At 33.4% G+C, this 57671-nt stretch carries 49 protein-coding genes (1 of these 49 running past the window's edge); 32 read left to right on the top strand and 17 right to left on the bottom strand.

The features are described 5' to 3' along the window. Window positions 1-36 precede the first annotated feature (36 nt). From ABDW27_RS06800 to ABDW27_RS06790, 3 genes are all read right to left on the bottom strand, one after another. A complete protein-coding gene (locus ABDW27_RS06800) occupies window positions 37-258 on the bottom strand; it encodes a DUF2795 domain-containing protein (protein WP_007138072.1) in 222 nt (73 codons plus the stop codon). 173 nt (window positions 259-431) lie between these two features. After that, window positions 432-1001 (bottom strand): cob(I)yrinic acid a,c-diamide adenosyltransferase, encoded by a 570-nt coding sequence (locus ABDW27_RS06795; RefSeq protein ID WP_343695192.1) that lies wholly within the window; start codon window positions 999-1001, stop codon window positions 432-434. Between the two features lie 154 nt (window positions 1002-1155). Beyond that, window positions 1156-1842 carry an ABC transporter ATP-binding protein gene (locus tag ABDW27_RS06790; protein ID WP_343695191.1) on the bottom strand — a complete coding sequence of 229 codons (687 nt, stop codon included), beginning with the start codon at window positions 1840-1842 and terminating at the stop codon, window positions 1156-1158. Window positions 1843-2142: 300 nt separating this feature from the next. Between ABDW27_RS06790 and ABDW27_RS06785 the strand changes: the two genes are divergently transcribed. Then, window positions 2143-2808 (top strand): DUF6565 domain-containing protein, encoded by a 666-nt coding sequence (locus ABDW27_RS06785; protein WP_343695190.1) that lies wholly within the window; start codon window positions 2143-2145, stop codon window positions 2806-2808. 51 nt (window positions 2809-2859) lie between these two features. On the opposite strand, the gene ABDW27_RS06780 is transcribed toward ABDW27_RS06785, so the two are convergent. The 3 genes from ABDW27_RS06780 to ABDW27_RS06770 form a co-directional block, all read right to left on the bottom strand. Continuing rightward, a complete protein-coding gene (locus ABDW27_RS06780) occupies window positions 2860-3639 on the bottom strand; it encodes a class I SAM-dependent methyltransferase (RefSeq protein WP_343695189.1) in 780 nt (259 codons plus the stop codon). A 20-nt stretch (window positions 3640-3659) separates the two neighbouring features. Continuing rightward, the gene (locus tag ABDW27_RS06775; protein WP_343695188.1) at window positions 3660-4142 is read right to left on the bottom strand and encodes an FKBP-type peptidyl-prolyl cis-trans isomerase; all 483 of its coding nucleotides are present in this window, start codon (window positions 4140-4142) and stop codon (window positions 3660-3662) included. A gap of 123 nt (window positions 4143-4265) precedes the next feature. Further along, window positions 4266-6131, bottom strand: coding sequence for an ABC-F family ATP-binding cassette domain-containing protein (locus tag ABDW27_RS06770; RefSeq protein ID WP_343695187.1), 1866 nt, complete (start codon window positions 6129-6131; stop codon window positions 4266-4268). Window positions 6132-6779: 648 nt separating this feature from the next. On the opposite strand from ABDW27_RS06770, the gene ABDW27_RS06765 reads away from it, so the two are divergent. From ABDW27_RS06765 to ABDW27_RS06720, 10 genes are read left to right on the top strand one after another with little or no spacing between them, the layout of a single operon-like run. Continuing rightward, a complete protein-coding gene (locus ABDW27_RS06765) occupies window positions 6780-7565 on the top strand; it encodes a hypothetical protein (RefSeq protein ID WP_343695186.1) in 786 nt (261 codons plus the stop codon). A gap of 24 nt (window positions 7566-7589) precedes the next feature. Then, window positions 7590-11021 carry a hypothetical protein gene (locus ABDW27_RS06760; RefSeq protein ID WP_343695185.1) on the top strand — a complete coding sequence of 1144 codons (3432 nt, stop codon included), beginning with the start codon at window positions 7590-7592 and terminating at the stop codon, window positions 11019-11021. A gap of 60 nt (window positions 11022-11081) precedes the next feature. Continuing rightward, complete coding sequence (locus ABDW27_RS06755; RefSeq protein ID WP_343695184.1) at window positions 11082-12095, top strand: esterase; 1014 nt, start codon at window positions 11082-11084, stop codon at window positions 12093-12095. A 36-nt stretch (window positions 12096-12131) separates the two neighbouring features. After that, window positions 12132-13022 carry an acetoacetate decarboxylase family protein gene (locus tag ABDW27_RS06750; RefSeq protein WP_343695183.1) on the top strand — a complete coding sequence of 297 codons (891 nt, stop codon included), beginning with the start codon at window positions 12132-12134 and terminating at the stop codon, window positions 13020-13022. A gap of 27 nt (window positions 13023-13049) precedes the next feature. Next, complete coding sequence (locus ABDW27_RS06745) at window positions 13050-13529, top strand: hypothetical protein (RefSeq protein WP_343695182.1); 480 nt, start codon at window positions 13050-13052, stop codon at window positions 13527-13529. A gap of 36 nt (window positions 13530-13565) precedes the next feature. Then, the gene (locus tag ABDW27_RS06740) at window positions 13566-13952 is read left to right on the top strand and encodes a patatin (RefSeq protein WP_343695181.1); all 387 of its coding nucleotides are present in this window, start codon (window positions 13566-13568) and stop codon (window positions 13950-13952) included. Next, window positions 13939-14358, top strand: a complete 420-nt coding sequence (locus ABDW27_RS06735; protein ID WP_343695180.1) for a DUF4345 family protein — start codon at window positions 13939-13941, stop codon at window positions 14356-14358. The genes ABDW27_RS06740 and ABDW27_RS06735 overlap by 14 nt, the downstream gene beginning before the upstream one ends. Next, window positions 14345-15766: a patatin-like phospholipase family protein gene (locus ABDW27_RS06730; protein ID WP_343695179.1), complete on the top strand. Its 1422-nt coding sequence runs from the start codon at window positions 14345-14347 to the stop codon at window positions 15764-15766. Before ABDW27_RS06735 ends, ABDW27_RS06730 begins: the two co-directional genes overlap by 14 nt. Window positions 15767-15774: 8 nt before the next feature. Continuing rightward, the gene (locus tag ABDW27_RS06725) at window positions 15775-17655 is read left to right on the top strand and encodes a hypothetical protein (protein ID WP_343695178.1); all 1881 of its coding nucleotides are present in this window, start codon (window positions 15775-15777) and stop codon (window positions 17653-17655) included. A 6-nt stretch (window positions 17656-17661) separates the two neighbouring features. After that, window positions 17662-19995, top strand: a complete 2334-nt coding sequence (locus tag ABDW27_RS06720) for a GMC oxidoreductase (protein WP_343695177.1) — start codon at window positions 17662-17664, stop codon at window positions 19993-19995. Between the two features lie 75 nt (window positions 19996-20070). Here ABDW27_RS06720 and ABDW27_RS06715 read toward each other — a convergent pair whose 3' ends face one another. Further along, window positions 20071-20952, bottom strand: a complete 882-nt coding sequence (locus ABDW27_RS06715; RefSeq protein WP_343695176.1) for a T9SS C-terminal target domain-containing protein — start codon at window positions 20950-20952, stop codon at window positions 20071-20073. 132 nt (window positions 20953-21084) lie between these two features. Here ABDW27_RS06715 and ABDW27_RS06710 point away from each other — a divergent pair, with 132 nt between their 5' ends. Then, a complete protein-coding gene (locus ABDW27_RS06710) occupies window positions 21085-22497 on the top strand; it encodes an undecaprenyl-phosphate glucose phosphotransferase (RefSeq protein ID WP_343695175.1) in 1413 nt (470 codons plus the stop codon). A 1-nt stretch (window position 22498) separates the two neighbouring features. Here the strand turns inward: ABDW27_RS06710 and ABDW27_RS06705 are convergent, their stop codons facing one another. Beyond that, complete coding sequence (locus ABDW27_RS06705; protein ID WP_343695174.1) at window positions 22499-23236, bottom strand: CpsB/CapC family capsule biosynthesis tyrosine phosphatase; 738 nt, start codon at window positions 23234-23236, stop codon at window positions 22499-22501. A gap of 124 nt (window positions 23237-23360) precedes the next feature. On the opposite strand from ABDW27_RS06705, the gene ABDW27_RS06700 reads away from it, so the two are divergent. Then, window positions 23361-24548: a DUF5009 domain-containing protein gene (locus tag ABDW27_RS06700; RefSeq protein WP_343695173.1), complete on the top strand. Its 1188-nt coding sequence runs from the start codon at window positions 23361-23363 to the stop codon at window positions 24546-24548. 298 nt (window positions 24549-24846) lie between these two features. Here ABDW27_RS06700 and ABDW27_RS06695 read toward each other — a convergent pair whose 3' ends face one another. Then, window positions 24847-25419 carry a hypothetical protein gene (locus tag ABDW27_RS06695; protein WP_343695172.1) on the bottom strand — a complete coding sequence of 191 codons (573 nt, stop codon included), beginning with the start codon at window positions 25417-25419 and terminating at the stop codon, window positions 24847-24849. Window positions 25420-25533: 114 nt separating this feature from the next. On the opposite strand from ABDW27_RS06695, the gene ABDW27_RS06690 reads away from it, so the two are divergent. From ABDW27_RS06690 to ABDW27_RS06635, 12 genes are all read left to right on the top strand, one after another. Next, entirely contained in the window at window positions 25534-26712 is a 1179-nt protein-coding gene (locus ABDW27_RS06690; RefSeq protein ID WP_343695171.1) for a hypothetical protein, read from the top strand. 30 nt (window positions 26713-26742) lie between these two features. Next, a complete protein-coding gene (locus ABDW27_RS06685) occupies window positions 26743-27906 on the top strand; it encodes a glycosyltransferase family 2 protein (protein ID WP_343695170.1) in 1164 nt (387 codons plus the stop codon). An 84-nt stretch (window positions 27907-27990) separates the two neighbouring features. Next, on the top strand, window positions 27991-29358 hold the full coding sequence (locus tag ABDW27_RS06680) for a dihydrolipoamide acetyltransferase family protein (RefSeq protein ID WP_343695169.1): 1368 nt from the start codon (window positions 27991-27993) through the stop codon (window positions 29356-29358). A gap of 196 nt (window positions 29359-29554) precedes the next feature. Beyond that, window positions 29555-30325 (top strand): 3'-5' exonuclease, encoded by a 771-nt coding sequence (locus ABDW27_RS06675; protein ID WP_343695168.1) that lies wholly within the window; start codon window positions 29555-29557, stop codon window positions 30323-30325. A 90-nt stretch (window positions 30326-30415) separates the two neighbouring features. After that, complete coding sequence (locus tag ABDW27_RS06670) at window positions 30416-31027, top strand: fumarylacetoacetate hydrolase family protein (protein WP_343695167.1); 612 nt, start codon at window positions 30416-30418, stop codon at window positions 31025-31027. After that, window positions 31027-31371 carry an Hpt domain-containing protein gene (locus ABDW27_RS06665; RefSeq protein ID WP_343695166.1) on the top strand — a complete coding sequence of 115 codons (345 nt, stop codon included), beginning with the start codon at window positions 31027-31029 and terminating at the stop codon, window positions 31369-31371. The genes ABDW27_RS06670 and ABDW27_RS06665 overlap by 1 nt, the downstream gene beginning before the upstream one ends. 170 nt (window positions 31372-31541) lie before the next feature. Next, on the top strand, window positions 31542-32795 hold the full coding sequence (locus ABDW27_RS06660; RefSeq protein WP_343695165.1) for a competence/damage-inducible protein A: 1254 nt from the start codon (window positions 31542-31544) through the stop codon (window positions 32793-32795). A 71-nt stretch (window positions 32796-32866) separates the two neighbouring features. Beyond that, window positions 32867-33103 carry a 50S ribosomal protein L28 gene (rpmB, locus tag ABDW27_RS06655; RefSeq protein ID WP_008468080.1) on the top strand — a complete coding sequence of 79 codons (237 nt, stop codon included), beginning with the start codon at window positions 32867-32869 and terminating at the stop codon, window positions 33101-33103. A 27-nt stretch (window positions 33104-33130) separates the two neighbouring features. Next, complete coding sequence (gene rpmG, locus ABDW27_RS06650; RefSeq protein ID WP_008253902.1) at window positions 33131-33313, top strand: 50S ribosomal protein L33; 183 nt, start codon at window positions 33131-33133, stop codon at window positions 33311-33313. A gap of 74 nt (window positions 33314-33387) precedes the next feature. Further along, a complete protein-coding gene (locus ABDW27_RS06645) occupies window positions 33388-33540 on the top strand; it encodes a DUF4295 domain-containing protein (protein ID WP_012026946.1) in 153 nt (50 codons plus the stop codon). Between the two features lie 267 nt (window positions 33541-33807). Further along, entirely contained in the window at window positions 33808-34761 is a 954-nt protein-coding gene (gene ftsY, locus ABDW27_RS06640) for a signal recognition particle-docking protein FtsY (RefSeq protein ID WP_343695164.1), read from the top strand. A gap of 6 nt (window positions 34762-34767) precedes the next feature. Beyond that, window positions 34768-34947 carry a hypothetical protein gene (locus ABDW27_RS06635; protein ID WP_343695163.1) on the top strand — a complete coding sequence of 60 codons (180 nt, stop codon included), beginning with the start codon at window positions 34768-34770 and terminating at the stop codon, window positions 34945-34947. 78 nt (window positions 34948-35025) lie between these two features. On the opposite strand, the gene ABDW27_RS06630 is transcribed toward ABDW27_RS06635, so the two are convergent. Together ABDW27_RS06630 and ABDW27_RS06625 are read right to left on the bottom strand one after the other, a co-directional pair. After that, window positions 35026-36090: a serine hydrolase gene (locus ABDW27_RS06630; RefSeq protein ID WP_343695162.1), complete on the bottom strand. Its 1065-nt coding sequence runs from the start codon at window positions 36088-36090 to the stop codon at window positions 35026-35028. 102 nt (window positions 36091-36192) lie between these two features. Next, complete coding sequence (locus ABDW27_RS06625) at window positions 36193-36705, bottom strand: hypothetical protein (protein ID WP_343695161.1); 513 nt, start codon at window positions 36703-36705, stop codon at window positions 36193-36195. Between the two features lie 317 nt (window positions 36706-37022). Between ABDW27_RS06625 and ABDW27_RS06620 the strand changes: the two genes are divergently transcribed. From ABDW27_RS06620 to ABDW27_RS06610, 3 genes are all read left to right on the top strand, one after another. Further along, window positions 37023-37463, top strand: coding sequence for a hypothetical protein (locus ABDW27_RS06620; RefSeq protein WP_343695160.1), 441 nt, complete (start codon window positions 37023-37025; stop codon window positions 37461-37463). Continuing rightward, complete coding sequence (locus tag ABDW27_RS06615) at window positions 37444-37740, top strand: DUF721 domain-containing protein (protein ID WP_343695159.1); 297 nt, start codon at window positions 37444-37446, stop codon at window positions 37738-37740. Before ABDW27_RS06620 ends, ABDW27_RS06615 begins: the two co-directional genes overlap by 20 nt. A gap of 153 nt (window positions 37741-37893) precedes the next feature. Next, window positions 37894-38610: a hypothetical protein gene (locus ABDW27_RS06610; protein WP_343695158.1), complete on the top strand. Its 717-nt coding sequence runs from the start codon at window positions 37894-37896 to the stop codon at window positions 38608-38610. Between the two features lie 117 nt (window positions 38611-38727). On the opposite strand, the gene ABDW27_RS06605 is transcribed toward ABDW27_RS06610, so the two are convergent. The 3 genes from ABDW27_RS06605 to bshC form a co-directional block, all read right to left on the bottom strand. Further along, window positions 38728-39147: a nucleoside-diphosphate kinase gene (locus ABDW27_RS06605; RefSeq protein WP_012026941.1), complete on the bottom strand. Its 420-nt coding sequence runs from the start codon at window positions 39145-39147 to the stop codon at window positions 38728-38730. A 110-nt stretch (window positions 39148-39257) separates the two neighbouring features. Next, on the bottom strand, window positions 39258-40529 hold the full coding sequence (locus ABDW27_RS06600; RefSeq protein WP_343695157.1) for a DUF5009 domain-containing protein: 1272 nt from the start codon (window positions 40527-40529) through the stop codon (window positions 39258-39260). Window positions 40530-40645: 116 nt separating this feature from the next. Then, window positions 40646-42235 carry a bacillithiol biosynthesis cysteine-adding enzyme BshC gene (bshC, locus tag ABDW27_RS06595; protein ID WP_343695156.1) on the bottom strand — a complete coding sequence of 530 codons (1590 nt, stop codon included), beginning with the start codon at window positions 42233-42235 and terminating at the stop codon, window positions 40646-40648. A 271-nt stretch (window positions 42236-42506) separates the two neighbouring features. Here bshC and ABDW27_RS06590 point away from each other — a divergent pair, with 271 nt between their 5' ends. The 3 genes from ABDW27_RS06590 to ABDW27_RS06580 all read left to right on the top strand — a co-directional run bounded on the left by ABDW27_RS06590 (window position 42507) and on the right by ABDW27_RS06580 (window position 44794). Further along, complete coding sequence (locus ABDW27_RS06590; RefSeq protein ID WP_343695155.1) at window positions 42507-43784, top strand: MFS transporter; 1278 nt, start codon at window positions 42507-42509, stop codon at window positions 43782-43784. Between the two features lie 103 nt (window positions 43785-43887). Further along, complete coding sequence (locus ABDW27_RS06585) at window positions 43888-44142, top strand: autorepressor SdpR family transcription factor (protein WP_343695154.1); 255 nt, start codon at window positions 43888-43890, stop codon at window positions 44140-44142. A 4-nt stretch (window positions 44143-44146) separates the two neighbouring features. Then, entirely contained in the window at window positions 44147-44794 is a 648-nt protein-coding gene (locus ABDW27_RS06580) for an SdpI family protein (RefSeq protein ID WP_343695153.1), read from the top strand. A 75-nt stretch (window positions 44795-44869) separates the two neighbouring features. Here the strand turns inward: ABDW27_RS06580 and ABDW27_RS06575 are convergent, their stop codons facing one another. Together ABDW27_RS06575 and ABDW27_RS06570 are read right to left on the bottom strand one after the other, a co-directional pair. Then, a complete protein-coding gene (locus ABDW27_RS06575) occupies window positions 44870-48895 on the bottom strand; it encodes a T9SS type B sorting domain-containing protein (protein WP_343695152.1) in 4026 nt (1341 codons plus the stop codon). Between the two features lie 38 nt (window positions 48896-48933). Continuing rightward, window positions 48934-54753, bottom strand: coding sequence for a T9SS type B sorting domain-containing protein (locus ABDW27_RS06570; RefSeq protein ID WP_343695151.1), 5820 nt, complete (start codon window positions 54751-54753; stop codon window positions 48934-48936). A gap of 133 nt (window positions 54754-54886) precedes the next feature. Here ABDW27_RS06570 and ABDW27_RS06565 point away from each other — a divergent pair, with 133 nt between their 5' ends. After that, a complete protein-coding gene (locus ABDW27_RS06565) occupies window positions 54887-57091 on the top strand; it encodes a radical SAM protein (RefSeq protein ID WP_343695150.1) in 2205 nt (734 codons plus the stop codon). 1 nt (window position 57092) lies between these two features. Here the strand turns inward: ABDW27_RS06565 and ABDW27_RS06560 are convergent, their stop codons facing one another. Then, window positions 57093-57671 carry the 3' portion of an MBL fold metallo-hydrolase gene (locus ABDW27_RS06560; protein WP_343695149.1) on the bottom strand. The gene runs 186 nt beyond the window's last position, so only the last 579 of its 765 coding nucleotides appear in the window; its start codon lies off the right edge, out of view; its stop codon occupies window positions 57093-57095.

Here is a 57671-nt window from a genome sequence, read left to right as displayed (position 1 = left end):
CCTCTGTGATGAGACTTTTTCATTTGGTTTATTTTTTTAATATTCATCCTCATTCCAAAGATAATCTTCGTCTGTTGGATAATCAGGCCAAATTTCTTCCATTGATTCATATATCTCTCCTTCGTCTTCGATAGACTGAAGGTTCTCTACTACTTCTAATGGAGCACCAGCTCTAATAGCGTAGTCTATAAGTTCGTCTTTGTTAGCAGGCCATGGCGCATCACTTAAATAAGATGCTAATTCTAATGTCCAATACATCTGTTATCTGTTTAGTTTGTGCAAAAATAAATTTTTTACTGAAAAAGACAAGTAAAATTTGATTTATTTTAATAAAATTTAAGAACGTCCCGTTAATTGCAGATTTTAGATTGTTGATTTTAGATTTATGGAATCTTGAAAAATCTAAAATCTGAATTCTAAAATCTAAAATTTTACTTCCTCGGAATCCACTTCACTTCCTCCGCTTTAAGGTCTGAGGACAACTTTCGTGCCAAGACAAAAAGGTAGTCAGAAAGTCGGTTTAAGTATTGGATTGCGATTTCCGGAACGTGTTCATTATGACTTAAATGTACTGCCAAACGCTCTGCACGACGGCATATACAGCGTGCTATATGACAATGTGACACAGTTGGGTGCCCGCCAGGTAAAACAAAATGAGTCATTTGCGGAAGAGTTTCTTCCATTTTATCTATTTCGTTTTCAAGTAACTCGATGTCAGAATCTATAATTCCAAGATTTTTTAACCGAAGTTCACCGTTTTTTAATACTTCTTTTTCCTGAGGCGTTGCCAAAATGGCGCCTACAGTAAAAAGACGGTCCTGAATTTCTATTAAAATGGTTTTATAATGTGAATCTATTTCCTGATCGCGAATTAATCCTATATAAGAATTTAACTCATCGACAGTTCCGTAACTGTCAATTCTAATATGATCTTTTGGTACACGTGTGCCTCCAAAAAGAGCAGTTGTGCCTTTATCGCCTGTTTTGGTATATACTTTCATTTTTTATGATTTTAGATTTTAGAGTTCAGATTTTAGATTTTTATTTGAATTATTTTAATTCTGATTGATTTTAGGCATTTTGAAAACAATCTAAAGTCTAAAATCAGCAATCTAAAATTAAAGCAATCTAAAATCTAAAATCAGCAATCTAAAATTATTTCGTTGTGTCGCTTTCAATTAATCCGTCTCTTAAACGAATTACTCTATGAGCGTAAGCTGCAATATCTTCTTCGTGGGTTACTAAGATTACAGTATTTCCTTGTGCGTGAATGTCTCCAAAAAGCTTCATGATTTCTACTGAAGTTTTACTGTCTAAGTTTCCTGTTGGTTCATCGGCTAAAATAATAGAAGGTTTATTCACAAGCGCTCGGGCAATGGCAACACGCTGACGCTGTCCTCCTGATAATTGATTCGGTTGATGATCCATTCTGTCTGACAGATTTACTTGTTCTAAAACCTCTGTTGCACGGGCATTTCTGTCAGATTTTGAATATCCGGCGTAAATCATTGGTAAAGCAACATTGTCGAGTGCAGTTGTTCTGGGTAAAAGATTGAAGGTTTGAAAAACGAAACCAATTTCTGTGTTTCTAATTCCCGCCAATTCATCATCTTTCATTTGGCTTACATCTTTTCCGTTTAAAACATAACGTCCGGAAGTAGGCGTATCCAAACAACCCAACAGATTCATTAAAGTAGATTTTCCGGATCCCGAAGGCCCCATCAAAGCAACATATTCTCCTTTATTGATTTCGAGGTTAATGCCTTTTAAAACGTATACAATTTCGTTGCCAAGTGCAAAATTCCTTTTTATGTCGGTTATCTTAATTAATGGATCTGCCATTTTATTTTACAATTTTGGATTTAAAAGTACGAAACACTTTTTAATAAAAATGATAAGTAGTTTAGAATTGAATTTTGTTACAAACCCTTTTTGATTAAAATATATTAAAAATAATATGTTTTTTAAAGCAAAAAATGGTTATATCATTTCGGATTGATTTTGCATAATTATCATTATTTTATGAATTTTATAGTTTTAAAATGTTTTTAAATTTTAAAATGTGATAATAATGTAATTTATTCGGTTAGCTATTTGGTAAATTTGATTATAACTTAATTAAAAATTAAAACAATCAGTATTATGAAAAATATACAATTAGTATTAGGAATTGCATTAATTGCATTAGGATTTACATCGTGTAAAGATGAAAAACAAGAACAAGCACAAAAGAAAGTTGATGCATATGTAGCTTATGTTGATTCTGTAAAAAATGTTTCGGCAGAGAATTTAAAAGCAGACTGGAAAGCTGTTGATGCTGAATATGACAGAAGATCTCAGGAAGCTCAGGCAGCACTGGCAGATTTAAAAGATAATTCGGCAGCGACCGAAAAAGTAAATGCCAGCAAAACTAAATATGAAGAATTTAAAAATGAAATGTCCACCGTTTTTGCCCCTCCAGCTCCGGCTCCAAGTCCAAAACAACAATTAAGAGACGCATTATTTGGAGCAGGAAAAATTGGTGATGATATGAATTTCAGCTGGGTAAATGCTCAAAATATTCATAGTGTTTATCAGCAGTTCGTTCATACCGTTGAAGATAATAAAGATAAATATTCGAGAGAAGACTGGGATGAAGTTAAACTAATGTATGAAGCCCTTGACAGCCGTAAAAATACAGTTGAAAAAGAAGGACTTACAGCAGAAGATAACAGAAAAATTGCCGGTCTAAAAATTAAATTTGCACCAATGTATACTGTAAACAGAATGGGTGCAAAATCTGAAGAAAATAAAGATGCTAAAAAATAATCGTAATTATTTTGAATTAGTATTAAAGGCAATCAGTAATGGTTGCCTTTTTTATGCTCGAATAACAAAATGTTCTTTTTCCTGTTCGTACCTGAAAAATACAAATCCCCATTGAAAGGTATCGATCGTTACTTTTACTTTAGGATGATTTTTTATGATTTCCCATGCTTCTTCCATTTCCGGAGACCAGTGAATATCATCAAAAATCCAAACAGAATCATTGTTTATAGTTTGCAGAAGAACTTCAAAATAAGTTAAAGTCGCTTTTTTTGAATGATTCCCGTCGAAATATATTAGATCGTAGATTTTAGAATTTAGATTTTCTGAAATCAAAAAAGATTCAAATTCAGAAACTATATTTTCAACATTTTTACAATCAAATCTATCTAATTCATTTTGAGCAGCGTTTGCCGTATTTGGACAGCCTTCAATTGTAATAACTTTTGCATTTGTGTTTCCTAAGGCAAGGGCAGAAGTCGCCAAACCTAAAGAAGTTCCAATTTCAAGAACATTTTTTGGCTGAAAATAATTTGTTACGCGAAATAATAATTCAGCGCGTTTTGGTGAAATTCCGGCAGTTGATGCAATTTTAGAAATCTGTCTTTTGTTAGATTTAAAAACTTTAGAACCTGCGCCAAAATCAGTTACTTCGATGAAATTTTTATTTTCAAGAAGTGATTTTCTGTATTTCTTTAGAATCGCATATTCTGGTTTTGGTTTCTTATCATAGAAGCATTTCGTTAGTAAACTAAAAACAAAAGGCGAATGAACTCCATGTTCGTTTTTAGAATTCCAAAGAAATTTTAAATAAGATTTGATTTGAAAAAGCATTCTGGAATTTTGAAAATATCTTAATTAACCGATTTTAATGTTATATCGAATATAAGCACCGATCCTCCGGGAATGGATTTATAATCTTTACTTCCGTAACCTAAATGTGAAGGAATTAAAAGTTTTCCTTCTCCTCCTGGTTTAAAAAACGGAATTCCTTCTTTCCAACCCTGAATTACCTGATTTAAACCAAACGAAACTCCTTTTTTCTCTTCTCCTTCTTTTACATCTTTATCAGTTTCGTCGAATACAGTGCCATCTGTAAAGTAGCCTTTATAAATAACCGTAACATTTGAATTAATTGTAGGATTATCTCCTTCGCCTGGTTTATCTATGATATAATACAAACCAGAATCAGTTCTTTGAGCTGTTAAATTATTGGCTGCTAAATAATCAGTGATTTCTTTTTCGTTTTGAGCCGTATAATCTGTTACTTCATCTTTGTCTTTAGAACAAGAAATAAAAAGTGCTATTGCAAGTAAAGCTGATAAAAGTTGTTTCATTTTTTTATTTTTTTTGTACTTAAAAGTAAGTTTTGTTTCTCAAAGATTCACAAAGAAACGCAAAGATTCACAAAAAATTTCGTGTAGCTCTGTGTCTTCTTTGTGAATCTCTGTGTAATCAGGCTATCCTTCAAGCTTTGCTGAAAGTTCGAACCAGCGTTCTTCTTTCTGGTCAATTTTATTTATTATACTTTGTAACTCGTTTGCCTTTTTCTCGATATCTGCATCAGCAACTTTTCCGTCAGAGAATAATTGTTCGATTTTGGTTTTTTCTATTTCTAAATCTTTTATCTCTCTTTCGATTTTTTGATATTCTTTTTGCTCGTTGAAAGTTAAATTTCCGGTTGTATTATTTTGTTTCCAGTCTTTCTTTTCTGTTTTCGTTTCTTCTTTTGCTGAAGAAACATCGGCGCTGTCTTCATACGCTCTGAAATCAGAATAGTTGCCGGGAAAATTTTCGATTTCGCCCTGTCCTCTAAAAACAAATAAATGATCGACAATTTTATCCATAAAATAACGATCGTGCGAAACTACCAATAGACATCCTGGATAATCTAAAAGAAAACTTTCAAGAACATTTAGCGTTACGATATCCAAATCGTTAGTAGGCTCATCGAGAATCAAAAAGTTCGGATTCTGAATTAAAACGGTACACAAATACAAACGTTTTAATTCTCCACCGCTTAATTTCTCAACATAATCATATTGTTTTTTAGCATCAAAAAGAAATCTTTCTAAAAGCTGTGAAGCCGAAATAATTTTTCCTTTTGTCAGCGGAATATATTCTCCGTATTCTTTAATAATGTCAATAACACGCTGCCCCGGTTTTGGATTAATTCCAGATTGAGTGTAGTAACCTATTTTTATAGTGTCACCTTTTACAACTCGTCCGCTGTCTGGCGGAATTGTTCCAGTTAAAAGATTTAAGAAAGTCGATTTTCCAGTTCCGTTTTTACCAATAATTCCGATTCTTTCGCCGCGCTGAAAATCAAAACTAAAGTTGTCCAGAATAACGCGGTCTTTGAATTTTTTAGAAAGTTTGTGAAGCTCAATAATTTTACTTCCCATTCTTTCCATATTAATTTCAAGTTCGACTACATTTTCTTTTCGTCGGCTTTGCGCTTTTTCTTTAATAACGTAAAAATCATCCTGACGTGATTTAGATTTGGTTGTTCTCGCTTTTGGCTGGCGGCGCATCCATTCTAATTCTTTTACAAAAAGGTTTTTAGCTTTGTCTATACTAGCGTTTTCTGAGGTAATTCTTTCTTCTTTTTTCTGAAGGTAATAAGAATAATTTCCTTTGTATTGGTATAATTTTCCGTTGTCAAGTTCGATGATTTCGTTGCAGACACGTTCTAAAAAGAAACGGTCGTGTGTTACCATAAACAACGTAATATTTTCTTTAGCAAAATAACTTTCAAGCCATTCGATCATTTCCAGATCTAAGTGGTTGGTTGGCTCATCCAAAATTAATAAATCCGGACGGTTGATTAATATGATAGCCAGTGAAAGTCGTTTTTTTTGTCCTCCCGAAAGACTTTTAACTTTAAGTTTAAAATCTTCCAGTTTTAATTTAAATAGAATCTGCTTGTACTGTGTTTCAAAATCCCACGCATTGTGCTGATCCATGGCGTCGAAAGCTTTTTGGTAAGCTTCTTCATCAGAAGGATTTTCAAGTGCTTTTTCGTAAGCTTCAATTACTTTAAGCGTTTCATTATCAGAAGCAAAAATACTTTCTTCAATCGTTAACTCATCCTGTAAATTATTATCCTGCGAAAGAAATGCCATTCTGATTCCTTTTCTCAAAACCACCTGTCCGGTATCTGGTTCTTCCAAACCATTAATAATGCTCATAATGGTTGTTTTTCCGGAACCATTTTTGGCAATAAAGGCAATTTTTTGGTCTTTGTTGATTCCAAATGAAATGTTGTCAAAAAGGACTCTTTCGCCAAATGACTTCGATATATTTTCTACAGATAAGTAATTCATGAAAATTATAACTGAAATATCAGTTTCTATTTAATTAAATAATTCTAAAAGCGCAAAGATAGGCTTTTGAATGAGAGAAAAAAAGAGCTGTTTTAAAAGGTTAATTGCTTTGAATAGAAGGGAATATTTATAGAAAATATGTCACTCCTCCGGAGCTTTTATCTTGTAAACGTCTTTTTTCCCTATAAATATTTTGCTTCTCCGAAGCTTATTGATCTTCTGTTTGATTTATTAAAATAAACCCTTACAAAAAAAGGGTGTTTTCACCCGTAAGTATCTGATTTTAAATAGTTAATTTTGGTCTTTAGTTTTGTGGGATTATCTTTTAAATAGTTAAAAAAGGGTCTTCTGTGATCAATTATAAAAGCAGAAGAGAATTCGATTTATTAAAAAGATATACTTTATTTTTTTTCACATTACCAAACAATATTAGCCTGTATAGTATTATGATACAAAGAAATGATAGTTGAAGAAAGTTTTTAAAACAACTAATTTTTTTTGAATGATGTACTGGAGTTTACTTCTAAAAAAATAATGTCAATTTAGGTCGAACAATATGTTTTGGTCTTTATGCATGTAATGTTACTAATGTAACGGCAAAACTTTTTACGATTCATTTTTTTTGAAACTAATTAATTATAAACTATCATGGCTTCAATAGTTCCACCAGACAAAAAAAGCAATTATGAAAGATTATTTGCTTCCTGCGTTATAAGAGAGATTAAATATCCTGAAATTGACAGGATAATAACAAAAATGGTTTCTAATAAAACGAGATACCAATCAGTTGGAGATCAGTTAAATATTCCCTGGTATGTTATTGCCATTATACACTGTATGGAAGGCAGTTTGAGCTTTGATAAACATTTACATAATGGAGATCCGCTTACCAAACGTACGGTACAAGTTCCTGCAGGTCGTCCTAAAACCGGAACGCCGCCGTTTACTTGGGAAGAAAGTGCTAAAGATGCTTTGGTTTATGATAAATTAAACACCTGGACAGATTGGAGTATTGCGGGAATTCTCTATAAACTGGAATTATTTAACGGATTAGGCTATTATAGACAAGGTATTAATTCGCCTTATTTATGGAGTTATTCTAATCATTACACTAAAGGTAAATATGTTCAGGATGGGCGTTATGATCCTAATGCTGTTTCTAAACAATGTGGAGCTGCAGTACTATTGAGACGCTTAATGGAACAACAGCAGATACCTGTAATAAACGATCATATCGTAGAAGAAATACTAAAACTGGGAGACAAAACATCGTACTATTCCGGCACTGTTACAAATGAAGCTATAGAATTGCAAAAACTGCTTAATCGCGCCGGAAGTGTATTAAGAGTTGATGGTAAAGCAGGCGAAAGAACTTCTACTGAATATTTTAAGTTTAGTAAAAAGTATTTAAAAGGAGATCCAAGAAGGGTTTAATGTTTTATTTAATTCGACAAACAAATGGAACTGTTTTCTACTATAAGTGAATCTTTTAAAAAACATACTTATTCTATAATAACAGCGCTGGTTATTGCTTTGTTGACATTTGGTTATTTGTACTATATTCTTCCCAATAATGAGAGAAAAGAAGATGCCAAAAATATAGCCATTTTAAAAGGTATTGAAGAACAGCTTAAAACCTACTTTGACGATCAGGTAAATTACATTAGTGAAAACAAAATGGACACACTGAATCTTTCACAATATAAAGGTTCACCTACTGTGTATATTGATACCATACTAATTAATAAAAAGAAATTTAAACAATTAGAAGACGGTACAATCAGACTATTTAGAACAATCAAATTGTCTATTTCTTCTGAAAAAAATAAAAAGACTTTTAGCTCAAAAATTATAGAAGTTCCTGACAGCACTGATATTGACTTAACTAAATTTCTAACTAAGATTAATTCTACAACACATTTTTCTTCCTTTTACATTTGTCCAATTGAAAACGGAAGCTGCCTGACAAATAAATCCTTTATATCTCAAAACATTAGTTTGGCAGATCAGGATAGCTTGGTTAAAAACAACAGGAAGAATGGCCCTTTTAGCTTTAAAAAATCTGCAAAGCGTTATTATGCCGATCAAATAAAAATTCCACGAACCAGTTACTCCATATTCTTAGCGACAGGAATTGATAATTCTACTTTTCAAACCAGTATTCGGCAAATTGATACCGGCTTGTTGATTTTCAGTCTGCTTTTAGTTGTCATACTGATATTAGGAATAAATTTTATAAAACCTGTCATAAGCAGTTATACAGAAAGGCTCAGCCAGACAGATTTGGTTGGAGTTGCTTTTTCGATTGGGGTTCTGATTGCCGTTTTGGTTGTGTTTGGAATATTGTCGTATTGGAATAACGCTTTAAAAACCAGAAATACAGACGATTTAGAAAAGCTGGTTGAAAACATTGATTCTTCTTTTAGCGGACAAATTAAGGCGTATCAAAATTGGACAACCAAACCAATACTGGAAGAAAAATGGAATAATTCGAATAATACATTTGTTGGAATATCTTTAAAAAAGACTTCGGCAGCGGCTTCTGTAAATAAAAAATCGGGCAGAAAAAGAGATAAAGAAAATAAAAACAGGAGTGAAAATAACCCCGAAATAATAAGAAGTTTTCAGGAAAGTTCGAAGTTGTTCGATCATTTAGACAGTTATTTCCGTATGGACGAAAAGGGATTGATAACAACAGATTTAAGCACCACGGTTCCTGATATACGCAGAAAATATTCGGATAGAATGTATTTTCAGATACTAAAGCAGAATAAATTAAATAATCAAAAAATAGATAATTTGCTTACGGCTGTATTTTCCAGAGAAAATAACAGATACCAATGGATATACGCCGAAAAAAAATCAAATTCAAAAGGGATTAATAAAGGAATCGCTTTTAGACAATACTTTTCCGAAGAAATAAACCTGCCTCCTGGAACAGGTTATATGCTCATAGATCGAAATGGAGAGGTATTGATGCAGAATGATCCCGAAAAAAACTTGTATCAAAATTTACGAAACGGATCAAAAAGAAACCTCGATCTGATAAGTTTGTTATCTGGCGTTGATAAGAAATCTTTTGAAATAGAGTATCAGGGAACAGCTTATCAGATATATGCAAAAAAACTAAGCATCAAAGTTGATTCTCCTATATACATTTTAGGAACCCGCGATTTATCTCATCTCAATCGTTTATCAATGTTTACTTTTAGTAACGGATTCTTAATTTCTCTTTTTTACGGCTTTTTCATATTGGTAATTACATCTGTTTATTCAGCTCTTTTTTACTCTGGCCGTCTCAGTCTGTTTTCAAACCATCATTTTTATCATCTTTTTCCGGATAATACACGAGCATTTCAATATAAACGTTTATTGATAGTCAATTCTGCAGCAATACTATTGACTGTTGTATTGTCTTTAATATCTTCTCCTTCAATAGCATTTGTTTTCTGTTTATTGGTCGGGGTTAATTTGGTGCTCATTAACTTAATAACACTAAATATCCGCACTTCAGATCCTGTAAAAGAGCTTGTAAAACTGTTACTGTTTTCATTTGTTTTTGGTATTTGTCTGCCTTTGATTTTGTTTTCTTATTGCAATTTATATTTTGCGATCATAGCTCTTTTTATTACTCATGTCAGACTAATTTTTTATTACAGAGGCTGGAGAGAAAGAGAAAATGACGATTTAAAATCCTTTAAAAGTTTAAATGAAGGAGTAAAAAGAAAAGATTATACACGATTTTTAACAGCAAGATTATTGTATCATTTTGCTGTGTTTCCGTTTGTATTGATCAGTGCTTTTTATGTTAACGAATTAAATGACTTTGCCCGTTATTATTGTTCTTCGAATCAAATAAGTGAACAAAATAAAGATTTTAATAAGCAAATTATAAACGCTTACAGCTGCAATTGTAATGCAGAAGGTAAAGCCCCATTTTTATTGCCTAATTGCAAAGACGATGTAATTCAAAAAGCCAACCTTAGATTTTTAGATCGTCCGGCTATGTTTGAAATTAAAAATTTCACATTTAATTCTCTTAACGGCAAATACTATCTAAACTCTAAGGCAATTCTGCAAAGTGAGAACTGGTATAATTTCAGTTTGATTGTTTCGTCATTGTTTATCGGGCTCTTTTTTCTCACTATTCTCATCTATTATTTACTAAACTTTTACAGCAACCGTTTCTTCTTTTATGATTTGATGCAGGCTGGTTATGAGAAATATTTTCCGTGTAGAAAAGAGCCGTTAGAAAACGATCACATTTTTATTCCGATGGTGAATGACAATGATATTAAAGAACTGATTGAAAAACCCAATAAGAAAACAGCTGTAGATCAAACCAAATGCACAGACCGCGACATAACAATCAATGAAGTTTTTGATAAAGACAGTAATGATGAAATATCACCGGCCTTAAGAATGGACTTTATACTGAATTACAACAATCAGAAATTTGCGGATGAATATGAAAAAGTATGGGAATCTTTACCCAAAGAGGATGAAACCCGCAATGTTCTTTTTGATTTTGCCCAAGACCATTTTGTAAACTATAAAAACAAAGATATCCTGATCAATCTTATGGAAAGAGGAATAATCGATTGTCACCAATTAACGGGGAGACTTAAAATTATGAGTTTGAGTTTTAGAGTATTCATTTTATCCAAAATTAAACGCGATCAGGACTTTATAAAAGAATTTAAAGACGAAAGCAAGAACGGCACATTCAGCAAATTGAAATTTCCAATTTTAATTGTTGCTATCAGTGCATTGCTTCTGTTAATGTATTTAAATAAAGACAGCTACGACAGAGTTGCTGTAATGGGCGGCAGTATAGTATCTGTAATTGCATTAATCAATAAATTTCTTGAAGCCAATAAAAGCTTGTAACAGAATTACATAAAACAGTTTATGAAAAACAATAGATAATAACAGTTCAATTTTTGCCATATGCCAAATCATACTTTTGATATTATTCCTTTTAAAGCCCTTGATGGTTTCGACTGTAATTTGTGGAGATTAAAACATGAAGGTTCTAAACACCGCGGCCCGGTACTTTTGGTACATGGGGCAGGAGTTCGTGCCAACATTTTTAATCCGCCCAATGAAATCAATTTATTGGATATGCTTGCTGAAGCCGGTTATGATGTATTTCTTGAAAATTGGCGCGCCAGTACAGAACTGCCTGCCAATAAATGGGATTTAGATATTGTAGCTAAAAATGATCATCCGGCAGCGGTTCAAAAAGTATGTGAAATCAGCAATTCAAAAAACTGTAAAGCCATTATTCATTGTCAGGGATCGACAAGTTTTATGATTTCGGCTGTTTTGGGTTTAGTTCCTCAGGTTACAACCATTGTTACCAATGCCGTTTCGCTTCATCCTGTTGTGCCTTCGTGGTCGCGTGTAAAACTTGATGTAATTCTTGAAATGGCTGGTACAATAACAAATTATCTTAATCCCGCCTGGGGAAATAAAGCACCTGATTTTCGCTCTAAATTTTTTAAAGCCTTAGTGCTTGCTACCCATTTTGAGAAAGATACCACGGTAGGAAAATTTGTGAGTTTTGTTTATGGTTCCGGATTTCCGGCTTTATGGGAACTGGAAAACCTGAGCGATGAAACCAAAGAATGGATACGATATGAATTTGGTCCCGTTCCGGTTCATTTTTTCAGGCACATAAGAAAAGGGGTTCATTATGGTTCGCTGGTTTCTGTTGATGGCAAAAAACGTTATGCCGATGCAAATCCGGAGACAAATGCCCGCTTTGTATTTTTTGCAGGCAGACTCAATAAATGTTTCAAAAGCAAAAGTCAGGAAGATTCCTTTAACTATTTCAATAAAATAAAACCGGACTATCACAAACTTCATGTATATGAAACGTATAGCCACTTAGATATTTTTCTGGGTAAAAATGCACATAAAGATATTTTTCCAGTCATGATAGAAGAACTGAATAATTGAAGTTGGTAATTAAAATAACTATTAAAATTCTACCCTATGTCACTACCTAAACGGATTAAAAATTATGAAGGCCGCTTTGCCATGGTTGACGGCATTACTTTTAAACTGCCTGTGAATGCCGAAAAATCGCCTGCACTTATGGCCGGTTTTTTATGTGATTACGAAAAAGCAAAAGCTTTACTGCCCGGTAATGAACTCCATCCTGTAAAAGCCTTTGGAGGTAAAGCCGTTTTTATGGTTACAGTAATAGATTACCGCCACACTTCTATTGGCAAATATATAGAATACAGTTTAGCACTTGCGGTAACGAAGGGAAGCAAACCCGCTCCGGCATTTCTTCCGGCCGTACTAATGAAAACATACAAAACAGGACAATTTATTTTAGACCTGCCTGTGAGTTCTGAAATATCAGTTAAAGGAGGAAAAGGAATTTGGGGAATGCCAAAACATAAAGCCAGTCTTGATTTTATAATAACAGAAAATCAGGTAAGCGCTCAATACGAAAAAGACGATCAGTTTGCTTTTAGGATTGAAATAGACAAACCGAAAAAAACAAATTTTCCAATAAATATTGGAGCAACCAACTACAGTCATTTTCGTAACATGCTCATGGCATCTTACATACATTTTAAAACCAAAGCCGGAATTAAATTCGGGAAAAGTGCAACAGGCCGATTGTTTATTGGAGACCATCCCCGAACTAAATTTTTAAAAGACCTGAAAATAGAAAGCAAACCCTTTTTTACCATGTATATGCCCGAAGCAAATGGCATACTTGACGATCACTTTGAATGTTGGTTTATGACGTATGAAAAACAGCCCGAAAAAGTAACACCCGAAGGTTTTGAAAGCGTCTTTGATCTCAAATTAAATGAAGACTGGCTTCCGGCACCATCATTTACAGATTATCAAAAATTTAAAATTTAAGTTTTCTAACCTAAAAAAAACAGCATCATGAAAATAAAACAGATATTAATCGACCTTAATAACGCTTACATCTTTTTTTGTTCATCAGTATATCTTGGGATGTTCTGGACATTACATTTCTTTTGGTTTCCGCATTATCCGTCTACGTTGAATATTTCGAATTATTACGATGCCATAATTCCGCAGACAGAAACAGCAACCAAGTATTTTTTTGTAACCATTCCCATTATGTCTTTCTGTTTGGTAATCATGCTGATAACAGAATGGAAAGGAAAACTAAGATGGGTGCCATTATTATGGATTCCGGGTTTGCTCATTCCGGTAATAGTACAGCAAAAGTTTATTGAAGATATAAACGATCAGTTCAAAGCGGGCGTAACAGATATGACTGTACTCCAGCAATTACTAAAAGACTGGATGTTTTACAATGATGTCCGTTTTTATATACTCACCATAATGTGGGCCGTAACAATGTATTTTTTCATTGCCAAAGCACGCAGAGCCTAGCTTATTCTCAGATATAAATAATCAAAATACTGCCCTATGAAAAAAGTCATACGAGTTATTCTTCTTTTGATTTCCTTAACCACACTCTTATCTGGTCTTATACAGATTATAGTGCCGGCTTTTGTGTTAAATTTTGTAGGTGCGCCTATTGATACGGCATCCAAACAATTATTTGCGACCATTGGCATGTTTATGTTTCTTTTTGGAGGAATGATGGTTCATGTTTTATATAATGAAAATGAAAACCGAGTAGCGGTAATTTGGTCAGGATTTCAAAAATTAGGAGCCTCTGCGGCGGTTTTTGTCGGAATATATAAAGGCGTTTTTGTGCCTCTGGCTGCCGGAGTTGCCGTATTTGATTTACTGTCGGGGATATTGTTTTTTTATTATCTAAAAATAGCAAAAGAACATGCGGTCAGCTAATTACTTTTTTTATTACACCTATATAGGATTGGTAATTATAGCGGGCTTTTGGGGCGCTTTTATTAATCCGGGTTTTGATTATCGTTTACTCTTTGACTTTGATGTACACTCGTTACCTGATTTTCAAAGAATAAACATGATAAGTCAATATCGGTTTTTAAGAGCAATTGAATTAGGATTTGGCATATTCTCAATATTGTTTGTAAAAGATATTTTCAGCGAAAAGAAATTCAACACATTTTTCATCTTTACGATGAGTGCAGGCGTGCTGGCAAGAATTACTTCTATAGTAATGGATGGTTCTCCAAGCTTATTAATGTATTTCTTTTTGGGTTTTGAATTAATAGGAGTATTGGTAATTTATTTTTATTCACTCAAACTTATTGCACAAAATGACATTAAGTAAGAACGGCATAACAGGCATAAATTCAGACGGAATAAAACGTTCTCTGATACTCGCAGGCGGCGGTGCTCGTCTTTCGTATCAGGCCGGCGTTATAAATGCATTGGAAGAAGAGGGATTAAAATTTAATCATTTTGACGGTACTTCCGGCGGAATTTTTAACACAGCTATGATATGTTCGGATATTACTCCCAAAGATATGGCTATGCGCTGGCGAAAAGTAAATGTTATGAATTTTTCATCTTTACTTCCTTTCAAAAATTATTTCTCAAAAAGCACTTTTAATGCAATAGGCGATGCAGATGGAATTCTTAATAAAGTGTTTCCAACGTTGGGAATAGATATTAAAAAGATGAATGCAAATGCTTCAATCGATGCCACTTTTAATGTCTGTAATTTTTCAAAAAAAACAATTGAAGCCCTTTCTAGTCAAAAAGTAACCCTTGAACATTTAATAGCAGGAATGTCACTGCCTATTTTTATGCCGGCTGTAAAAATTAAGGGAGACTGGTATACCGATGCAGTATGGATTAAAGACGCCAATATAAATGAAGCCATAAAACGAAATCCGAATGAAATTTGGTTAGTGTGGGCGATAGGAAATTCGCATGAATTTTTAAACGGATCCTTTAACCAATATGTCCATATGATCGAAATAAGTGCAAACGGCGGTTTGCTTCTCGAGTTAGAACAATTGGAAACGGCCAATAGTAAAAAAGAGAAAGAAAAAATTACTCTGCATGTAATAAAACCAGAGTTTCCGCTGCCATTAGATCCGGATTTAATGTTTTATAAAATTAATGTAGATGAATTAATCAATCGCGGTTATGCCGATGCCAAATATTATCTGCAAAATAAACCTTTAAATGGAGTAAGTCCTGATTACAAGGCTTCTTTGATGAAAGAACCCGGAATTTCATTCAACTTTAGATCGCTCTTTTCCGGAACCCTAAATTGGAAAAATAAACCAGCTGACTTTTCGCTAAACATTCATTTCAATTTCAGGTTAATAGATGATGAACTGGTTTTGCGAGCCTATTGTTCATTAGCATTTAATAACAGTATTTACAGAATCTCAACCTACAATAATCAGGTTACCCTTAATCATCAGGAGAGAGTTTTAGTTTATGGAAGCAGTTTTGTTTTTGAAGATGAGGTTTTTCATTTACAATGCGAGCTCGATTTAATCAGTCAATACGATTTATTGTTAGGTATGGAATTTAAAAAAGCATTTTGCACCATTAGCAGTGATAAAATTCCAAAACCAATTGCATTTATATTAAAACAGCGCGCCTGGAGCCGTATAAAAAATATTCCTTTCATCCATATAAGCAGTAGCAGCAGCTGGCTGAAAAAGCAGAAAGAAAAATTTAGAGTACTCAAAAAAGTGTATCAAAAACCTACTTTATAATTACAGATATGAGTTTACAAAAAAAATACATTCAGCCCAAGATGGTTAACTGGTATCAGCCTTCTATTTTGGCATCGACTGCTTTGAGAACCATTATTTCGGGGACTTTTGCAAACTATGCCGACAAACGAGAACTAGAAGCGGCTCTGGATCCGGAACACAAATTCTACGATCATTCTGTAAAAGAAAATGCCGACGGAACCAAAACGCCTTTAGATGAAATATGGCTTGATTATATTTCGGATACAGGTGACGGATTTAACCCAACTTATACTGTTGCTTCTCTCGCCGCAAAAGATTTATCTTTAAAACTGCAGCCAAGTTATGAATTAACGCCTGACAGAAAAACGGATGAAAAACAGAAGCGAGTAGAAACTCTTAAAGAAGAAGGAAGCGAATTGCTAAAATCCGGAAATCTGTTAATATTAGGCGGAGATCAGGTTTACCCAACACCCGGAATGGAGGATTACACAAACCGATTTAAAATTCCGTTTAGCGCCGCACATGTTATTCCGCAAGGTCAAGATAGACCACCGGAAAATGAAAGACCTGTAATGTATGCCATTCCTGGAAATCATGACTGGTACGATGGATTAACCAATTTTATGAAGCTTTTTGGTCAGGTGCGTTGGTTGGGAAATTGGATTACGCGACAAAAGAGAAGCTATTTTGCCATTAAACTGCCTCATAATTATTGGTTATGGGGAATAGATATACAGCTCAATGCAGATATCGATGAGCAGCAGAAACTTTACTTTGAAAAAGTAGCAAAAGAAAGTATGCCGCCAGACAGCAAAGTTATTTTATGCACGGCAGAACCTAGCTGGGTTTATAAGCAGGTAAAATGCAATGACGAAACTTATAAACGTCTGAAATATTTTGAAGAATTATATATTACAGCTGACTCGTATAAAAAAATAGGCAAGACATTTAAAATTGCAGCAACCCTTACAGGCGATCTTCATCACTATTCACGTTACTCAGAAGAACGTTTAATGGGAGACGGAGAAAATAAAACCGAATGCAATCATTTATTTACTGCGGGCGGCGGCGGCGCTTTTATGCATACAACTCACATGCTGCCTAAATCATTGGATAAATTAAGCGAAGATTACGTTTTTATGAAATCCACACTAAAATCATATCCAAATCTCGAAATGACTTTTCCTTCCAGAAAACTTTCTAAAAAACTGATTTTTTTAAATCTCATTTTTCCTTATTTCAATAAGTTCTTCTGCCTTCTTATGGGATTTCTGGCATTAGCTTTTTTATGGAATATAGTCGCAGCGGGTGATATTGGCAGTAACACATTTGGTGAGTCATTTTTCTCAGGTTTTATTACTTATATAAGTGAACTTTTTGACGACATAATTTACAATCCAATACTGCTTTTTATGTCGCTGTTGGTATTAATTGGTTTTACCTTTTTTACCGATACGGCACGCACAAAATGGTTTTATTTATGGGGCTTTTTTCATGGGCAGTTCCATTTGCTGGCCATCTTTTTTTCGACATATATCGCTCAGTCTTTCTTTTACAATCCTTCTTTTGAAATAAACGAACCTTGTAAAATTGCAATTGTTCTGGCATACTGCGTGTTGGTAAGCGCACTTTTAAACGGACTGTTTATGGGAATATATCTATTTGTAAGCGGTTACTTTTTTAACATACATATTACAGAAGCTTCTTCATCATTTTCATATGAACATTATAAAAATTTCCTCAGAATGCACATTAACAGTGATGGCGATCTTACGATTTATCCGGTTGGAATAAAAAAAGTCGTTAGTCAATGGAAGCAAGACGAAACAGGAGAAGATATTAAGTTTACTTCAGAAGATTCTCCTGAAGTTTTTTTAATAGAACCACCAATCATCATTAAAAAATAACAAAACATGAAACGTCTATCAAAACCAATTACGTCAATTAAATCGCATTATCCCTTTATTATTATCGGTTCCGGTTATGGCGGGAGTATTGCGGCATCGCGCCTGTCACGTGCTGGAATTCAGGTATGTCTTTTAGAAAAAGGAAAAGAATTTCAGCCCGGCGAATATCCGGAAGATTTAGATGATGCAGTAAAAGAAATGCAAGTCAATACCGATACTAAACATATAGGCAGTAAAAACGGCTTGTATGAATTTTACATGGGCAGGGAAATAAGTGTTTTTAAAGGCTGTGCTTTGGGCGGAACTTCAAATGTAAATGCCAATGTTTCGATAGAGCCAGAATCTCGTGTTTTTGATGATTTAAGATGGCCTGCAGCGATTAGAAATGATATGGAATCTCTTAGAGAAGGATTTCAAAAAGCAAGACAAATGCTCAAACCTTCTCCTTATCCTGAAAATACACCAGGTTTTCCTGAACTTGCCAAAACAAAAGGGATGAAAGTTTCTGCGGCGGCAATGAACGAAAAATTCAGATATCTGGATATTAACGTGAATTTCGAATATGATGATAAAGAAAATCATGTAGGTGTAAAACAAAAAAAATGCAACAACTGCGGCGATTGCGTAACGGGTTGTAATCATTCTGCAAAAAACATGCTTACAATGAATTACCTCCCGGATGCGGTTAATCATGGAGCCGAAATATTCTGTGAAACAGGCGTGCAGTATGTAGAACGAAAAGACAATAAATGGCTGGTATATTTTGACTCGTACCATGTTGGACGTGAAAAATTTGATGCACCGCCATTATGCATAACTGCTGATAATGTAATTATATCCGCAGGCTCTTTAGGAAGTACCGAAATCTTATTACGCTCGCGCGAAAAAGGTTTGAGTGTATCAACAGCACTCGGAAAACATTTTACAGGCAATGGCGATGTGCTGGGTTTTGGTTACAATAATGATGTCAAAATGAACGGTATTGGTTTAGGGAAATTTTTTGATGATAAAGAAAAAGAACCAGTTGGCCCTTGTATTACTTCCATAATCGACATGCGCGAAAGAGACATTCTCGACGAAGGAATGACACTCGAAGAAGGAAGCATACCAGGTGCTATATCGCCTTTACTTACCGGAGCTTTTACCTCAATTTCTAAATTTTTTGTAAACCATACCGATGAAAACTGGCAGGATTGGGTAAACGAACAAAAAAGAGAAGCCACAAGTATTTTCAGAGGACCATATTTTGGTTCGCTAAATAATACACAAGTCTATCTAGTAATGACACATGACGACGGAGATGGTTCAATGCAGTTAGAAAATAACAGACTCGAAATAAATTGGCCGGATGTAGGAAAGCAAAAGATTTTTCAAAAAGTAAACGGCAAACTTAAAGAAGCCACAAAAGCATTGGGCGGAACTTACGTACCCAATCCGCAATGGAATAAACTAACCAATTATGATATGGTAACCGTTCATCCATTAGGTGGCTGTGCAATGGGCGATGATCCCGCAACAAGCGTTACCAACCACTGTGGTCAGGTTTACACCAATACAAGTAAAAATGATTTACATCAGGGATTGTATGTAATGGATGGATCCATAATCCCGCGTCCGTTAGGGACAAATCCGCTGTTGACGATTTCAGCTTTAGCAGAAAGAAATTCAAAAATCATTATAGAAGAAAATCAAAAAACACTGAATTATGATTTTAAAACCGTAACTGAATCACCTTTAAAGGAATACGAAGTTGGTGTTTCCTTTACCGAAACAATGCGAGGTTTTATTTCACTGAACGAAAAAGAAGATTTCAGAAGAGGATATGACGAAGGAGAAAGCAATAATTCACCATTCGAATTCACTTTAACCATTCAATCGCAGGATGTTGAAGCTTTTTCGATAGACAGCAATCACAGAGCTGGTATGATTGGTACCGTTCATTGTCCGGCGCTTTCAAAACATCCAATTACTATTACCAATGGGATTTTTAATTTATTTGTAAAAGATGAAAATGACACCAAAACAAAACTAATGAAGTATAGCATGCAGCTTAAAACGTATGAAGGACCTGCCTATTATTTCTACGGTTTTAAAGACATACGAGACGATAAAGGTTTTGATATTTGGTCAGATACAACAACACTTTATATAACCGTGTATGAAGATGAAAATAAAAGCAAAGTAATGGGAAAAGGAATCCTGAAAATTGCGATAGGAGATTTCATGAAACAGCTTCAGACAATGAAAGCGATTTACCCGGATAACACTAAAGAATCGATAAGTGCTGTAACCAAATTTGGGAAATTATTCGCCGGTGAAGTTTGGGATACCTTCTTTTAATTTATTATCTAAAATAAAATAAATAAGTTTTTTGCGGAATTTGATTTAAATAAGAAATCAAATTCCGCAAAATCTTTATTTATGAAAATAGGAACTCAGAAAAGAACTCAAATCTAAATAATGAATTTGCTGAGGATTATTTATAATAGGTTTCCGAACCAAAGATTCATTCGTAATAAAATAATGAAGACCGTCTTTTGTCGCAATTCCTTCAATTTGATGGAAGGGAAGTTTGAGACCAATTCGCTGTTTATTTCCGGATAAAAAATCATCATTTTTAAAATCATATAAAAGATAAAGAAACGATTTTCCGGTTTTAGAATAGCCACAGAGAACAATAATTTTCTTTTCTTCTACAAAAGCGGCGCCCGTCACTAAGCCCTGAGTGTTTAATGTATTTTTAAATTTAGCAATATGATTTCCGGGAACATTAGGTAAAACATAAATATCCGTTTTAGACGATTTCCATTGTTTGGTAAACAAATAAATACTGTCTTTAGAAACAATAAAAGCTTCACAATCAAAATCGGTCGAATTGTGATTTTGTGCTGAAAAATCAGTTTGATCAGCATATTGAAAAGATATTTTTTCGATAACCGGATGTTGTTCTAAAAATGATTTTTTTTCTATTTTCAGAATATTCAAATCCTGTCTGTTTCCGCTGTAATTATTTCCAAAATCACCAATATATAAAAACGAACTATCCTGCGAAATCTCTTCCCAGTCATGATTTACAACATTTTCAAGAATAATTTTCTTTTTAATTTTTCCCAAAGAATCCAGACCGTAAATAGTTTTGTCATGATCATCATTGTGTGTCCATAACAAATTATTGAAAGCAGTTAAACCGGAAGTTTCTTTAATAGAATCGCTTAATTTTACAGAATACTCTGGTTTGAGTTTTTGAGAGTAAGCTGAAAAAACAGTTATAAAAAAGAATAAAATAAATCCGCGCATGATCTGCCTTTTAAATTGGGATTAATATAAAGGTAAATTTTTAAAGAATACACTAAAAAAAATAAGATTATTAATATAATTAAAACGTTATTTTGCAATTGAAATTTTAAGAGCCAGATTTAGCAAGTAAATATGAAAATTTTAGAAGAATTATCACGTTTTAGAATGTCCCGATATTTCAAACTTTTGTTTGTATGCTGGGATGTTATTTTGCTAAATTCAGCTATTGTTTTGTCTTTTTTAGCCAGATTTGGAAACCTTGACGGACTTTGGATCAAGGAAGAAAAAACAGTTTCACTGCTGGCTAATTTAATTTGGATAGGATTACTTTTAAACAAAGATTCCTATCGAATGATTCGAATTGAACGTATCGAATCGATCCTTTCGAGAACCATTCGGAAATTGGTAATGCATGCTTTCCTGATCGCAATTTTTGTTGTTTTCTTAAAATTCACAGATATTTCAAGATTAAGGCTTTTATATTTCTACATTTTCTTTTTCGGAATTCTGTTGATCTCCAGATATATTTCAATGAAGCTTTTAAAAGAAATAAGATCAAAAGGATATAATTTCAAGAAAATCATTATTGTAGGAGCAAACGAAACAGGAGAGAGAATGCAGAAAATCCTCGCCAAAGATTTAACCTATGGTTACAAATTTCTGGGCTTTTTTGATGATAAAACAGAAACTACAGTCTCAGACAATATATTAGGAAATTTCGATGCCATCGAAGATTTTATCTTAAAAGAAAATGTAGACGAAATGTACGTTGCACTTCATATAGATAAAATCGAAGTAATAAATAAACTCATTAAAATTTGTGAGCAAAACATGATCAGGATTAAATTTATTCCTGATTTTCAATTGTATACAAAATCAAATAAAGTCGAAATTACTTTTTATGAAAATACGCCCGTTTTAATGCTTCGCAGAGAACCGTTGGAATTTGCGGTTAATAAATTAATAAAGAAAGCATTCGATGTTTGTTTTTCGGCATTGGTTATTTTGCTCATATTTCCGTGGCTGTTTCCGGTAGTCATGCTCATTATAAAATTAGAATCGCCTGGGCCGGTTTTCTTTAAACAAAAACGATCAGGGCGCGATAACCGCTCTTTTACCTGCTTAAAATTCAGAAGCATGTATATAAACGATCTGGCAGACAATAAACAGGCAGGAAAAGGAGACAGCCGTATCACAAAATTTGGTGCTTTCATCCGAAAAACCAGCATAGACGAACTGCCGCAGTTTTTTAATGTTTTTTGGGGAGACATGTCTGTAGTGGGGCCAAGACCTCACATGGTTAATCTTGCTAAAGAATACAGCGAATTAATCAACAATTATTTAGTTCGGCAATTTGCAAAACCCGGAATAACAGGCTGGGCGCAGGTAAATGGCTTTAGAGGAGAAACCAAAGAACTCATCGATATGGAGAACAGAGTAGAATACGATATTTGGTACATCGAAAACTGGAGTCTGCTTCTGGATATAAAAATTATAGTGCGCACTATAATAAACGTTTTAAAAGGTGAAGAAAACGCCTATTAGTTTAAAATCTAAAAAACTGATTATTAGCAATAACCTCTTTTAAATTTTCAGCAGAATCTATTTTGATTTTTTCATGTAAAGATTCGATATGTTTGCCGTGATGTACATCAGTTCCTGAAAAATCATACATCCCTTTTTTTAATAAAAGCTCAGCAGTTTTTGTGATTTCGCTGCCATAATATCCCATAACAGCCAATAAATTCAGTTGAAACAAACAGCCCGCTTTTTTTAATTTTTCATATTCAGCAAAGTTTTTATGATAATATAAATACCTTTCAGGATGTGCCAAAACCGGAACATAACCCGCAAGCTGAATATCAAAAATGATTTTATATAAATTTAAAGGAGCGCTCAAATACGAGATTTCAACTAAAATATAATTATCCTTAAGAGTCAAAAGTTTTCCCGTTTTAAGATGATTCACAAACCAGTCATCCATAAAATATTCAGATGCAGCTTTAAACGGAATAGTAATATTTTCTTCTTTTAATAAAACCTGAGTTTCGTTTAATTTGTTTACAATATCTTCTTCAGAATTATTCCAGACATAATGGCTGATATGCGGAGTGGTAACAAATTGAGAAATTCCCAATTCCTCAAAAGCTTTAGCCAGTTTTATGGTTTTTTTAATGTTCCTCGCACCGTCATCAATTCCCGGAAGTAAATGAGAATGAATGTCGACAAAGTCGCCCGCTAAAAGATCTTTTAGAAAAGGTTTTGATTTAAAGAATGAAAACATTCTGCAAAAATAAAAAATAGATATTGTTTTTGTTTACCCTCAAAAGAATATTTAAAAGAAATTTATGTAACAATGTAACCGGCATTTTATAATTATGTTATATTTGAATAAAAAGTAAAATTTTATGAAAATAAAGGAGAATTTATACAATCAAAGGATTATTTCGATTGATGCTTTACGTGGAATTACCATTTTTGTAATGATATTTGTAAATGAGTTAGCAAGCATTCAAAATGTACCGCAATGGATGAAACACATGCCGGCAGATGCCGATGCCATGACTTTTGTAGATTTAGTTTTTCCTGCCTTTCTTTTCATAGTCGGAATGTCGGTTCCGTTTGCTTTTAATGCCAGATTAATAAAAGGCGACAGTCCAAAAGTAATCTGGACGCATACTTTAAAACGAGCTTTGGCCTTAATCATTATAGGGGTTTATATGGTAAATGCCGAATATGGTTTTGACGCTTCAAAAATGATTATTGAACCTGCTTTTTGGGGACTTTTGGCGTATTCAATGCCCATTCCTATTTGGAATAAATATCCAAAAGATTTTTCAGTTTGGTTAAAATATATTCTTCAATATGGCGGAATACTGGTTTTAATTGCCCTGTACTTTTTATACGTTCAGGAAGAAACCGGTAAAGTAGGAATCACGCCAAAATGGTGGGGAATTCTGGGCTTAATAGGCTGGGCATATCTTATTTCGGTAATTTATTACTGGCTGGTTTCGGGTAGACTGTGGGCAATGATTGTTTTTCTGGTAATCTGTGTCGCTTTAAACTCTGCAAATTTGACTAAAGGTTTAGTTTTACCGGAATGGCTCGGTTTTATTGCCGGACATTTAACACATGCAGCATTGGTCACAGCCGGAATAATAATTTCGTTATTATTTTTTGACCGAAAAATCGAAAATAAAATCAATTGGCCTGTAATTGTATTTATAGCATTATTTTTCTCCGTTGGATTTTTTCTGCGACAATTTTACGGAATCTCAAAAATACAGGGAACTCCGGCCTGGACCATGATTTCTGCCGGACTTTGTACGGTTTTATTTTACTTTTTATATTGGTTGATGGAAGTAAAAAAACAAACCAAATGGAGTGAGTTTTTTATGCCCGCCGCAGCAAATCCGTTATTGATTTATATTTTGCCGGGCGTTATTTATTATTTCTGCAAGGTTGTTAATCTGCATATTATTCCGGGTTATTTTAGAGTAGGCGTTCCCGGAATTATCTGGGCGTTAGTATTTTCGATTATAATGCTGTACGTAATGAAAATCTTCAATAAATTTAAAATCCAATTGCATTTGTAGAAATGTTTAACTGCAAAGGGCGCGAAGGGTTTTCGCAAAGGACACAAAGATTTAATCTGTTTAATCCTTTAATCTGTGGCTGAAAAATTTAACCGCAAAGGGCGCTAAGGGTTTTCGCAAAGGGGGCAAAGGTTTAATCTGTTTAATCCTTTTAATCTGTGGCTGAAAAAAAATAACCACAAAGTTCGCAAAGCTTTCTTAATATTAAGCTTTGCGGACTTTATAGTTTATGAAACTTACCAATTAAAAATCATTGCGACTGCGAAAACCCTTCGCGCCCTTTGCGTTAAAAAAAACACTAATCAATCACCACAGATTTTATCTCCAAAACCGCTCCCGAAACCGGATTATAATTCACAAAATTAAGTTTACACAGATTGTGAATATTCAAAGATTTTCCATTTGGGTTTCCATCTTGTTTAAAATCTGTCCATGGAATTTTTACAGTAGTAAATTTTTCAGAAATAGGTAAATCAACTCTTGGGTGCGAACCGCCGTGAACACAGCCAGTTCCTTCCGCGTTTCCTTCGCGAGCTTGTATTTTTATTAAATGTGAAGATTTATATGTAATGCTGAGGTATTTAGAATCAGATAAATTTGTTGCCTTTCCGTCATTCGAACCAGATTCGGTAATCATCACATTCAGCTCAATTTCTCCGATAGGATTCTCATTTGCCGTAACTTTTACAATACCTTTTTCTTTTCTGATTCTATTAATTGTTTCCTGATTTTCCTTCGCTGGGCCGGCAATATACCAGGTTGCCGTTTTTACCAAATTGATTTTTGAACTCGAATTGCCTTCCGCGAAAGCGAAACATACTATTAACGCAGAAATAAATAAACAAGATATAAGTAAGGTTTTAACTTTCATAACAAGTTTTTTAGTGCAGCTCAAAAATAGAATATTCTTTTTATTGTTTTAATAAACTAACTGTCTGAATAAAATTTTAAATTTGTAATAATTTGTTTATGAAAAAGTTAGCTTATGAAAAATGTAAAAATTCTACTGGGGTTATTTTTCTTTTTTCAAATTCAGTTTTGTCATTGTCAAACCGATTCTATTTCAAACAACAAAGATATTTTAGACGTTTTATATAAACTCTTTCATAAAAATGATTCAGTTAGAAAAAATCAGGACAAAAAAATAGCATTCTCTTTGCTTCCTGTGCCTATTGATGCCAATAAAAATGCGGGATTAGTCGTTTCGTTTTTAACTACATTTTATCTCGGCGACAGCAATACTACTAAAATGTCGCAGATTTCATTTTCACCTTATTTTAGTTTTACCAAACAATATGTATTTCCAATCCAGACCTATATATATACAAAAGATAACAACTGGAATTTTATAGGAGATTATCGTTTTATGATTTACCCGCAGGATACGTATGGTTTGGGCGGACATAATACCGATGAGAAAATGTCGACTTTAGATTATCAACAATGGCGGTTTTATCAATTTGCAACCCGAAGAGTTATTGGTAATTTTCGACTCGGACTTGGTTTCTTGTTTGATAATTACCAGAATATTTCTGAAGATTCGTATATCGATGATGAAACAGATTATGTTAAATATATGAATGGAGATTTCTCAGACGAAAGTTCTTTAGGAATTGCCATTCAGGGACTTTATGATTCAAGGGAAAACAATGTAAATCCGGAACAAGGTTTGTATGTCGAAGCAGATTATAGGATAAATACCAGCGGGGTAGAAGATCAAAAATGGAAATCAATTTATTTTGACGCCCGTAAATATCATTCTTTCAGTAAATATAAACATCGTGTTTTAGCATACAGAGCTTTTTACTGGTCAACTTTTGGAGGAAAACCACATTATTTAGATTTACCAAGTATAGGCTGGGACCGTGAAGGAAGAACCGGAAGAGGATTTACCCGAAACAGATTTCGCAGTAACGCTCTGATTTATTTTGAAACTGAATATAGAACCGATATTTCCAGAAACGGTTTTTGGGGCGCTGTTTTTTTTACTAATATTTCGTCGGTTTCAAAGTTAGATACCTATCAGTTTAAAAAATGGAATCCTGCTTTTGGAACAGGATTACGCATAAAATGGAACAAGAAAAACAATAGTAATTTAGTTCTCGATTACGGAATTAGTAAAAACGACTGGTCGTTGCGGTTAGGTTTGGCCGAAAATTTCTAACTTTCCCCAAAATCAATTTTTAAAAAATCAATGCAGTTATCGGTTATCATTCTTAATTATAATGTACGTTACTTTCTGGAACAATGTGTTTTAAGTGTTCAGGAAGCAATTGCAGGTCTTGATGCCGAAATTATTGTAATAGACAATAATTCGTCTGATGACAGCTGTTTGATGATGAAAACTTGGTTTCCGGAAGTAAAATTGATTGAAAACAAAGAAAATTTTGGTTTCCCAAAAGGAAATAATATAGGTGTTGTACAAGCGCAGGGGAAATATATTTGTATTCTAAATCCAGATACTGTTGTTGCCGGAGATACATTTGCTAAAATTTTGGCTTTCGCCGAAGACAAACAGAATCTTGGAATTATTGGCTGCAAATTAATTGACGGAACCGGAGATTTTCTTCCCGAAAGTAAACGCGGAATCCCAACGCCTTGGGTAGCATTCACAAAAATTTTCGGATTATATAAGATATTTCCAAAATCAAAACATTTTAATCGGTATTATGCCCAGCATTTAAATAAAAACCAAACCGGAAAAGTTGAAATTCTCGTTGGAGCATTTATGTTTTTAGAAAAAGATTTATATCAAAAATTAAATGGTTTTGACGAAGATTGTTTTATGTATGCAGATGATATTGATTTGTCTTACAGAGCACTGCTGCTAAAAAAAACAAATTATTATTTCCACGAAACCACCGTTTTACATTATAAAGGAGAAAGTACAATAAAAGACGAATTGTACATGAAACGTTTTCAGGATGCAATGAACTTTTTTTATAAAAAACATTTTAAGAAATCCAGATTTTTTAGTTTTTTCATCCAATGCGGAACTTTGTTTTTTTCATTCATAAAAATGTTTCAGGGAAAACCAAAAGAAAAACCATTGCCGGAAAGTTATATTTTGTACTCTGAAAATGAGAATTTGGCTAAAAAACTGGCGTCGATTTTAGAAAATAAAGTTCGTTTTTTAGATTTCAAGAAAGAAAAAATGGTAAATTCGTCGCTGATTTTACAGGGTAAAAAGACCGAGATCATTTTGGATAATCACTATGTTTCATTCAAAAAATGTATCAATATCATAGAAACTCTTAAAGATAAGAACATTACTTTTAAGATTTTACCTAAAATGACAGGTTTTATTATTGGGAGTAATTCAAGAAATGACAGGGGGCAAATCACGAAAATTGAGTAAAAAATTATATTAAGTGTAATTTATATTTAAAATTTTCAGTAATTTCGCAATCATAAAATCAAAATCACCCTTTAGAATAATAATATGGCAAGATTTGAATTAAAGCTTCCTAAAATGGGAGAGAGCGTCGCTGAAGCAACTATTACTAACTGGTTGAAAGAAGTGGGAGACAAAATTGAAGCTGATGAAGCTGTACTTGAAATTGCAACTGATAAAGTTGACAGCGAAGTACCAAGTGAAGTATCAGGAATTTTAGTTGAACAATTATTTGGCAAAGATGATTTAGTTCAGGTAGGGCAGACTATTGCAATTATCGAAACAGAAGGTGGTGATGGGCCTGCAGCAACTCCGGCTGCTGAGGTTTCTGCGCCAGTAGAAGCAGTAGAAATTGAAAAAACGATAGAAGCAGTAAAAGAAACAGTTACAGCTCCACAAGATTTTTCTGGATCTGATAAATTCCTTTCGCCTTTAGTAAAAAATATTGCAAAAGAAGAAGGTGTTTCTGTTGCTGAATTAGATAATATTCAGGGTTCAGGAAAAGATGGCCGAGTAACAAAAGATGATATTTTAAAATATATAGAAGACCGCAAAGCTGGAATTGTACAGGCTCCAAAAACAGTTGAAGAAGCTCCAAAAGCTGTGGCTGAAACGCCAAAAACTGTAGTTGAAGCGCCAAAAACGGTTCAGGCACCAGAGCCGGTAGTTCAAAAAAGTCAGCAGGTAGTTCCGGTTTCTGTAAATGGCGGTGACGAAATCATCGAAATGGACAGAATGCGTAAACTGATTTCTGGTTACATGGTAGCTTCTGTGCAGACTTCGGCTCACGTTCAGTCATTTATTGAAGTTGACGTAACAAACATTGTAAAATGGAGAGATAAAGTTAAAACGGCTTTCGAAAAGAGAGAAGGTGAAAAACTAACTTTCACTCCAATTATGATGGAAGCGGTTGCTAAAGCCTTAAAAGATTTCCCAGGAATGAACATTTCTGTTGATGGGGAATATATCATCAAAAAGAAAAACATCAACTTAGGAATGGCAGCGGCTTTACCAAACGGAAATTTAATTGTTCCTGTAATTAAAAATGCAGATCAGTTAAACCTTGTCGGAATGGCAAAAGCGGTTAACGATTTAGGAAACCGCGCAAAAGCAGGAAAACTAAAACCAGACGATACGCAAGGCGGAACCTATACTGTAACCAACGTTGGTACTTTTGGAAGTGTTTTTGGAACGCCGATTATCAATCAGCCTCAGGTTGGAATTTTAGCTCTTGGAGCAATTCGTAAAGTTCCTGCGGTTATCGAAACTCCGGAAGGTGATTTCATCGGAATTCGTCAAAAAATGTTCTTGTCGCACTCTTACGATCATAGAGTTGTAGACGGTGCATTAGGAGGAAGTTTTGTGAAAAGAGTAGCAGAATATTTAGAAGCTTTTGACGTAGACAGAGATTTCTAATCGAAATAATAAATAAATTTTAAAACCCGAAAAAATAGAAAGTTTTTCGGGTTTTTTCGTTTCTGTAAAAGATGTAACGAAGATTAGTAATAAAGTTAAAATAAGGTGATTAAGCTTTTTTAGGTCAAAAAAATAGAATTTTGGTCAGGAACTTTGGCTTTAAAAAATTACATTTGTAATCTTATAAAAATTAAAAATGGAATTAAAACTTAACAAACCAATCTGCTTTTTTGATCTTGAAACAACTGGAATTGACATTGGTAAAGATCGGATTGTAGAAATTTCGATATTTAAGGTTTTTCCAAACGGAAATAAAGAAAGTAAAACCTGGCTGGTTAATCCAACAATTCCAATTCCTCCACAAACTACAGCTGTTCATGGTATTACTGACGAAAAAGTAGCAAACGAACCAACGTTTGCAGAACTGGCTCCGCATATTCATAATATGATAAAAGACAGTGATTTAGGAGGGTTTAATTCAGATCGATTTGATATTCCGTTGTTGGCAGAAGAACTTTTACGCGCCGGAGTTGATTTTGATATGAAAAACAAAGTTTCGGTAGATGTTCAAACCATTTTTCATAAAATGGAAGAACGTACTTTGAGCGCTGCTTTAAAATTCTATTGCGGAAAAAGTCTTGATAATGCACACTCGGCAGAGGCGGATACAATGGCAACGTATGAAATCCTGAAAGCACAGTTAGATCGTTATCCGGAATTGGAAAATGACATGAAATCATTGTCGGAGTTTACAACACGTAAAAAAATCGCTGATTTTGCCGGAATGATTGCTTTTGATAAAGACGACGAAGAAATATTTACTTTCGGTAAACATAAAGGAGCAAAAGTTGAAAAAGTTCTGGAAACTGAACCAGGATATTTCAGCTGGATTCAAAATGCAGATTTTCCTCTGTATACCAAAAAAGTTTTGACAGGAATTAAATTAAGAAAATTAAATACGAAATAAGGCTCTAAGATTCTGAGATGCTAAGGTTCTAAGTTTTAAGCTTGATGCCTTAGAATCTTAGAACCTTAGCATCTCAGCACCTTTAAAAGAATGAAGATAATCTGTATCGGTAGAAATTATACCAATCATATTGAGGAATTAAAAAACGAACGTCCGGATGAACCGGTGGTTTTTATGAAACCGGATTCGGCAGTTTTATTAAAGCAGCATCCGTTTGTAATTCCGGAATTTTCTGAAGAAGTTCATCACGAATTAGAAATAATTGTGAAAATTAATAAGGTAGGAAAATATATTGAGCCTAAATTTGCACATAAGTATTATGACGAAATAAGTGTAGGTATTGATTTTACAGCCAGAGATTTACAAGATAAACTAAAAGCCAAAGGACTGCCTTGGGAAAAAGCAAAATCTTTTGACGGCTCTGCTGTAATTGGAGATTTTTTACCAAAAAGTGATTTTGTTTCGTTAGAAAATCTTACGTTTGAGCTCAAAAATAATTCTGAAACAGTTCAAAAAGGAAATACAAGTTTTATGTTGTGGAAAATAGATGAATTAGTTTCGTATGTTTCGCAGTTTTTTACACTAAAAATTGGAGATATTATTTTTACCGGAACGCCGGCAGGTGTTGCGCCGGTAAAACCAAATGATGTTTTAGAAGGCTTTTTAGAAGATAAAAAATTATTTAGAATACAAGTAAAATAATGGCTTTAAAGTACAACCTTTCGAAAGTATATGCGCTTTCAGACAATGACCCTGAATTTGTAAACGAAATTCTAAAATTATTTGTTACAGAAGTTCCTGAAGATTTAAAGCAAATCAAAGAAGGAATCAAGAAAAAGGATCATAAATATGCCTATTCTTATGCGCATAAAATAAAACCTACCTTAGATTTGATGGGGCTTAATGTTGCTTTTGAAGAAATTCTTCAAGTAGAAGCCTGGACAAAAGCCGAAGGAAAGAAAAAAGATATTATTGAAACTTTTAAAAGCATAAAGATTCAGGTAAAAGAAGCAATCAAAGAAATTAAAAAAGACTTTGATGTTTAAAAAATAAATTATTCCGCTTTTAAAACTTTTAAAAGCGGAATAAAATTTCAATTTTATTTAAAATAAAAGAATCTTTTCTTTTGTTCTTCCTTCCGGATTTTCCCCAAATCATTTCCTCAATTTACTTCAAAATATACTTGTAAAAACTATAAGTAAAATATTTTATAAATATGAAAGCAACAATAGTTACCATTGGAGATGAAATTTTAATTGGTCAGATAGTAGATACAAATTCGAATTTTATAGCCAAAGAGCTTGATCGAATAGGTGTTGAAACTTATGAAATGATTTCTATAAGTGATGACAAACAGCATATTTTAAACACTTTTGCCCAATTACAAAACAAAGTTGATCTTGTAATTATAACAGGAGGTTTGGGTCCGACAAAAGATGATGTTACGAAAAAAACTTTCTGTGAATATTTTGATGACGAATTAGTTGTAAATCCAGAAGTTTTGGCTCACGTAACAGAATTGATAGAAGGTTTTTATAAACGACCAATTTCTCAGTTAAATAAAGATCAGGCACTTGTTCCTTCGAAATGTACTGTTTTACCAAATAAAATGGGAACAGCACCGGGAATGTGGATGAAAAAAGAAAATACCGTATTTGTTTCGCTTCCGGGAGTTCCGTACGAAATGAAATATCTGGTAGAAAATGAAATAATTCCTAAAGTAGTAAAAGAATATAAACGTCCTTATATTATTCATAAAACCATTTTAACCTATGGTCAGGGCGAGAGTTTAGTTGCAGAACGTATTGAAAGCTGGGAAAACAATCTGCCCGAATTTATTAAACTGGCTTACCTGCCAAATCCGGGTCGGGTGCGTCTGCGTATGACAGCCCGAGGAACGAACAAAGAAGAGCTGGAAAAAGCAATTGAAGAAAATGTTCAGTCTCTGGATGCTATAATTCACGATATTATAGTAGGTTATGATGAAAATGAAACCATTGAAACGGTAGTAGGGAAGCTGCTTGCAAAACATAATAAAACAATTTCAACCGCAGAAAGCTGCACCGGAGGAAAAATTGCATCACTTTTATCATCGGTGCAAGGTGCTTCAGGATATTTTAAAGGAAGTATAGTTTCGTATGCAACAGAAGCTAAAGTTAATGTTTTAGGAATTCCACAGGATTTAATAAATCAATTTTCGGTCGTAAGTGCAGAGGTTGCGACGGCTATGGCTCAGAGTGCAAAAGCTATACTAAAAACGGATTATGCCATTGCAACGACAGGTAATGCAGGCCCGTTAAAAGGCGATTCAGATGCTGAAATAGGGACTGTTTTTATAGCGCTGGCAACACCAAATGGCGTAATTACAGAAGAATTTAACTTTGGACAACCGCGTGAAAAAGTGATAGATAGGGCGACTATTAAGAGTTTGGAAATATTGCAGAAAGAAATTTTAAAAATTGTGCAATAATTTTTTGCTACAATGGTTTATTTTTCTTTTCTTTGCACCCTGATTTTGAATAACGATAAAAGATAAGTATAATGTCAAGAGTTTGTGACCTTACAGGTAAAAGAGCGATGGTAGGAAATAACGTTTCTCACGCTATGAACAAAACTAAGAGAAAGTTTTCTGTAAACTTAGTTAAAAAGCGTTTTTATCTTCCAGAAGAAGATAGATGGATTACTCTTAGAGTAGCAGCATCTACGATAAAAACAATTAATAAAAATGGAATCACTGCTGTTTTGAAAAAAGCACAGTCAGAAGGATTTATCAAATAATCTTTTCCTAAATAAATATATAGCAAGATGGCAAAGAAAGGTAATAGAATCCAGGTAATTTTAGAATGTACTGAGCACAAGACTTCTGGTGTTCCGGGTACTTCTAGATATATTACAACTAAGAACAAAAAAAATACTCCAGATAGATTAGAGATTAAAAAATTTAATCCAATCTTGAAACGTGTAACTGTTCATAAAGAAATTAAGTAATAATTAGAGATTTTTGTAAATCTCAATGGTTTGGCCATTAGAGTTTTATAAAAACTTCAAATAACATTTGAATCATGGCAAAGAAAACCGTAGCATCGTTACAAACATCTTCTAAGAGATTATCAAAAGCCATCAAAATGGTAAAATCTCCAAAAACTGGTGCATATATATTCGTTGAATCTATTATGGCTCCTGAATTAGTTGATGAATTCTTGAAAAAGAAATAATTACAATTACATTATATAGAAAAGCTACTTTCTTTCGGAAGTAGCTTTTTTATTTTATATTTGTTTAAAATTTTATAGAAACCCGATATTTTTTGTTTTTTTTAAACATTTGTTCTTATTATACTCTTTATCTTTACCTGTCTAAATAAGCCGAGTAAATAATAAGTTCTGCAGGGATAAATTAAACACAGAAGGTGTTCTATAAAACATAAAGATTGTTTTTCTAAACTTAAGAAAATCAGTCTACAACTAACAATAAATAAAAAAATGAGTTTTTTTAAAAAATTATTCTCTACCGAAAAAAAAGAGACTTTAGATAAAGGTCTTGAAAAAACAAAAACTACTTTTTTCTCTAAGTTAAGCAAAGCTGTGGCGGGAAAATCTAAAGTCGATGACGATGTTTTAGATGATCTCGAAGAAGTTTTAGTAGGTTCAGATGTTGGAGTAAATACAACATTAAAAATCATTGAAAGAATCGAAAAACGTGTAGCTGAAGATAAATATTTAGGAACCGAAGAGTTAAATCAAATTCTGCGTGATGAGATTGGAGGTTTGCTTTCTGAAACTAATACTGGAGAAGCAACAGAATTTGAAATTCCAAAAGATAAAAAACCATACGTTTTAATGGTTGTTGGAGTAAATGGTGTTGGAAAAACTACTACTATCGGAAAACTGGCTTATCAGTTTAAAAAAGCGGGTCATAAAGTTGTTTTGGGTGCTGCAGATACTTTTCGTGCAGCTGCCATCGATCAATTACAAGTTTGGGCAGATAGAGTTGGTGTAACTATTGTAAAGCAAAGTATGGGTAGTGATCCTGCTTCTGTAGCTTTTGATACTTTGCAATCTGCGGTTGCTCAAAATGCTGACGTCGTAATTATTGATACAGCTGGCCGTTTACATAATAAAATCAATTTGATGAACGAACTTTCAAAAGTAAAACGTGTAATGCAGAAAGTAGTTGCTGATGCGCCTCATGATGTACTTTTGGTTTTAGATGGTTCGACTGGTCAAAATGCTTTTGAACAGGCAAAACAGTTTACAGCAGCGACAGAAGTTACTTCGTTAGCAGTAACTAAACTAGACGGAACTGCAAAAGGAGGAGTTGTTATTGGTATTTCTGACCAGTTTCAAATTCCTGTAAAATATATTGGTGTCGGCGAAGGAATTGAAGATTTACAGGTCTTCAATAAATATGAATTTGTTGATAGTTTTTTTAAATAATAAATAATGAGTTTAGAATCTTTGAAAAATATATCTGCTATAGCTTTTTATTTTGCAAGTGTGATATGTTTTGTTTTGGCAAATGTATTAAAGGATAGCGTTCCTTCAATTTATTATATTTTACTTGTAGCTGGAATTGTTTTGTTCTTTTTAGGGGTTCTTAAAAGAACGCGTTCTAATAGATAAGATAAGTAAGTATTGTTAAAAATATTGAGCTTTTAAATACCAAAGTTTGACGGACTTTGGTATTTAAAAGCTTATTTTTTATTGATACAAAGCACTAATTTTTTCCCATAAAACTTTGTCAAAGTCAGAAAGTGCAAGATTTACATTATCTGCGGCATCTCCCATTCTAATGACTACCATGTTTTTGCTTGGGACAACATAGATTTTCTGATCGTTTTTTCCTAAAGCCATGAACATATCACTTGGCCCAGTTGGAATTACACTTCCCTGAAAAGTAAGTTGAGATTGTGGTAAATGATAAGAGCTTTTTCCGTTTAGCCACCATAAATAACCGTATCCTAAATTGATATTTTGTGAAGTATTTGTTGCTTCACTAAAATAGGCCTCGTTTAAAATGATATTGTTGTTCCATTTTCCTTTATTAAGCATTAGTAATCCAAAACGTGCCATGCTGCGAGAATTACTTGTGTAAACACTATTTACGCCAAGTTGAACCCAAGTTCCGTTCATTCCTATTTTATCTCTTAATTTGGCGTTGAAATAGTTTTCCCAAGTCTGTCCGCTGGCATTTGCAACAACATCTTGTAGCTTTACGTATACATTGTGATAAGCCCATCGGGTTCCTGCGTCGGCTTTGTAGATTAAACTAGCCGGATCTACATCATCTGTAGAGTCGTCAAGTCCAGATGTCATGGTTAATAAATGTTTGCAGGTAATTTGATTCTCTTGTGTTAAAGTTTCACTTGTCCAGCCTGTTCCCAAGTATTGAGAAACTTTATTGTTGATATTTAGCAGACCTTCCTGCTGTGCAATTCCTGTTACTGTAGAAGTTAGTGTTTTTCCAGCGCTGGCCCAATACCAGTTTGTTGATGCATTATGTTCGTTGAAATAGTTCTCCAGAACAATTCGGCCGTTTACTAGTATAATAAAGGATTTAGAATGTTTGAGTTCCAGATAATCTAAAAGCGGCTGTACGGCGCTTTGATTCCATTTTAGGTCTGCGATTGATTTTGTTTCCCAAGTTGTTCCTGTTAATGGCGGGAAATACATACTTTCTGCCGGAGCTGGATCTGGTTCGGTAGTATCTTTACTACAGCTTATCAGTAATAAGGCACTCAAGATTATGCAAATAGTTTTAGTCATGGTTTTTTTTGGTTTTAGTTTGGGCTTTGACCAAAAATATGCAAAATAGTTTAATCCTTATATGAAATTTATTTTACTTAAAACCTTAACATGAAGTTGTTTTTATTTTAATTTCCACTTTGTTCCGTCAGTGAATACTATATAATACGCTCTTGCTTTTATAATTTCATTGGCATCTGTTGAAAAATCTTCCCAAACTTTTGTTCTTGTTTGGCCGGCTTTTAATAAATAGGTGATTTCTCCTGTAGATTTTCCTTCTCCATAAAAATATCTTCCGTTTGCAGGTTCGTCGAATGAATTTTCGCAATACCATTCAAATTTTATGGCCTGAATGTCTTTTTTTCCGGAGTTTTTAAAAACTATTTTAATGTCTTTATGATCAGAATATTGTGATCTTGAGAGCTTAGATTCTATAATTTTTACAGGAGATGTATTTGCTTTTTTATTGTTTAAAAAATCATCTTTTAAAGATACAGGTTTATTTTCTAGTTGTTCCGGTTGATGATTAACTTCAATATATGTTGGAGTCTTATGCTCCGTATTTTTTGATTTTATTTTGCTGTAACCATAAATTATCAAAAATAAAGTAAATATAATTATGCTGTATTTTTTCATAATATTTTTAATTAAAAGATTTTTGGAGAATCTTGTTTTAAATTTTGCTGCAAAAGTCTTCTATATTCCGATTATTTTTTGCCTTAATATGGTATAAGATTGTTAGAATAAGATTTTTATAGATTTTAAATGTTTTTAAAAATGAAATAATAAAAACATCATTTCTAAAGTTTATGAAGTAACTTTGCGAGACACTAAATTTCTTTTGAAAACGGAAGTTCTAGCCCTGATGGGAGCGGCATCCTTTTTCTGGCTTCTTTAGCCAGGAAAAGATATAGCGGACAGCAGGAATAGCTTCTTATTAATATTATTACTTTATGAAAAACACTTTTATGATTTTGGTTTTATCGCTTTTGTTTGTAAGCTGTAAACAGGAAATAAAACCAACTGACATTGCAAAATTGAATGGATATTGGGAAATTGAAAAAGTTGTTTTTGATAAAGGAGAAGATAAAGAGTACGGAATGAATGAAAATTTTGATTTCTTTACTGTTAAAGGCAATACGGGTACGCGTACAAAAGTTATGGCTCAGCTGGATGGTACTTTTTTGACGACTAATACTTTTGAAAAATTTTCTGTAAGAAATACAGATAAGGGTGTTTTTCTGGATTATAATACCGATTATGCGAAGTGGACTGAAGAATTGATTTCGATTTCAGATACTGAGTTTGTAGTAAAAAATGATCAGAATAAAGAATATCATTATAAAAAAGCAGGACCAATAAATATTTTAAACGATGGCAAAGAGACTAAATAATGAAAGTACAATAGGAGCCGTTCTGCAGCAGATTATTGAGGTGAATAAATTACAGCCCGGAATGGATCAGATTGATGTAAGGGAAGCCTGGAGACAGTTAATGGGAAATGGCGTAAATACGTACACGAGAAATGTTATTTTAAAAGGTAGTACACTTTATGTCGAACTGGGCTCATCTGTTTTAAGGGAAGAATTAACTCACGGGAAATCTAAAATTGTGAAAATGATTAACGAAGAACTTGGACGTGAGGTTGTTAAAGATGTGGTTCTGCGATAGCATATTTTAGTTTTCTCAGTAAATTTTAATGTTAAAAAATAAATTAACACTTCTTAATTTAGAAGTGTTTTTTTTATGATATATTTGAACGGTAAGTATTTTTTTATTAAAGCTTACTCTCATTTATAAACATTTAAAAACTACCAAAAAACAATGAAAAGAATTTTACTTATTTTAACTGTATTATTTGCTTTAACTGGTTATTCACAAAAGAAAAAAGTGGCTGTTGTTTCGTTTTACACAGATAAAACAATAGATCTTTCTGATTTGGGTTTAAATGGATTAGCTGCGATTGCTGATTTAGGAAACAATCCAAATTTTAATCTTTCTCCAATTTTAGAGAAATACCACACTGCATTTTTTAATGATTATTCTAAAAAATTTCCGTTTGATTTACTTCCTGAAACTGACGTAACTCAAAAACCGGAATATATTGCTTTTACTCCTAAATTTGCAAGAGAAGGCGGAGAAAGCGGTACTATCATCAATTATCCTGGATATAAATATATTTATGAAGGAATGAATGGTTCTGTAAATGAGGAAGCGTCTGCAAAAATGTTTAGTGAAGTTGCTGATGGTGTTTTATTTACAGAAATTCATTTTGCTGTAGTAAAAGGATTCGCTGTTGGTGGAACTGGAACTATAAAAATGAGAGCTTACGCAAGACTAGCTTTGTATGATAAAACCGGGAAAAAAGTATTTGCTATTTCTGAAGGAGCAAATTCTAAGAAAACTGGAACAATCGTAGGCGGAGTTCCTGTTTTAAGTCTTGATAAAGTATTACCTATGTGCGAAAGTGCATTAGATGAGCTTTTAAAAGATCTTGATGATAGACTTGAGAAAATTGTTAAAAAGTCAGACAAGCTTTAATCGATATTTCTATTAATAAAAAAATCCCGTTTCATTTGAAACGGGATTTTTTTTGGATTTTTAGAAGTCCAGTAATCTATTGCGATAGCTATCGGGACTGAACTTTAAAATCTAATATTAAAACTGCTCTCTTCCTGCAAAGTGGAATGCGCTTTCGATAGCAGCATTTTCGTCGCTGTCAGATCCGTGAACTGCATTTTCTCCAATAGAAGTTGCGTATGCTTTACGAATAGTTCCTTCAGCAGCTTCAGCCGGGTTTGTAGCTCCAATTAAAGTTCTGAAATCTTCTACTGCGTTGTCTTTTTCTAAAATTGCAGCAACAATTGGTCCGCGTGACATGAATTCAACTAATTCTCCGTAGAAAGGTCTTTCTGCGTGAACTGCGTAAAATGCTTTAGCATCTGCAACAGTTAATTGAGTTAATTTTAATGAAACGATTTTGAAACCACCATTTGTGATCATTGCTAAGATATTCCCGATGTGTCCGTTTGCAACCGCATCTGGTTTAATCATTGTAAAAGTTCTATTAGTTGCCATTTTTTATTTTATTAAATTTTGTGCAAAAGTAGACTTTTTTTATGAATTGATTTTAATAAATTCATAATTAAAACACGTTAGAATGATGTTTTAGCCAAGAAAAATGTTTTTTAAACTTTAAATATTAATTTATTTCGGTAGAATATCCACAAAATAAATGTCCAGATGCAAACGTAAACCAAAGCTCCGGCTAATGAAGCAGTCATTGGATTGCTAAAAAATGGTGCTATCCAAAAACTGTATAGAAAGTTTAATAAATTGATTTTTTGAGAAGGATCATGCGGGTTTTGAAACTCGATCATAACCAATGCCTGCGGTATAATCTGCGATGTAAAAAAAACAATCATTGGGTTTACTCCCCAGATTAAGAAAGCTTTAAAGCCTTTTTTATAATCAGAAATATCGATTACATAATATAAAATAGTCAGGAAAACCGTTGCTAATCCAGTTGTATATAAAACATAACTGCTTGTCCAAAGCGATTTGTTTATAGGGAAAACCAAATCCCAGATTAAACCAAAAAAGATAAGAATTGTGCCTATAATTCCCATTTTTTGCGCTTTTTGGATTTTTGTTGTATCAGCTTGTAAAATCTGGCCAATTAATAACCCAATAATTCCGTTTACAATTGATGGAAGTGTACTTAAAATTCCTTCCGGATCCCAGGTTACAGTTCCGCGATACATGTGACCTTTTAATAAAACTCCGTCGAGCCATGAAGCGAGATTGGTTCCTTTGTCAAGATTAGCTTCTCCAATACCCGGAACAGGAATTAATGTCATTATTGCCCAGTATCCTAAGAGTAAAACAATTCCGGTAATGATTTGTGTTTTTTGAGATGTTTTCAGATATAAAAGAGAAACAACAAAATAAACAATCGCAATACGCTGTAAAACTCCCGGAAGTCTTACATCACTGTAAGCTTCAATTCCGCTATAAGCTAAAACCAAATAAATTATCAGAATAGAAAATGCCAGAATGTTTTTCAGTCTTGAACTAAAATTTCCCATCAATGCGTAACCAACAGCAATTGTAATGGCTAAACGACCAACTAAAAGCGGAATTCCTTCAAGTCCGAATAATTGAATTTTTCCAAAAAAGTTAAAGAAAATCCCCAAGCATAGCATTCGTAGCGAACGAACTAAAATTTTATTGAAAGTTGTGCCGTCATAGAATTTGTCAGGCATTGCTAATGGCACAGCAACTCCCATTATAAAAACAAAAAACGGAAAGACTAAATCAGTTGGTGTGCATCCGTTCCACTCGGCGTGTAATAAAGGCGGGTAAACGTTGCCCCAATCTCCGGGATTGTTTACAATTGTCATTAATAAAATAGTGAGTCCACGAAAGACATCTAGCGAAATTAAGCGTTCTTTTACCATCGATTTTGGGTAAATTGGTTAGTTAATAATTTTTAAAAATCGCTATTTGGTTTGAAGAATAATAATTCTGAGGAGATAGGTGGTTATTTGTTTCTCAGAATTATTATTTTATTTTTTTAAATCGTTATAATATTAAAATTCATTTCTAATGGTTTTAATTTCTGTAATAAAAGCGGAACTAATTGTTCGCCTTTTTCCAGATAAAATTCAGAAAAATTACTCTGGCGTTCCTGTAAACTATTATTTGGGAACAATTCACATTGTAGATCTATTACACGCTGTAATTGATCGCTTAATTTTCTTTTTTGGGCTTTCAATAAACGCTTTTCTAAATTTTCTAAACCTTTTGTCTGTTTTACTTCCTGAGCTTTTACGGCGCCCGAAAAAGATTTATCAGTTTGATTCGCCAGTTCGTAAAGATATTGAAATTGGGTTTTCAATGATTCTTTTTGAGGTGTTAAATCAATAGGAAAAGCCGAAATTTTATGTGTAATTGTATTTACCAGATTTTCTTGTTTTGTAAACAAATCTTTCCAGGTTAGATTAAGTTGATCTGCTTTTTTAGCTTGTTTTTCTGTTGTTAAAAGAACTGAATTACGAACTAAAAGCATCGGAAAAGTAATTTTTACTGCCTCAAAAGATGATTTTAATTCCAGCCAATAAGCAATTTCACCGCCTCCGCCAATATAGCATAAGTTTGGCAGTATAATTTCCTGATACAACGGACGCATGATAACGTTTGGACTGAATTTTTCGGGATTATTTTCTAAAAGGCTGAAAATTTCTTCTTTTGAAAAAGATATTCTGGTGTTGTTAACGTGATACTTGTCGTTTTCAAAGATGATTCTTTCACGTAAATTATCTTCAATATAAAATAAATTGATTTCGCGCGGATTTACCTGAACAGTATAATCATTAAAATTCTCAATTGTTTTTTGAACGGCTTTATATGATGTTTGATTTTCTAATTCTTCTTTAACAAACGGAATAAAAGCTTTTTTCAAATCAGCATCATCAGCATCAATAATAACTAATCCGTAATTAGAAAATAAACTGTCAGCCAGAAAACGAGTTGCATCGGCTAAATTATTATGTTTTAAATAAGCGTCTTCAAAAAGTTTTTTTAGAGTATTGGCATTTGTACTTGAACCTAATTCCTGAGAATAAATTTCGAAGAATTCTGCTAAACCTTCAGTCGGAAGTCTTCCAACAGGTCCCGTACTTTCTTTATTCCATCTGAATTTTTTTCCTTTAAAATTGAAATAATTAATTTCTTCAAAGTCATGATCTTCAGTAGCCATCCAATAAATTGGAACAAAATTATATGACGGATATTTCGATTTTAACTCTTTGGTTAAGTTAATCGTCGATATAATTTTATATAAAAAATACAAAGGTCCGGTGAATAAATTCAACTGATGTCCTGTTGTAATAGTAAAAGTATTTTCAAGCGATAAAAGTTCAATATTTTGTTTGGTTGAATCTGAGATTTCAATATTCTGATATTGTTTTTTTAAAGTTGAAACTAAAGGAATTCGATTGCGGTTGTCAAAGTTAGAAGCTTTTTCAGCGATTTGTTTTTCGAAATTTTCTAATGTTGGAAAATGGTTGTACAGCGGTTTTAGCTCTGATTTTTGGTCTAAATAATCTTGTATTAATTTAGAAAAATATCCGGAGGTTTGGTAGCTGATACAGTCGGTAGGCATAATTATAAATTTATTTTTGACAGCTGTAAATTTAATGAAAATATGCAGTTAAAAACGGTTTTAACTAATGCTTAAGAATTGATTTTTATTTTTTGTTTCAAAGTTCATAAAATCAAGTTCTTAGTTTTAAGTGAAATATTGGTTTTTGAAATGTAAAATTCATTTAATTTGTTAAAACTACTATGTTGTTTTAAAACTAATTCTTTGAATTGTGAATTATTAATAATGAAACTATATTTTTGTAACCAAAAAAAAGATATATCTATTTTGCATGAAAACTAACCCGAATCAAAAGAACTCTTTAAAACATGTTCTTTTTGGAAGCCTTATTGGTACCACAATCGAATTTTTTGATTTTTATATTTATGCCAATGCAGCTGTATTGGTTTTTCCGCATTTGTTTTTTTCCAGTTCAGATCCTGCGATGGCAACTTTAGAATCGTTAGCAACGTTTTCCATTGCTTTTTTATCGCGGCCTTTAGGTTCAGCTTTTTTTGGACATTATGGAGATAAAATTGGTCGTAAATTTACACTTGTAGCTGCTTTGTTAACGATGGGTATTTCGACAGTTACGATAGGGTTTTTACCAACATATTCAAGTATTGGTATTGCAGCGCCTTTATTATTAATGCTTTGTCGTTTTGGGCAGGGTGTTGGTTTAGGAGGCGAATGGGGAGGAGCTGTTTTGCTTGCCATAGAAAATGCACCGCCTCATAAACGTGCCTGGTACGGAATGTTTCCGCAATTGGGAGCTCCAATAGGTTTATTGCTTTCGGGTGGAACTTTTCTTCTGCTGACGGATTCAATGAGCAATGAAGATTTTATGGATTACGGCTGGAGAATTCCGTTTATTGCCAGTGCACTTCTGGTAATTGTTGGATTTTATATCCGAACAAAAATTTCAGAAACACCTTCGTTTGAAGATTCTAAAAAACATCAGGAAGAAGTAAAAGTTCCTTTTTTAACGATCATTAAGTCTTATAGAAATCAATTGATTTTCGGAACATTGGCAGCCATTACAACATTTTTGGTTTTTTATTTAATGACCGTTTTTACATTGACTTGGGCAACCACTAGTTTAGGAATTGTAAAAAGAGATGGATTGTTAATACAATTATTTTCGGTATTGTTTTTTGCCATTTTCATTCCTGTTTCGGCTGTTGTAGCAGATAAAATTGGGCGCCGAAAAATGCTTATTGCGGCGACGGCGGCTATTGCTGTATTTGGATTTTTCTTTTCTTATTTTTTAAGTTCAGGAAATATTACTTTGGTAACAGCTTTTGCCTGTATAGGGATGGCTTTAATGGGATTTACGTATGGTCCATTAGGAACTTTTTTATCAGAGTTGTTTCCAACAAACGTTCGTTATTCTGGTGCTTCTTTAACTTTTAATATGGCCGGAATTTTAGGAGCTGCTTTTGCACCTATGATTGCAATTTGGCTGGCGTCAACGTATAGTGTGAGTTATGTAGGTTTATATCTAATAATAGCGGCCTGTATTTCTTTAATTTCATTTTTGGTAATTAGTAAAGACGAACACAAGTTTTAATTTTCTTTTTAAGATATTATAGAAGAGCAGCAATGTAAAAATTGCTGCTTTTTTTTTGTCAAGTAAAAAAGTATTTAGACATTTGTCTAAATATATAAATATAATGAATGATATTTTTAAAGCATTAAATGATGCAACAAGAAGAGAAATTTTGGAACTTTTAAGGCAGAAGGATATGTCAGCCGGTGAAATTGCCGATGCTTTTAATATTTCAAAGCCCAGTATTTCTCATCATTTGGATATTTTAAAACGCGCCGCTTTAATTACTTCAGAAAAAAGCGGACAATTCATTATTTATTCCATTAATACCACCATTATGGAAGATGTTTTGCAATGGATACTAACTTTTAAAAAATAATAAAATGAATTTAGAATTAAAAAAAGAGCTTCCCATTATTGGGATAATTTTGACTCCTTTTGTTTATTTAGCCATAGTTTGGAACAGTCTTCCTGAAAGAGTTCCCGTGCATTGGAACTATAAAGGAGAAATTGACAGATGGGGAAGTAAGTTTAGTTTATTAGCTGTACTTTTTATGCTTCCGGTTTTAATATATGTTTTAATGATCGCGGCGTCTAAATTTGATCCCAAAAAAAGACTATTATTAATGGGAGGCAAGTTTTATCAGCTTAAGTTTATACTGGTTCTTTTTATGTCTCTGGTGGCTTTGTTTATTATTTATATTTCAAAAAATCAGTCTTTAACAAGTCCGGCCTTTTTGCATGTTGGAATCGGAGCATTATTAATGATACTAGGGAATTATTTTAAAGTAATTCAGCCCAATTATATTATTGGAATCAGAACTCCATGGACGTTAGAAAATAATGAAGTCTGGAAAGCTACGCATGCATTTGCTGGAAAACTTTGGTTCTTTTGGGGTCTGATTTTAACGTTAGGCGGATTAATTTTTCAGGATGCTGTTTTTTCTAAAGTTTTTGTTGCAGTTGTTCTTGTTTTAGCATTTGTGCCAATCGTTTACTCTTATTTTAAATTTAAAAGTTTGCAAGAATAAGGAAGGATTGAAATTTATTTAATTTCTAAAAGAAAGGCTTTACGGTTTTTATAAACTGTAAAGCCTTTTTTAAACTTATCTTTTTAAACTAAAATGCCCTCTAAATTCGGTTCCGTTTAAACGTTTAACAACAAACCAATAATCAGATGCAGGCTCTTGATTTCCTAGATACAACCCATCCCAGGAAGCGCCGGGAGCTAATTCTTTAATTAACTTTCCGTAGCGGTCATATATTCTGATTCCCGTATTTGGAGCTAAATATGCCGGATCAATCGTCCAGTAATCATTAAAATTATCATTGTTCGGAGTAAAGAATTCAGGAAAAGGAAGTTCATCAACAAAATTGATACAATCGCCAATTGTTGCTTCAAGAATAGTTATCGAAACTGGAATTCGATCACTTTCGCAATTGCTGATAGTTTGCGAAGCGTAATAAATAACTCCATTTTCCAGAGGTGTAGATTCTGATAATGTTATGTTTGAAGAACTGTTTTCGTACCATTTTATATTTTGCCCAATGATTTCAATATTACGAATAGAAGCATTTTTTTGAATACAAAACACCTGTGGAGAATCAGCAATAGGGTTTTGAATATCCTGAACTTTTACCGTAACAGCAAGTCTTTGACTCTCACAATTATTTAACGTCTGAGATGCATAATAGATATTATTTTGTAACAAATCGGTTCCATTTAAAATGTTTCCGCCTACAGCTGCATCATACCATTTTATGTTTGTGCCAGTAATTGCAAGATCTTCTATTGTGGCAATTTCATCAATACAAAATTGCTGATTTCTGTTACCTGTTGGGAGCGGAGTGTCATATACACGAATTAGAATTGGAGTTCTGTCGCCTTCACAACCAATGGTTTGAGAAGCATAATAAGTTTTGTTATCTTCTAATAAAGTTGTAATTGGCAGGCTGGAAGCAGAAAAATTAGTATCGTACCATTTTATATTCTGCCCAGAAATTTGGATATCATTTAACGTAGCATTTTCACTCTTACAAAAAGATTGATTTGCGTTTGCAGTAGGAGCAGAAGGTGTGTTTACAATCGAAATAGTAATTCCTAATCTTTGCCCTTCACAATTATTTTCTGTTTGAGAAGCATAGTAGGTATGTCCATTTACAAGGTTTGTAGTTTCAGGTAATAAATTCCCATTATTTGCTGCATCATACCATTTTATTGATGTTCCTGTAACTTGAATATCAGCAATGGTTACATTTTGTGCTGAACAAAAAGACTGATTTGCATTTCCTGTTGGAGGATAAGTAACCTGAATGTTGATTTTTACAGGAACTCTTTCGCTTTCACAGCCATTTATAGTTTGCGAAGCATAATATGTCGCTTTATCCTGTGCTACAGTTGTTGGCTGCACGAGTGTACCTGCAGTTAGGTTACTGTACCATTTTATATTTTGTCCTGTAATTTGAATTTCGTTTAAGGTGGCATTTTGCTGAACGCAGAAGCTTTGTAAAGGATCCGCAGTTGGTAATGGCTGACTTGTAATGATAACAGTTTGATTTTGTGATGACGAATTTCCATTTCCGTCATTATAATTCCACACAATTGTATAAGTTCCAGGCAAAGTATAAGATAACGGATTTGTAGTTGTTCCTGTAATGGGACCAGCGCATGCATCTGTAGCAGTTGGAGTTGTAGTTATTGTGGTATGGCAATCACCAGTAATTGTTGGTAGGTTTGTAATATCAGGAACTGGTGCTTGAATATCTCCAATAACGACTTCAATATCATAATTCTTTTGACAACCACAATCATCGCTTGCGATCAATTTGTAGATTCCTTTATTTAAATTTGATACATTAATAATTGTTGGGTTTTGTAAATTACTTGTAAAACCGTTTGGTCCAGTCCATGCATAGTTATATCCTGAATCTGCATAAAGGTTTAATGTTCCACCAATACAAATGGGCGAATTACTGTTTGGATTCGCATTAATATTGCAAATGTTTTCTTCGGAAAATTTCATTATAAAGAAATTTTTAGGTCCTAAAATGTTTGGCTGTTCAGAATTTGCATCAGCAATTCCATCATTAATTCCAATAGACGTTCCTCCAATGACTATTTCATTATTTTCAATTGTTATTTCTGTTTGAGAATATTGATCAAATCCTCCTGTATAACTTCCCCATATTAATTCTCCCATTTTAGAAAATTTACCAATATATCCACCTGAATATCCAGTTCGTTTATATGCACATGGTGTAGTTATTGAATTATCATATCCTCCATTCCCACCAATATACAATGAATTGTTTTTAAAAATAAATGAATAAACATCTGTACTATTGCCCAAATAAGATCCCCATAATCTTTGCCCATTTTGATTTAGTTTTGCAAAAAAACCAGTTTCAGTATATAAATTATAATCATCAAAAGAGTTTGGAGTAGCAATATTCATAGAACTGGAAGTTTCTCCTCCAATGTATATGTTGTTTTCATCATCAATTTCGATTGCATGAATTCTATCAATAGATTCCCCTCCGTAGTATGTACTCCATATTCGATCCCCATTTAAATTTAATTTAAAAACAATGCCATCGAGATTATTTGTGTCATAAAGATTTTCTTGAAAAACTCCAGGAGTAGAGATGTTATCTGAGCTATATGAAAAGCCACCTACGACAATAAAGTTTTCTCCAATTTTAAGTGACCTAAATTCATCTGTACCTTTACCACCATATAATTTATTCCAAACTATAATCCCATTCGGGGTAAATTTAGTTATGAAACCATCGCCAATCGGAGTGTCAAAAATATTTGTTGAATGATTGATTGAATACCTGCCAACCATAAAGATATTATTGTTTTTATCTATATCAACATCATAAGCTTCATCATTGTCTCTTCCTCCGTAATAAGTACCCCAAAGTCTAGTGCCAGATGAATTAAATTTTACCAAAAAACCATCATCATAACCACCAAAAGAAGAACTGGAAGATCCACTGGTGCTAATATTGGTTGTACTATTGGTTTTACCAACTATAATAACATTATTTTGATAATCTGTCTTCACTGCATTAATCTTATCATATTCTTCGCCGCCATAATAAGTACTCCATATTTTTCGACCATCTCGAGAAAATTTTACAATTATTCCGTCAGAAGCCATTTTATTTGGATTTCCGATTGTAACTTGATGCGCACCAGAAGTTGCGTATGAAGAATTAGGAACAGAAGTTGTTCCTACTAAATAATTATTTCCTAATAAATCGGTTGCGATTCCTCCAAATTCATTGCCTCCATAATTTTCTTCATTGCCATAAAAAGTCCCCCATAGTCTAGTTGGTACAGGATCAATAATCATAGTTTTATCAGAAACATTATTCGAACTATTGAACCCATAAACATTTTTCTTGATTTTAGTATAACCAACAGTAATAGCTCTTTTATTTCCTCGATCTTCAATCCAGCTGGCTGGCAGTGTTTCTTCCATTTTTCCAAAACGAAGATTCATTTGGATTTTATTATCCACCAAATCTGTTTCTGCACCATTAAATTTTAATTGAATATCAGAGATTTTTCCTTGAGGATGAATAACAAAATTGTATTCAACTGTTTTTTTAGGATCATCCGGAATTGTAAAAACAACATCAATATTTGGGTAAATATTTTTATAAGTAACATTTTTGTATTGATGAACACCAGTAATTCCTTCTGGTTTATTGGCTACATTATAATAGTTATCAAAATCAGTTGATTTTTGTTCAGCAATTAATTCAACTTTTGAATTTGAATTTGCAAAGTCAATATCTATTCGATGAAAAGTGTATTCCAATTTAAAATCCGCCTCTTTTTCTTTTTGGTTATTATGAAAATGAGAAGACTCTTCTCTAGGATTTCTCGGGTCTTTTATTTCTGTTTTTTTAACTTCATAAATATCATACGAAAAACCATTTTTTCTTAACTGAACATTCAGACCGTTAGTATTTAATAAATATTTTACAGCAGTGTTTGGTTTTCCTTTTTGATCAATGATCTGACCTTTATTCTCTTTAAAGCCAATCGATTGGTTTTTGTTTTGAGACAATAAATGTAAGTTAATTAAGATAAAAAATAATGCTAATTTATATTTCATTGTAATTTAAGAATATCAATTTATAATTGAAATTTAATTTATCTTTTTAAACTAAAATGCCCTCTAAATTCGGCTCCGTTTAAACGTTTAACAACAAACCAATAATCAGATGCGGGCTCTTGAAAACCAAGATATGTTCCATCCCATGAAGTACCCGGAGCTAGTTCTTTAATTAATTTTCCATAACGATCAAAAATTTTGATTTCTGTACCTGGAGCTAAATAAGCTGGATCAATCGTCCAGTAATCATTGAAATTATCATTGTTTGGAGTAAAGAATTTAGGAAAAGGAAGTTCATCAACAAAATTGATGCAATCGCCAATTGTTTCTTCAAGAATAGTTATCGAAACTGGAATTCGATCACTTTCGCAATTGCTGATAGTTTGCGAAGCGTAATAAATAATTCCATTTTCCAGAGGTGTAGATTCTGATAATGTTATGTTTGAAGAACTGTTTTCGTACCACTTTATATTTTGTCCGGTGACTTCAATATTACGAATAGAAGCATTTTTTTGAATACAAAACACCTGTGGAGAATCAGCAATAGGGTTTTGAGTATCCTGAACTTTTACCGTAACAGCAAGTCTTTGACTCTCACAGTTATTCAATGTCTGCGATGCGTAATAGGTATTGCTTTGTAACAAATCGGTTCCATTTAAAATGTTTCCGCCTACAGCTGCATCATACCATTTTATGTTTGTGCCAGTAATAATAAGATCTTCTATAGTAGCAATTTCATCAATACAAAATTGCTGATTCCTGCTTCCTGTTGGGAGCGGAGTGTCATAAACACGAACTAAAACAGGCGTTCTGTTACCTTCACAGCCAATAGTTTGCGAAGCATAATAGGTTCTGTTATCTTCTAATAAAGTAGTAATTGGCAGGCTGGCAGCTGAAAAATTAGTATCGTACCATTTTATATTCTGCCCAGAAATTTGGATGCTGCTTAATGTTGCATTTTCATTTTTACAAAAAGATTGATCTCCGTTTGCAGCTGGTGCCGAAGGTGTATTAACAATCGAAACAGTAATTCCTAGCCTTTGACCTTCGCAATTATTTTCTGTTTGAGAAGCATAGTAGGTACGTCCATTCACAAGGTTTGTGGTTTCAGGTAATAAATTCCCATTATTTACTGCATCATACCATTTTATTGATGTTCCTGTAACTTGAATATCAGCAATGGTTGCATTTTGTGCTGAACAAAAAGACTGATTTGCATTTCCTGTTGGAGGATAAGTAACCTGAATGTTGATTTTTACAGGAACTCTTTCACTTTCACAGCCATTTATAGTTTGCGATGCGTAATAAGTGGCTTTGTCCTGAGCAACTGTTGTAGCAGGTACAATTGTTCCTCCAGTTAGATTACTGTACCATTTTATATTTTGCCCAGTTATTTGAATTTCATTTAACGTTGCATTTTGCTCAACACAGAAAGTTTGTATTGAATTTAAAACTCCGGGTACTGGTAAAGAATTGATAAAAGGCACTATAGTCACTTTTGTACTTTCTGAAATGCAGCCGCTGGAATTTTTGATTTTTAGATAATATTCAGTTGGCTCCAGAGATCCTGAAGCTGGATTGTTAGTCCATGTTATTCCATTATCAAAACTATATTCTGAAGCATTAGAAAGAATATTTATTTTTCCTTTATTATCACTACAATTTGGCTGAATAGTATTATATGAAGGAGGAAAAGGATAATCTGCTGGTGGATTTATCTGAACAGTAACGGGATCAGATATACAACCAGCTGAATTCTGAATTTTAATTTTATAAGTTCCAATAGTTAAATTGCCAGAAACTGTACTGGTTTGCCAGCTAATTCCATTATCGAAACTATATTTTGAAGCTGGAGTTAAAATTGTGATGCTTCCAAAGGGATTAGTACAACTTGTGGGCTGGATAGATGTATAAGAAGGATTCGTTATTGCATCTAACGGAGGATGGATTGTTACTTTAATAGCAGGAGAAGGACAGGCTACAGCACTATTTCTTACTCTAACAAAATAATTTCCAGGATCCAATCCTGTTACCTTATTATTCCTTGTCCAGTTTATTCCGTTGTCAAAGCTATATTGATAAGCAGTTGTTGATACTGCCGTAATAGTTCCTTTTGAAGATGTACAGCTGCTTGGCTGTTGAATTAAAATGCCAGGTGCCTGAGCAGCAGGATCTGGATCGGTAAGAGTAAGTAATTTAGGGCTGGATTCACATCCTAATGCTGATTTAATTATTAAATAATAATCACCGGCTTTTAAATTTGAAAAGACAGGATTTGAACTCCAGTTTTCCCCATTATCAATACTGTATTCAAATGCTGGTGAAGTAAACTTAATACTTCCTAAAGATTCGCAATTAGGCTGAGTCAACGTAATTGAAGGTTCATCCAAATAGAATCGGGATATATTAACCGCTTTTGGATAAGATTGACATCCAAATTTATTTTTCAATATTATATAATAAGTTCCTTCGTCTAAATCAGTAGAAACCGGGTTTTTAGTCCACGTCATTCCATTGTCAAAACTATATTCATCTCCAATCGGATCAATAGAAATACTTCCGCCTTTCTCGCATGTTGGTTCTGTTGTTGTGTATTCAGGTGTTTCTATGAATATAGCGGGAATACCTATAACGGACTGATAAGACTCGCAGCCTGTTTCGTCTTTTATCATAATATAGTAATTTTCAGCGTAAATCGATGCTGGAATATTCAAAACTTTATTTGAGTTACTCCATGTCCTTCCGCCGTCAAAACTATATTGAGCAGCAGGAGTATTTACTGTAATGCTTCCCGGTGATCCACATTTAGGCTGAGTAACTGTTACATCAGGGTAGATTAATTTTGGTTCTGTAAAATTGACGCTATAATAAGTTGGGGAGACACAGCCGAATTCATTTTTGATTTTGGGATAATAAAAACCTGGAGGTAAATTTAAAGCGGTTGGGTTAGTTCCCCAAGTTTGTCCGCCATCAAAGCTGTAAAATGGGGCTGGAGTTGTGATAGTAATACTTCCTCCTTTATTACAAGTTGGATTTGTATAAGTATACTCCGCATTTCTTAGGTCAAATGGTATGAAATTAATATAGATGCTTTCTGAAACACAACCATCGCTGTTTTTGATTTTTATACGATACTCAGAATCAACAGGAAGATTTTCAGCCGTAGGATTGGTGCTCCATGTTGCTCCATCATTAAAGCTGTAAAAATCAGCTTTAGTTCTTATTGTGATACTTCCAGTAGCATTTTCGCCACAAACAGTAGGCTGAGTAATGTCTAAGAATGGCATTGGAAGATAAAATGGAAAAAGATGGATATAAAACGGTAAACTAGTACAACCTTCTGCATTTTTTATTACAACATAATAATTACCTTCTTCTAAATTAGATTTTGCTGGGTTTGTTCCCCAGGTTATTCCACCGTCAAAACTGTAAAATGAAGCCGGAGTAGTAATTATAATACTTCCTTTTTTATTACATTCAGGCTGGACAACCGAACAAGTTGGAAAACTTAAATAATTATCATAGATAGAAACCCTTGTTTGGTAAGTTATGCATCCATTGCTGTTTCTTGTTTTTAAATAATAATCACTAGCTTTTAAATTTACAGCCGTGGGATTTGTAGACCAAGTTTGACCATCATCAAAGCTATATTCTTCGGCTGGCGATGTAATAGTTATACTTGCACCTGAGTCGCATGTTACTTGCTTATTTATTACATATTTAGTGTCCCCAGTAATAATTTCGGGATTCATATATACGTATTGAGGATCTGATGTACAGCCGAATTCATTTTTTATAGAAATAAAATATTGCGAAAAAACAGTAGGTACTGTCATTATTGGATTTGTAGTCCAGGTTAACCCTCTATCAAAACTATAAGCAGCTGCAGGAGTTGTAATTGTGATACTTCCATTAGTAGTACAGGTAGATTGTACAGTTGCATAAGTCGGGGTAGGAAGAAAATAAGGTTTCAGATAAATATATAATGGCTCAGTTTCACAGCCAAGGCTGTTTTTAGTTTTTACTGCATAAGTTCCAGATTCCAAATTTATCGCTTTAGGATTTGTTGTCCATGTTATGCCATTATCAAAACTATATTCAGCTGCAGTAGTTAAAATAGTTATAGAACCTAAATTTGCACAAGAAGGTGCAACCGATCTTACTTTTGGAAAAGGAGCATAAAACTTTTTCAAATAAATATATTCATGAGGAGTATTGGATTCACATCCATTTTGATCCTTAATTTTTATAGAATAATAACCTGAAGGCAGATTTGTTGCAGTTGGATTTGTTGTCCACGTGACTCCATTATCAAAACTATATTCAGATGCAGGCGTTGTAATAGTTATACTCCCTCCAGAAGTACAGCTCGGAACTGTAAAGGTGTATTTAGGGAAATCTAAATGAGGAATAAAAAGTAATACGTTTTGCGAATAAGACTCACAACCTAAATTGTTTTTAATTTTAATGTTATAATTTCCTGCCGGTAAATTGCCTTTTGTAGAATTCGTATTCCAGGTTAATCCATCATCAAAACTATATTGTGATCCGGGAGTTGTAATAGTGATACTGCCATTAGTATTGCATGTTGGCTGTACAATTGAAAATGAAGGTCTGTCCAATAATACTGGATCAATAATAGTTATAATAGAAGGTGATGAAATACATCCAGCGGAGGATTTAGTTTTAACATAATATTTTCCTGGCCCAGTTGGAATAAAAACAGGATTGGTCTGCCAGGATTTGCCATTATCAAAACTATAATTTAAACCAGTTTCTTTAACAGTTATGCTTCCTTTAGTATTATTACAGTTAGGTTGAACGACAATTGTTTCGGGATTTAAAAGCGAATTATTTATCGTGAAATTTGAACTCACAAAGCAAGTATTTCCATTCGTTATTTTAACTGAATAAGCTCCAATATTAGATGGTATCGATGATATGGAATTAGTTTTATTTGTTGCTCCATTTATAGCAATTCCATCTTTATACCATTGATAGGTGGTATTTGAGTTTAGGTTTTTAGTAATGTTCGCAGTTAGTTGTAAATTACCATTACAAAAAGATCCTGTTTCAGAAATAGTTACGCCAAAATTTTCTGAAGTGTTCAAAATTAAATTGTCGTAAAGAAATGACAGGGTTTCTAATGTGTCAAATAATGGCGGTAATTTCCCTGAAGGCGGCCCCAGCATTATTGAATTTATGTTTACACTTGGAGTAAAAGACATGGTGATTTCTCCCCATACAGATTGAGGCTGATAGGTTACATGACCAATCTCAATCCAGCTTGGATCAAAAGTATCTGGACTTGAATTGGTGTATAATGGTAAATTATCACGATTACTACATCCAAAAAGGGTAATATTAACAGGTTCTAAGTAGTTAAAATCAAAATCTTTATTATTACTTTCATCTATATAGATACTGGTTAACGTAGCGATGTTTAATTTTAATTGATATTTTGTTCCTGCGATTAAAGGAGTTAGTAATTTAGTTGCAAGGTATTCTTTTCTGCTATTTTTATATTCAGCCCTGATTATTCCATCACCATCAGGAAAATTTTGAAGTTGTTTATTGTAAATTGCATTTTGTTTTTCACAATTCATATAATCAGGCGAAGGCTGTGTTCCTTTTACCCATGAAACTACCGCACTTAAATCGTTTAAATTATATGGGCAATTTGTTTTTTCTTCAAAAGATGGATTTACTAAAATAGAAGTTGTTTTATTACAAATGCAATCACTGTCATTTAAGTCTATTTTTCCGTCACCATCGTCATCAATACCATTATTACAGTTTTCCTGAGCATTAGTTAATAAAGAAAATAATAAAAAGATAAAGAGTAATTTATGTTTCATTTTAATAATTTGGCTGTGGCAAATGTAATTAAATATCTACAAAAGAAAATTTAAAAAACGAAACTTAGACGAATAAAATCTTTTCCTGAAAAAGTCCCCAATATCCCGTATTTTTGCAGAAAAATAAATCCTTTTGAAAACGAAACTTTTTATAATTACACCACCTTTTACGCAGCTGAATACACCGTATCCGGCAACGGCGTATATAAAAGGTTTTCTAAATACAAAAAATATAGAATCAGTTCAGGCTGATTTGGGAATTGATGTGATTTTAGAATTGTTTTCAAAGAAAGGCTTGACTGATTTATTTCAATCTATCAACCAACAACCAGAAACTGACAACTGTAAAAGAATTTTTGCTTTGCAGGATGAATATATTAAAACAATTGATCCTGTTATTCAGTTTTTGCAAGGGAAAAATCCAACATTGGCATTGCAGATTTGTCAGGAAGATTTTCTGCCCGAAGCTTCTCGTTTTGCACAGTTGGAAGAACTTGATTGGGCTTTCGGAACCATGGGAACTCAGGATAAAGCAAAACATTTAGCAACTTTATATCTCGAAGATATTTCGGATTTTATTGTAGAATGTGTCGATGAAAATTTTGGCTTTAGCCGATATGCCGAACGTTTAGTCCGAAGCGCCAATTCTTTTGATGAATTATACAACGCTTTACAGCAAGAGCTAACTTATATCGATTTGATTTTAATCTCTATTTTAAAAGAAAAAATCGAGGCTGTAAAACCAACATTATTCTTAATCTCTGTTCCCTTTCCGGGGAATTTATACAGTGCTTTCAGATCTGCGCAATGGGTAAAACAAAACCATCCCGAAATTAAAATTTCAATGGGCGGTGGTTTCCCGAATACCGAATTGCGTTCACTTTCAGATAAACGAGTTTTTGAATTTTTTGATTTTATTACTTTAGATGATGGAGAAGTTCCTATTGAAGAACTGGTTGAAAATTTGTCATCCCGAGCCGAGTCGAGGGACGAGAAGCATTTCAAAAGAACATTTTTATTAGAAAATGGAGAAGTTGTCTATAAAAATAATTCACTAAAACACGATTACAAACAATCACAAGTTGGAACTCCGGATTATTCAGATCTGCCTTTGGATAAATATATTTCGGTTATCGAAATTGTAAATCCAATGCACAGAATGTGGAGCGACGGACGCTGGAATAAACTCACAATGGCGCACGGCTGTTATTGGGGAAAATGCACTTTCTGCGATATTTCGCTTGATTATATTAAAGTTTACGAACCCGTAGCGGCAAGTTTACTTTGCGACCGAATGGAAGAATTGATCGAGCAAACAGGTCAAAACGGATTTCATTTTGTTGATGAAGCCGCGCCGCCCGCTTTAATGCGTGCACTGGCTCTTGAAATTTTAAAAAGAAAACTAGCCGTAACCTGGTGGACAAACATTCGATTCGAAAAAAGCTTTTCTAAAGACTTATGTTTATTGCTAAAAGCTTCAGGTTGCATTGCGGTTTCGGGAGGTTTAGAAGTGGCTTCAGATCGATTATTGAAATTAATAGATAAAGGTGTAACCGTAGAACAAGTCGCCAAAGTAACCCGAAATTTTACCGAAGCCGGAATTATGGTTCACGCTTATTTAATGTACGGATATCCAACACAAACCATTCAGGAAACAGTTGACAGTCTTGAAATGGTTCGTCAATTGTTTGAAGCTGGAGTTTTACAGTCAGGATTTTGGCATCAATTTGCATTGACAGCTCATAGTCCAGTTGGATTATATCCGGAGCAATTTGGTGTTACCAAAAAAACAGAATTAATAGGAACTTTTGCCAATAATGATATTGAATACACAGATTCAACAGGAATCAATCATGATAAATTCAGCTTCGGATTAAAGAAATCGCTATTCAATTTCATGCACGGAATTTGTTTTGATTATGAACTGCAGGATTGGTTCGATTTCAAAATTCCGAAAACAAAAATCCATCCCGATTTTATTTTTAATGCGCTCGAAGAACAAAATGATTTCAGCACAAAACCAAATGCAAAAGTAGTCTGGCTTGGCGGAAAACCTTCGGTAGAAATCTTTACCAAATCAAAAAAAGGAAGAAGCTGGGAAATGATGTCGCTGACTTTTCACGATAAAAAAGAAAGTTTCACAATCCAAACCAGTAAGGAAGAAGGCGAATGGTTAATTGATATTTTGAGCAAAATTTCAATTTCAAACACTAAAAATTATACTTTTCAAGAAGTCAAAAATGATTTCGAAAATCAGGCTTCTTTAGAAGATTTTGAATTATTCTGGTATTCAAAACCCATCAATACTTTGCGAGAATTTGGGTTATTAGTTTTATAAATCAATAATCTACACTAGTTCCATCACTAGGAATGGCAACTTTTGATAAAAGATTATTTTCAGTCAAAGCTTTTCTTAATTCTTCACGAGTTGTCGGGCAATGATTTAAAGCTTCAAGGTGATTCGCAAAAACTTTTCCAGGAGCGAGTGTTGTAAATTTCATAATATCATTCATTCGCATCAATAAAGGCTGACCGATATCTAATCTGGCAGTACCGCAGGCAACGGTTGCAATATCCGGTTTAAGTTCAATCAAAGCTTTTTGAACATCATCTGTAAAAATAGTATCAGAACTAATATAAATTGATTTTTGATTAGGAAGTTCGATGTGAAAACCCATTACATTTCCCATTAATTTTGCAATCCAGCCGTAACCATGTCGGGCAGGAATACCAATGATTCTTCCGCCTAAAAAAGGCTGAGGTTCCCAATACTCTAAAGTTTGTACAATATTAAGACCTCTTTGTAAGAGCACTTTTTCATCTTTTGCGCTGCAAATTACCGGAATGCTTTTTCTTCTTAAAAAAACTTCTCCTGCTTTGTCGATATGATCGGGATGTAAATGCGTAATTAAACAATG

The sequence above is a fragment of the Flavobacterium sp. genome, from assembly GCF_039595935.1.
Classification (GTDB): Bacteria; Bacteroidota; Bacteroidia; order Flavobacteriales; family Flavobacteriaceae; genus Flavobacterium.
This window is presented reverse-complemented; position numbering and strand designations above follow the sequence as displayed.

What these genes read in the sequence shown, in the direction of transcription:
- ABDW27_RS06800 (WP_007138072.1), bottom strand. Translation starts at nt 258, where the DNA reads ATGTATTGGACATTAGAATTAGCATCTTATTTAAGTGATGCGCCATGG.
- ABDW27_RS06795 (WP_343695192.1), bottom strand. Translation starts at nt 1,001, where the DNA reads ATGAAAGTATATACCAAAACAGGCGATAAAGGCACAACTGCTCTTTTT.
- ABDW27_RS06790 (WP_343695191.1), bottom strand. Translation starts at nt 1,842, where the DNA reads ATGGCAGATCCATTAATTAAGATAACCGACATAAAAAGGAATTTTGCA.
- ABDW27_RS06785 (WP_343695190.1), top strand. Translation starts at nt 2,143, where the DNA reads ATGAAAAATATACAATTAGTATTAGGAATTGCATTAATTGCATTAGGA.
- ABDW27_RS06780 (WP_343695189.1), bottom strand. Translation starts at nt 3,639, where the DNA reads ATGCTTTTTCAAATCAAATCTTATTTAAAATTTCTTTGGAATTCTAAA.
- ABDW27_RS06775 (WP_343695188.1), bottom strand. Translation starts at nt 4,142, where the DNA reads ATGAAACAACTTTTATCAGCTTTACTTGCAATAGCACTTTTTATTTCT.
- ABDW27_RS06770 (WP_343695187.1), bottom strand. Translation starts at nt 6,131, where the DNA reads ATGAATTACTTATCTGTAGAAAATATATCGAAGTCATTTGGCGAAAGA.
- ABDW27_RS06765 (WP_343695186.1), top strand. Translation starts at nt 6,780, where the DNA reads ATGGCTTCAATAGTTCCACCAGACAAAAAAAGCAATTATGAAAGATTA.
- ABDW27_RS06760 (WP_343695185.1), top strand. Translation starts at nt 7,590, where the DNA reads ATGGAACTGTTTTCTACTATAAGTGAATCTTTTAAAAAACATACTTAT.
- ABDW27_RS06755 (WP_343695184.1), top strand. Translation starts at nt 11,082, where the DNA reads ATGCCAAATCATACTTTTGATATTATTCCTTTTAAAGCCCTTGATGGT.
- ABDW27_RS06750 (WP_343695183.1), top strand. Translation starts at nt 12,132, where the DNA reads ATGTCACTACCTAAACGGATTAAAAATTATGAAGGCCGCTTTGCCATG.
- ABDW27_RS06745 (WP_343695182.1), top strand. Translation starts at nt 13,050, where the DNA reads ATGAAAATAAAACAGATATTAATCGACCTTAATAACGCTTACATCTTT.
- ABDW27_RS06740 (WP_343695181.1), top strand. Translation starts at nt 13,566, where the DNA reads ATGAAAAAAGTCATACGAGTTATTCTTCTTTTGATTTCCTTAACCACA.
- ABDW27_RS06735 (WP_343695180.1), top strand. Translation starts at nt 13,939, where the DNA reads ATGCGGTCAGCTAATTACTTTTTTTATTACACCTATATAGGATTGGTA.
- ABDW27_RS06730 (WP_343695179.1), top strand. Translation starts at nt 14,345, where the DNA reads ATGACATTAAGTAAGAACGGCATAACAGGCATAAATTCAGACGGAATA.
- ABDW27_RS06725 (WP_343695178.1), top strand. Translation starts at nt 15,775, where the DNA reads ATGAGTTTACAAAAAAAATACATTCAGCCCAAGATGGTTAACTGGTAT.
- ABDW27_RS06720 (WP_343695177.1), top strand. Translation starts at nt 17,662, where the DNA reads ATGAAACGTCTATCAAAACCAATTACGTCAATTAAATCGCATTATCCC.
- ABDW27_RS06715 (WP_343695176.1), bottom strand. Translation starts at nt 20,952, where the DNA reads ATGCGCGGATTTATTTTATTCTTTTTTATAACTGTTTTTTCAGCTTAC.
- ABDW27_RS06710 (WP_343695175.1), top strand. Translation starts at nt 21,085, where the DNA reads ATGAAAATTTTAGAAGAATTATCACGTTTTAGAATGTCCCGATATTTC.
- ABDW27_RS06705 (WP_343695174.1), bottom strand. Translation starts at nt 23,236, where the DNA reads ATGTTTTCATTCTTTAAATCAAAACCTTTTCTAAAAGATCTTTTAGCG.
- ABDW27_RS06700 (WP_343695173.1), top strand. Translation starts at nt 23,361, where the DNA reads ATGAAAATAAAGGAGAATTTATACAATCAAAGGATTATTTCGATTGAT.
- ABDW27_RS06695 (WP_343695172.1), bottom strand. Translation starts at nt 25,419, where the DNA reads ATGAAAGTTAAAACCTTACTTATATCTTGTTTATTTATTTCTGCGTTA.
- ABDW27_RS06690 (WP_343695171.1), top strand. Translation starts at nt 25,534, where the DNA reads ATGAAAAATGTAAAAATTCTACTGGGGTTATTTTTCTTTTTTCAAATT.
- ABDW27_RS06685 (WP_343695170.1), top strand. Translation starts at nt 26,743, where the DNA reads ATGCAGTTATCGGTTATCATTCTTAATTATAATGTACGTTACTTTCTG.
- ABDW27_RS06680 (WP_343695169.1), top strand. Translation starts at nt 27,991, where the DNA reads ATGGCAAGATTTGAATTAAAGCTTCCTAAAATGGGAGAGAGCGTCGCT.
- ABDW27_RS06675 (WP_343695168.1), top strand. Translation starts at nt 29,555, where the DNA reads ATGGAATTAAAACTTAACAAACCAATCTGCTTTTTTGATCTTGAAACA.
- ABDW27_RS06670 (WP_343695167.1), top strand. Translation starts at nt 30,416, where the DNA reads ATGAAGATAATCTGTATCGGTAGAAATTATACCAATCATATTGAGGAA.
- ABDW27_RS06665 (WP_343695166.1), top strand. Translation starts at nt 31,027, where the DNA reads ATGGCTTTAAAGTACAACCTTTCGAAAGTATATGCGCTTTCAGACAAT.
- ABDW27_RS06660 (WP_343695165.1), top strand. Translation starts at nt 31,542, where the DNA reads ATGAAAGCAACAATAGTTACCATTGGAGATGAAATTTTAATTGGTCAG.
- rpmB (WP_008468080.1), top strand. Translation starts at nt 32,867, where the DNA reads ATGTCAAGAGTTTGTGACCTTACAGGTAAAAGAGCGATGGTAGGAAAT.
- rpmG (WP_008253902.1), top strand. Translation starts at nt 33,131, where the DNA reads ATGGCAAAGAAAGGTAATAGAATCCAGGTAATTTTAGAATGTACTGAG.
- ABDW27_RS06645 (WP_012026946.1), top strand. Translation starts at nt 33,388, where the DNA reads ATGGCAAAGAAAACCGTAGCATCGTTACAAACATCTTCTAAGAGATTA.
- ftsY (WP_343695164.1), top strand. Translation starts at nt 33,808, where the DNA reads ATGAGTTTTTTTAAAAAATTATTCTCTACCGAAAAAAAAGAGACTTTA.
- ABDW27_RS06635 (WP_343695163.1), top strand. Translation starts at nt 34,768, where the DNA reads ATGAGTTTAGAATCTTTGAAAAATATATCTGCTATAGCTTTTTATTTT.
- ABDW27_RS06630 (WP_343695162.1), bottom strand. Translation starts at nt 36,090, where the DNA reads ATGACTAAAACTATTTGCATAATCTTGAGTGCCTTATTACTGATAAGC.
- ABDW27_RS06625 (WP_343695161.1), bottom strand. Translation starts at nt 36,705, where the DNA reads ATGAAAAAATACAGCATAATTATATTTACTTTATTTTTGATAATTTAT.
- ABDW27_RS06620 (WP_343695160.1), top strand. Translation starts at nt 37,023, where the DNA reads ATGAAAAACACTTTTATGATTTTGGTTTTATCGCTTTTGTTTGTAAGC.
- ABDW27_RS06615 (WP_343695159.1), top strand. Translation starts at nt 37,444, where the DNA reads ATGGCAAAGAGACTAAATAATGAAAGTACAATAGGAGCCGTTCTGCAG.
- ABDW27_RS06610 (WP_343695158.1), top strand. Translation starts at nt 37,894, where the DNA reads ATGAAAAGAATTTTACTTATTTTAACTGTATTATTTGCTTTAACTGGT.
- ABDW27_RS06605 (WP_012026941.1), bottom strand. Translation starts at nt 39,147, where the DNA reads ATGGCAACTAATAGAACTTTTACAATGATTAAACCAGATGCGGTTGCA.
- ABDW27_RS06600 (WP_343695157.1), bottom strand. Translation starts at nt 40,529, where the DNA reads ATGGTAAAAGAACGCTTAATTTCGCTAGATGTCTTTCGTGGACTCACT.
- bshC (WP_343695156.1), bottom strand. Translation starts at nt 42,235, where the DNA reads ATGCCTACCGACTGTATCAGCTACCAAACCTCCGGATATTTTTCTAAA.
- ABDW27_RS06590 (WP_343695155.1), top strand. Translation starts at nt 42,507, where the DNA reads ATGAAAACTAACCCGAATCAAAAGAACTCTTTAAAACATGTTCTTTTT.
- ABDW27_RS06585 (WP_343695154.1), top strand. Translation starts at nt 43,888, where the DNA reads ATGAATGATATTTTTAAAGCATTAAATGATGCAACAAGAAGAGAAATT.
- ABDW27_RS06580 (WP_343695153.1), top strand. Translation starts at nt 44,147, where the DNA reads ATGAATTTAGAATTAAAAAAAGAGCTTCCCATTATTGGGATAATTTTG.
- ABDW27_RS06575 (WP_343695152.1), bottom strand. Translation starts at nt 48,895, where the DNA reads ATGAAATATAAATTAGCATTATTTTTTATCTTAATTAACTTACATTTA.
- ABDW27_RS06570 (WP_343695151.1), bottom strand. Translation starts at nt 54,753, where the DNA reads ATGAAACATAAATTACTCTTTATCTTTTTATTATTTTCTTTATTAACT.